The sequence below is a fragment of the Psychromonas sp. Urea-02u-13 genome, from assembly GCF_002835995.1.
In the GTDB taxonomy this organism is placed as follows: domain Bacteria; phylum Pseudomonadota; class Gammaproteobacteria; order Enterobacterales; family Psychromonadaceae; genus Psychromonas.
The window spans coordinates 1-49423 of record NZ_PJBZ01000061.1; the positions used below are offsets into that span (position 1 = coordinate 1).

A 49423-nucleotide genomic window follows, 5' to 3' on the forward strand; every position below is an offset into this window, starting at 1 on the left:
TGAGATGTATCTGTCAAAAACCTTTGAACAGGTGCATGAAACATGGCTTACATATTTAACGCCAGTGTTAAATAAACCCGATGTGCGCATTTTAGATTTAGGCGCGGGTGCGGGCCGTGATAGTAAATACATGGCACAGCAGGGGGCAACTAATAATGTCTCGGTTACTGCGATTGAACCTGCTTTGATGCTCGCAGAATTGGGTAAGCAACATACCCAAGGTTTAAACGTTAATTGGTTGCAAGATTCCCTACCCGATTTACAGCATGTTACCCAACAAGAAATTAGCTTCGATTTAATTTTACTCAGTGCGGTGTGGATGCATATTCCAGACTCACAGCGTGAACGTTCACTGCGTAAACTAGCCAACCTACTCAAACCCGGCGGAAAATTGGTTATCTCACTACGTCATGGGCCAAGTGGTGATGAAAGGAAAATGTTTGATGTATGTAGCGACCAACTGAGTAGGTTAGGCAAAAAATTCGGGTTATCTACAGTTTTAGTAACGGAGCAAAACAAAGATGTTATTGGACGTGATGAAGTGACTTGGCAGACTGTGATATTAAAGCTTAAGCAGGAATTATAAATGGGCGTATCGAATAATAAACAGATAGACTTTATCGCCTATATTCAGCGCTTGCTGGTGGAAGGGGAATTTAATGCAACTTATAAATATGCGTTATTGCATGCCTTAGCTGATATCTGTATAGAAAGCCCTTTAATGGACGATCCTAATCATCAACTAAAAATTCCTCTCAGTACCATAGTTGAAAAATTCATCGCTATTTATTGGCAACATGCTATGCCATTTAATGCAACAGAACAAAATCAAAACGGCTTACTGCAACAAAACAGTGGTAAGCAAGCGAAGATAATTACCGAGTTAAACCGTTGTCATAATCTCAATATTAAAAACATAAATAAACTAAAGCAGAGCGATGACTGGAGTGCGATATATAGAGACACATTAAGAGTCATTAAAGAGGGGCCTTTATGGCGCTTGCAGTTGTTAGCAAAGAAGGAGGAGTGCTTTCTATATGCGCATAAGAAGGGCGTTCCTTACATCATGTTAAACCAAGGTATCGCATACTGTTTTCGTCGTTTCTATGAGCTTGTGACTCAAATATCGCGTAATGCTTGGATAAACAAAATTCAGAGTATTCCTGCTAACCAACAACTGATTGGCAATCAGGCACAATTAGATCCGTTCCTGTTTGGTATCAACCGCCAAACAATTACTCAGGCCAGACCGATACTCGAAGAGATACAAAAAGGAAAATGTTTCTATTGCCAAAAGAAACTAACTCAAACAACAGAAGTGGATCACTTCATCCCTTTTGCTAAATACGCAAATGATTTAGGGCACAACTTTGTTGCTGCCCACAGCAGTTGTAATAACAATAAACGTGATTATCTAGCAGGGTTTGAGCATCGAGATAGGTGGTTTGAGCAAAACATCATCAATAACCAGAAAATACTTGATGATGAACTCAGTGGCTATTTTAATTGTGACGCTAAACGGTCTGAGTCGATCACTATTTGGGCATACCAGATTGCAGCCCAAAACAAAGCGCAACTGTGGCTTGGGAAAGGTACTTTTGAAAGTACGTATCCAGAGTTTCAGAATGAATTAGGCTGATATGGCTTTGTTCTTCGTAGTACGTGACTGTTTTATTTAGTATGCGTGTGTAATCTCTTTATTTTTTTAAATGAGGCATATATGTCAAAGCTTCTACAAAAACAGAACTTAGGTTGCTTAGAGACCCAATATAAAAGTTGGGCGTTATCGATCGGTAAATCTGAAAAGACAGTTAAAAATTATATCGGAGCATTAAAAGGGTCAATACCTAATTGGCTTAATGATGTGGGCATAGCGACAGAAAGTTTAATGTCTATCAGCTCTTATGATATTTATAGCGAAGTTATCGCTAAGGTGCTGTTACTTGATGAGTTCAAAGCAAAAAATAGAAAAGGTAATGGCATGTATAGTGCCGCCATTAAATCTTATCAGGCTTTTTTAGCGGATATCAGTCAAGTAGATGTTCAAGCTGATATTGAAGCTGTGCTCAATGCAGATGATAAGACTGCTACTCAAAAGGCAACTTTAGTTAATACACGAATAGGTCAGGGTAAGTTTAGAACTGATCTTATCGAATATTGGCAAGGTTGCGCTTTAACGCGTTATAACAATACGGATTTTTTAATTGCTTCACATATCAAGCCTTGGTCTGCATCAAATGATGTTGAAAGGTTAGATCCAAATAATGGTTTTCTATTGCTGGCAAATATCGATAAAGCATTTGATCGTGGTTACATCACTTTTACTGATAAAGGAAAAGTTCGTATATCGCAGTGTTTAGATAATTATGAAGTGCTTGGAATAAATAAAAATATGGGTGTTGTTTTGAATAGAAAACATCAAGATTATCTTGCCTATCATCGGGAAATAACGTTTAAAAATTGATGGCTATATTTTCAGCCGTATAGAGAAACTGACAATAGTTATAATAATAGGGAAAAGAACATGGAAAAAATATTAAATAAGGTAAATGGATTTATACCTACTTTAACGGCGCTAGTTGTTTTGTTTGGTTTTCTTTTTTACATGGTGGCTTACTTTTTTATTAAAGGTTTAGATGTCGGTTATGGAGTAAGCAGCATAGTTGGGAGCCAACAAGAGTTAGTTGCTAATGGTTTAATCTTATCTATTGGTCTAGTGGGTGAAATTGCAGTACAAGCATTTTGGTCAATAATAACAAATTGGTACTTTATTATTATTGGGTTACTCGGTGGTGGAGGGATGCTTTTATTCGATATATTCATAAAAAAAGATTCTCACATCACTTTCTCATTATCGATAGAAAAGTATACAAAATACCTAAGTAGCTTTTTAATTATAATTTACATATTTATTAGTTTTCCTTTGACTGCATTTGAAAAAGGTTCTCATTTCGCACAAAACGAAATAAAGAAATTGAACGAAAAAGGCTGCAAAATAGAATCGGAAATGTGGGGGAAATGTTCTTTAGTCACTTACCAAAAAGGTGATGAAATCGTTAAACTAAATGGATTACTACTAGATAAAAAAGGGCAAGAAATAACCCTTTATTTACCCAAAGAAAAAATATTGAGGACTTTTGTTCTGCCAAGTGATGCGATAATTGAACGTAACTCTATTACTAATTAATTTTCAATTTTTATTTTAGGAAAGGTATGGACGTCCTGCCTTTTACTTACTCAGTTGATGATCTTTTTGAAGCATTACTGTCGCAAAGAAATCGGTTGAAAGAGATGTAATAGTAGAGGGGGTAGTAGGGAAAACGAAACAATGTGTAATCGTAACTTATAGATACTTTCTACAATGTGTATAGGGTTAAGTTAATGATTTTAAAAGATGTAAGATATGACCTGCCTTTTATTTTTGAATAAGTAGCATCAATATTATCTCGCTTATCATCGGGAAGTAAGCTTCAAAATATAAAAAGAGCAAGCACTGTATGACTAATTTGCACTTATGCGTGACGTAATTAGTAGATGATATTTTCGAAGTTTTGTTATGTCAAAGAGGTCGTTTGAAAGAGATGCAATAGTTAAGGGAATGGTAGGACAAGTGTAATAATGTGTAATCGTAACTTGTTGGTTCCTTCTATATTATGCATCGGTTAAGTTAATGATTTTAAAAGATGTAAGGTATGGATGTCCTACCTTACTGCCCCCATCATCTGTTGATTTACTAGGTTAAAGGTATGGATTTTTGAGCTCTCTTTTATTTAGACCATTGAAGCGTGATATGTGAACTCTTTTTACTCATGCACTTTTTTATGTGCCTTCTAATAGTTGATATTCTTTACAAACTGAAAATAATAGGGTGCTGAGTTCATTAATATTTTTACAATCATAGTAGCTTTTAAACTCATTTTCATCGATTTTTAAAGTGGCTTCTTCTTCATTATTAACGATATGTAATCCAATTAAATCAGCAAAGTCGAACATAAAGAAGGTTGTTAAAATCATCCCCCTATCTTCTAATCCGCCAGTCGTCTTACCTTCTTCGTCTTTACTGCAAAAAACTTTAGCGTAGGTAACATCTTCAAAGGCAACGTCCAATTCTTTTGCCCATATTTGTCGTTCAATATTATCCACTAAACAGTTTTCAGGGCTAATATTATTGGTGTTTAGACCAAAATAGTAGGTAAATAGCTCGACTAGAAATTGGGTGATTTGCTGTTTATTTTGCACTGCTTTTAGGTTGATAGTCGGGCATTGTGCTAGTAAAGCCTGAACTTGCTCTTCATTAAGTAAATCGTCCTCAGCAAACGGGAGATCCGGGGTACTGCTTGTTAATTTAATTAACATTTCCTTTCCTGTTATTTATTATCTAAATAGGTGTAGAAAATAGTTGGATATAATCGTCGAAACTATCACCAACTATAATTTTTATTATATTACTTTAATAAATATTCCTATTTTATTTAAACATCGATTTCATTTCATCAATAGAAAGAGGTTGCTTTCCTCTGTGTAAAATTGAGTGGCAATTTGAACAGACTGGTATTAAATCAATTAGTGGGTTAACAGAGTAACTGTTATTGATTTCACTTAAAGGTTTAATATGGTGAACTTCGATAAAGCCTTCGCCATATGCACCATAAAACTTTGAAAAATCAAATGAACAAATTTGACAGGTAAGCCCAAAATGGTCAATACAGGCCTTCCTCGCTTTAGGATCTCTTTCGTAGCGATTAACTAATACTTGTTTTGAGGTTCCTTCGATGAAAATGTCATTACTTTTTATCTCAGAAGAAGCTGTATAAGTTTCGTTCTCATCTTGATTAAAATAAAGTTTATCAATTTGGTTCTGAGCACTTACATCTGCTTTCCTACCATAGCCATCATTAGTTATTTCCTTAGCAATAAGATAATACCCAAACTCTGGACTACCACCGTTAGGGTCAAGGCTAGTCATTTCAACAGAAAGTCCATTGTCGGTAGTGAATCGGTGGCCAATAGAAAAGTCTCGTTTGAATATTTCACCATCATTATTACGAGTGACTCTCAATGTTTTACCATCAATCTCTTCAAAAGTGTAAAGTGGTTTTTGATTATTCTTATTATTAGTTCTTTGCCATTGAAGCATTGTAAGTATTCCTTATGTAATAAAATAACTATCTATAATAACTGTATCATACCATTAAAATTCAATGTATTTTTATTGGGCTCCTGAAAAGATTAAAACCATCGGATTTAGCTATAATCCATCAGTATTTTCAATATATAATCATGGATTATAGATATGGCAGTCATACGTTTTTTAAAATTCAATATGTTAATATTTTATAGTTTTCGGGAAAGTACATTTGGGGATAGCCATAAATTGAAACCTGATTATGTTCATGTCTCAGCCAGTACCGGTGGACATTACTAGCTACGATCGCATTAAAGTCTGTAATCAGTAGTACCAATCGGGGACAGCCGTAAACCGCAATAACTTATTGATTTTATCTTATTAAAGTTATGGGAGTTGTAGACGTTTTTCATACTTATCTGTACTCATTCTAGCGTGGGGAATACGCTGACCACTCCCCTAAGAAGAATACTATTTAAAACCATTCCATAATGGATCGGTATCATCAAAAAATGACACTTCGAAAGTCGAATCCTTCCAACGGTGGTGCTCAGGGTCAAAGGGGCAACCTTGCCCACTTCTAGGATAATGCGCGTTATAAATGAGGTAACCATTACCTTGTTGCTTTAATTGCGACATTAACTCCATTGCATCCGCCGTTGATAGTAGGGGCTGATCAAAAAAGGCCTTTCCACATACAGATTCCGAATGGAAGACACGCCATTTATATTTATAGAATAATGGATTGGGGTGCATTCTTGTTGCGTATGAACCAAAACAAGGGCTTCCGTCTTCATTAATTAAGTCTGTGTATTGAGGGTTACAATTCATGCGTATTTCTCTGTATGGATTAATAGAGTGCATTGTACGTTTTACGTGGCGTTTTATATAGCACTGTCCATTTGTACATATATACAAAACAGGCATGATTCACGAGTCGCCAGTTGTTGTAATGCCTCGACCTTACCAAGTGAAAAACTATTGTTAAAGTGATGCGCTCCAAAGCACGTAATCCTGTGTAATGTTTTTATTGGGTTATCCCACTATGCTCGAACTGTGCTCGGGATATAGTGATGATGAACCATGGCTCAGTGCCATCACTACCCCTGTATAGCTACCCACTTTTAAGTAATTGAAACCAATGAAAGGCGTTAATTATGATACTTATGGTGACCAATCGACGGATAATTAAGGGGCAATATGCTGATGAAGAAAAACATCTGCATAAGTTTGAATACCAATATCAATATAATAAGGTGGCAGATTGCTTTGAAAAAAGGGGAAAAAGGGGTTTTGAAGTCTCGCTGTTTAATGAATTAAAACGATTAAAAGAGTCGGGTATTAATACACCTAAGGTCGGTGTTTATTTGCATGGTTTTAATAATAATTATCAAGATAGTATTGATGAAATTTATGATTTAGAAGCACACCTTTCAAAAGCGATAGGTTACCAACCCATTATTATTGGCTTTTCGTGGCCTTCAACGGGAAGCCAGGTTAGTTATTTATCAGACAGAGAAGAGGTTCGAGACTCTGTGGGTGCTTACACTCGATTCTTGTTAGACATTGATGACTTGGCTAATCGAAATCAGCAGGATTGTTTCTCATCTGCATTCTGCATTGCACACTCCATGGGTAATTATCTGTTACGTAAAGGCATGGAATATTTGTCGGATGCATTAGGTAGCCCCACGGGGAGGAAGCTATTTGATGAGACGATAATGATTGCCCCTGATTTAAGTTCAAACGATGTTAATAGGCTAGGGAAAGGGCAATATATTGCCCATTTTTCAAGAAGGGTACATGTTTATTACTCAAAGCATGATAGGGCACTAAAGTGTTCCAGCATTAAGCGTTTTGGGGGGAATCGCCTCGGGCGCCACGGTGCAAATAGTTATGATAATTTACCAACTAATGTGGTGGTTGTTGACGCAAAAAAATATGCTAATCAGCAGTCGATAAAAGGTGTTTTAGATCGTCAGAACAAACAAGTGAGTGTGCACAGCGCGCATCGCTATCATGAACATATCATCGCAGATATTGTGCAGGTTATCGCCAGTATTGATAGGCATGAAATTACAAACCGTGTTGCGTATGAAAATGAGGGAGAAGCGTTAAATAATCACTTTAAATTGGTGTAAAAGTAATGACAAAAATAGCTGTTTGATTATCGTCATTCCCGAGTTCTTTTATCGGGAATCTCAGGTGTGAGGCGCAAAGGCAGATCCTCGATAAAAGACTTCGAGGATGACGGCTTGTGGTACTTTGTGTATTAAGTTTATCGTCATTCACGCTCTCTTTTTCCGTCATTCCCGAGTTGTTTTATCGGGAATCTCAGGTGTGGGGCGCAAAGGCAGATCCTCGATAAAAGACTTCGAGGATGACGGCTTTTGGTGGTTCGAGGGTGACTGCTTAGCATTTTCGAGGACGGCTGTTTAACTATCGTCATTCCCGAGTTGTTTTATCGGAATCTCAGGTGTGGGGTTACAAAGCAGATCCTCGATAAAAGACTTCGAGGATGACGGCTTGTGGTGGTTCGAGGATGGCTGTTTATCCAGCTCGTTATTCACGCTCTCTTTTTCCGTCATTCCCGAGTTGTTTTATCGGGAATCTCAGGTGTGGGATGACAAAGGCAGATCCTCGATAAAAGACTTCGAGGATGACAGTCTGTGGTGGTTCGAGGGTGATGGCTTGAGGTTATTTGAGGGTGACGGTCGTGGTACTTTGCGTATTAAGTTTATCGTCATTCACGCTCTCTTTTTCCGTCATTCCCGAGTTGTTTTATCGGGAATCTCAGGTGTAGATTCACAAAGCAGATCCTCGATAAAAGACTTCGAGGATGACGGCTTGTGGTTATTCGAGGGTGATGGCTTGAGGTTTTCGAGGGTGACTGTTTAACTACCGTCATTCCCGAGTTGTTTTATCGGGAATCTTAGGTGTGGGGTTACAAAGCAGATCCTCGATAAAAGACTTCGAGGATGACGGCTTGTGGTTTTCGAGGATGACTGGTTGAGCTTATTCGAGGGGATGGTTTGTGGTGCTTTGCGTATTAAGCTTATCGTCATTCCCGAGTTGTTTTATCGGGAATCTCAGGTGTGGGGCGCAAAGCAGATCCTCGATAAAAGACTTCGAGGATGACGGTTAAATTTAAATAATTAGGAGTGTTTAAAATTTGACCGCTGTCTAAGAATTAGATTAGTAACAATTAAGTCATAATCATAAAGTGATAGTATTGATGTTATCAATTTAATGTATGGGTAATGCTCTGAAGTCATCACGGGAATGTAACTATGTCTGTCAATTTCTATAATAATAATGCCGAACAGTTAGCTGAGATGTATCTGTCAAAACCATTTGAAGAAATACATGTTTCGTGGCTTGAGTATTTAGTGCCTGTATTAAATAAACCCAATGCACGAATTTTAGATTTAGGTGCCGGGGCTGGGCGAGATAGTAAATATATGGCAGAGCAGGGGGCCGAGAATAACATATCCGTGACTGCTATTGAGCCAGCACAGATGTTGGCGGAATTAGGGGAACAACAGACTCAAGGTTTAAACGTCAATTGGTTGCAAGATACCCTACCCGATTTGCAACATGTTACCCAACAAGAAATTAGCTTTGACTTGATTTTACTCAGTGCCGTTTGGATGCATATTCCAAACGCTCAACGCGCTCGCTCATTACGTAAACTGGCCAGCTTAATTAAACCCGGTGGACAATTAGTTATCACATTGCGCCATGGGCCAAAATCAATGTACCACTACAGTGATCAACCTAGTCGTGAACAACGCCACATGTTTGCAGTGTGTAGTGATCAGCTTCTTCACTTAGCGAAAGATTTGGGCTTAACCCCTTTATTAGTGACTGATAAAAATACAGATGTGTTGGGGCGTTCAGATATTTTATGGCAAACCGTCGTTCTGAAGCGTAATTAGGAAGTGTAAGTGGGTGTTTCGAGTGATCAGCAAATAGATTTCATTGCCTATTCAAGGATTATTGGTTGAAGGTAAATTTATAGCAAGCATATACCCATGCTACTTCAAGATGCAAAGTCAGCAAGGAAAATTGTGCCGAGATACTAGGCATAAAATTGAAGCCTAGTCATTCTAAGTCGAAATTTTATAACGACGTAGATGGGTACAAGTTACCTTGCCCTACGGGGCGCAAGCTCGAAAACCAGCCCAGTGTTACAACAATCAAAAAGTGAATAACAATTACCTCATGTTGTGCCTTGCTCTGGTTATCGAGCTTGTGCCTGACAAAGCATCTTGAGGTAGCATGGGTATAAGTATGCGTTAAAGGTGATTAAAGAGGGGCCCTTATGGCGTTTTCAGGTGTTAGTAAACATAGAAGTAAGCCTTTTCCTCTATCCTGTTCTAAATGCGCTTTAGAAATGAAATTAAGAGATGTTAGAATTTTTTTTATCAATGCTTACAAAAAAGCCGAACATAAGTTCGGCTTTTTTAATGTAACTAAGAAAAAGAATTAATCTTCTTCAGTAGCTACTACTGGACGGTCAACTAACTCGATGTAAGCCATAGGGGCTTTATCACCGGTACGTAAACCACATTTAATGATGCGTGTGTAACCACCAGGGCGACTCGCGTAACGAGGACCCAATTCATTAAATAGTTTAGCTACAACCGCGTTATCACGCGTGCGAGCAAAAGCTAAACGACGGTTAGCAACGCTATCCGTTTTAGCTAGTGTAATTAAAGGTTCAACTACACGACGAAGTTCTTTTGCTTTAGGTAAAGTAGTCTTAATTACTTCATGTTCAACAATTGAAATTGCCATATTACGAAACATTGCCTGACGGTGGCTGCTGTTTCGGTTAAGTTGACGTCCGCTATGGCGATGACGCATGACTTAATCCTTATTATTTGTTATTCGATGATTAGTTTATTAATCTTCGATTAGGTTTGCTGGTGGCCAGTCTTCTAAGCGCATGCCTAGAGATAGCCCACGTGATGCAAGAACATCTTTGATCTCAGTTAGCGACTTCTTACCTAAATTAGGCGTTTTAAGAAGTGCAACTTCGGTACATTGTACCAGATCGCCGATATAGTGAATCGTTTCTGCTTTCAAACAGTTAGCAGAACGAACCGTTAATTCTAAATCATCTACTGGACGCAAAAGAATCGGGTCAAACGCTGGAGTATCATCTTCAACGACTGGCGTACTTGCTACACGTAAATCAACAAATGCGTCTAATTGCTCAACTAAAATAGTAGCTGCGCGACGAATTGCTTCTTCAGGATCAAGTGTACCATCCGTTTCCATATCGATAACAAGCTTGTCTAAATCGGTACGCTGTTCAACACGAGCTGATTCAACACTGTAAGCGATACGCTCAACAGGGCTAAAAGTCGCGTCTACTAATAGACGACCAATTGGACGCTCATCTTCTTCAGTATGAATACGTGATGAAGCTGGAACATAACCGCGACCTGCTTCAATTTTAATACGCATGCTAATTTCAGCATTGCCCGTTAAATGACAGATCACATGTTCTGGGTTGACTATCTCTACATCACCATCATGGATGATGTCGCCTGCAGTAACAGGACCAGCGCCAGATTTAGTTAAACTAACTAACACTTCGTTTTTACCTTCAAGCTTTACAGCTAGGCCTTTCAGGTTAAGAAGAATCTCAAGGATATCTTCTTGTACGCCTTCCTTGGTGCTGTACTCATGTTGTACACCATCAATTTCAACTTCAGTTACCGCTGTGCCAGGCATAGACGATAATAAGATACGACGAAGCGCGTTACCTAGAGTGTGGCCGAAACCACGCTCAAGTGGCTCTAAAGTCACTTTTGCTCTAGTTGCGTTGACTTGTTCGATATCAACTAATCTTGGTTTTAGAAAATCAATTACAGAACCCTGCATTTGTGTCCTCTCTTAGCAGTTAACTTTACTTAGAGTAAAGTTCGATGATTAACTGTTCGTTAATCTCAGCAGATAAATCTGAACGTTCAGGTTGACGAGTAAATGCGCCTTCCATCTTCGTTGTATCAACAGCAACCCAACTTAGGGCTTCACGTTGACCAGCAATTTCTAGTGCAGCGCCAATACGTGCTTGCTTTTTAGCTTTTTCACGAATTGTAATAACATCGCCAGCTTTCACATTGAAAGAAGGAATGTTAACTACTGTACCGTTTACCATTAGCGCTTTGTGGCTAACTAATTGACGTGATTCAGCGCGAGTAGCACCAAAACCCATACGGTAAACAACATTGTCTAAACGGCCTTCAAGAAGTTGAAGTAAGTTTTCGCCAGTGTTGCCTTGCAGACGCGCTGCTTCTTTGTAGTAGTTACGGAATTGCTTTTCAAGTACACCGTACATACGACGAACTTTTTGCTTTTCACGTAGTTGTAAACCGTAGTCAGATAGACGCGGTTTACGCGCACCATGTACACCAGGTGCGTTATCGATTTTACATTTAGATTCAATCGCACGGACACCAGATTTAAGAAATAAATCAGTTCCTTCACGACGACTCAGTTTAAGCTTAGGGCCTAAATATCTAGCCATTTTTCTTTCTCCAATTGCCTAAGAACGTTGCGATTAAACGCGACGTTTCTTTGGTGGACGACAACCATTATGTGGGATTGGTGTAACGTCTGTAATATTAGTTACACGGAAACCCGCCGCGTTTAGTGCGCGAATCGAAGATTCACGACCAGGTCCAGGTCCATTTACAAAAACTTCTACGTTTTGAAGACCGTACTCTTTAGCCGCTTCAGCAGCACGTTCAGCAGCAACCTGTGCAGCGAACGGAGTAGATTTACGTGAACCACGGAAACCAGAACCACCGGCAGTTGCCCAAGAAAGCGCATTACCTTGACGGTCTGTAATAGTGACGATTGTGTTGTTGAAAGAAGCATGGATATGAGCCATACCATCTGCAACTTGCTTTTTAACGCGCTTGCGAGCACGAGTTGGAGTCTTAGCCATTATCTCTTACCCTTATTTTTTGATTGCTTTGCGCGGACCTTTACGAGTACGAGCATTCGTTTTAGAACGCTGTCCACGTACAGGCAAGCTGCGACGATGACGAAGTCCACGGTAACAGCCAAGGTCCATAAGACGCTTGATGTTCATAGATACTTCACGACGTAAATCACCTTCAACAGTGAAATTTGCTACTTCAGTACGAATAGCTTCGATTTGTGATTCTTCCAGATCTTTAAGCTTCGTTGATTCAGCAAAACCAGTCGCTGCACAGATTTTCTGTGAGCTAGTTTTACCAATACCAAAAATTGCAGTTAATGCAATCACGATATGCTTATGATCAGGAACGTTAATGCCAGCGATACGGGCCACTATGCACTCCTTAAATTAAGTAAAATTCATCTGTGAAAAGCCCGAAAGGATGCTCTACAAATGATGATTAGAAAAAAACTCTATTCTAGTCTATAAAGCTAGAATCTTTTGGTATCCAAAATCTGGATTAGCCTTGGCGTTGTTTATGCTTTGGCTCTACACAGATAACACGCACCACACCGTGGCGCTTGATAACTTTGCAGTTACGACAGATTTTTTTAACGGATGCACGAACTTTCATTGCAACACTCCGGTTTATAAATATTAAGCCCTTGTACAGTTACAAAAAACGCTTGTAACCTTACAAATTGCAAGGGGTGACGGAATATAGCAAATTATCATTAACTATTCGAGGTAAACTTGATTGGAAAGAACAAATAAAATATTCAATATTTGTGAGTTAGGAAAATAAGCAGGGTATTTCCTTTTATTGTGAATTAATCTAGGTGTTTCAATGAACCAATTTATTAAGGATTTAAAATGGATTTTACCTCTATCATCACAAACGTATTGAGTATGGTTTGGTTTTTAATACCGCTATTCCTGCTACCTATTGTTTTAAAATCGGCTTGGTTTAAAGGTCTTTGGGGCGACCTTGACCATTATCTTGGATAATGCACGCTATAAATGAGGTAACCATTACCTTCGTTGCTTTAATTGCGGCATTAACTTCATTGCATCCGCCGTTGATAGTCGGGGATGCTCAAAAAAGCCTTTCCACATACAGATTCTGAATAGAAGACACGCCATTTATATTTATAGAATAATCGATTTGGATGCATTCTTGTTGCCTATGAACCAAAGCAAGGGCTACCATTTTCATTAATTAAGTCTGTGTATTGAGGGTTACAATTCATACGTTCAATACGTTAGTATTAATTGTTTATACAGTTCGCAATAAATAGCTGATATATTTACTTGTTAAAAGTTAATAAAGAAAGCATTCGACGATCGAGTATTCGGTTGGACTTGCTCAGAAAACCTGGAAGTATTATTAGGAACGGTATGAAACTAAAACGTAATGATCCCTGCGCATGTGGTAGTGGCATAAAATATAAAAAGTGTTGCATGAATAGTGGCGCGGTTGAAACACAAAATATCGCTCATGAATTACAAAACATAGTCGCAATGAATCCTGATTTATCCTTGGAAGACTTGCAAGTTGTTTTAGAGCATAAAGTTGATCAGCAAAATAATCGAGCTATTGACAACTATTGCGGTTTATCCCCTGAAGTAATGCATAGTTGGATCCATGATGATTGTTCAAATGCTGTAAGTGTCACTTTCACGGCTCCTAAAATATCCGCATTTGACTCACCATTATTAGCTTATGTTGAAATCATTCTCACTGATATTTTAGACAATATGGGCAAGCTTAAAGCAACCCCTAAAGGTAATTTACCGACTAAAACAGTTAAAAAAGCATCATTAATATTGAGTAATTTAGCTGTTGCAAAATATGAAACTATGCCAAGTATTAGTGAATTTACAGGCAGTAATGAAGATAAGTTTGCCGCCTTGCATGCGACTCGCATTTTGTTACAGCACTCTGGTTTTATTAAATTACAGAAAGGATATTTTAGCCTGACTAAAAAGGGCGAGGGGCTTTATCAAAAACAGGGGCTAAACGGTTTCTTTGTGCCATTGTTACAATATTATATTGAGAAATATAATTGGGGCTATTTAGATGGCTATTCTGATCACGTGATGATTTCAATGTGCTGGGCTTTTAGTTTTTGGCGTTTGCAAGAGCATGGTAGTGTAGAACAGTTATGTGAAGAGGTTAATGTGGCATTTCCTTGGCTTGAAACTGACTTACCAGTGAATACTTATTGCACTCAAAAAGAGGAACTGAAACGCATTATCGAAGTACGTTTAATTAGTCGTTTTATGATACTGTTTGGCTTTGCTATCGTTGATCCTCGTCAGTATCAAGACGGTGAAAAAATACCAGTTAATCTCACCTTATTACCTTTGTTTTCACAAGTGATTAAATTCGACATTTAGTGATGATATTGGTCGCTGTTTATTCTTATGAGGAAGATTCGTCGGGGCACCCAAAGACTTTATTCCCTAGCTAATTGTTTTTGCTAGCGACAACGTTTGGGTGTCCTGAATTGGGTTCTTATAGGATCGGTTTGTATGAATAAAAACAGGTGTGGGTGGAGAACTAAGAAGAGTTTCGCACCCAGATTAAAGTAAAGTTAATTATTATAATTTAAAGAGCTAAGTAGTAAATGAGCGGTCAAACTTAAGCATGCTAATGAACAGATTATATAAACGAGCTTAGCGATATTTACTTTTGACATCATGACTGCAACTCGCCGAGATATTGCAAAATCCGTTCCTCCCCAACTGCGTAGTTTCAAATCAAAGCATAAACTCAAAAAAAGTAGGTGACTGGCTGTCACGATACGAGCATGAAAGAAATCGTCGGCCATTAACGCTACAGTTAATGATGCAATATGCACCAACAAAATAGTTAACTTAGGAAGTACATGGCGATATTCACTCAACAGAATTTGAGTAAGCCAAGCAAGATAAATTCCTTTTAATTGCCAAGGTACTACTGAGCCAAAAATTAATAACAGACCATCATCTAAAATTTCTGTTTGATTACCATTGAAGATCCATATAGCAATAGCAACTGACAAACATAATGAACTCGGTAATGAACGGAAGGCTTTCTTTTTAATTTGAACAAAAATAAAGCCGCTAGCTTGGACGGTAAAGAAAAAAATAAATAATGAATCAGTCACTCCTTCTGAGATTAACTGAGTAATAGCAAGCACACAGATAAGATTAAAACCAGACTCTAATAATAGAATACGTTTTATTTCTTGATGGTTGTCGACCATTTTAGTGAGAGGCCAAAACAAAACAGGTAAAATCAAAGTAACAATGACAGTCATAGTTACCGAGGAAATTGTAAGTTGATAAAAACCTGTTAAATAAATCAAACACAGGGATAAAAATAATCCACTGGAAAGTAAGTGTGTGCGAGAAATTTGGCTCATCGTGTATTACTCATATTTTCTATGCATGTTGTAAGTCGCTTATGGCATAGGATTGCGGTTTCAATAGTACGTTCTAATGTGGCTGGTACACGCCATGTTTGTTCTGCATCGACAATACATTCACCAGTAAAAAATAAATTATCAAATTCTTCAGAGTGAATTGCCATTTTATTTTGATAAGTTGGATGAGCAAGGGAATGCTGAATAACCCAGCAAGACAGAACGCCATCCTCATCGGTAAATGTATTACCTTTATGCCAATCGCTATAATTTGAATGTTCAGCATCAAGCCGAGGTACGATTGTTGCTCCAGGACCGATATGAAATGACACGAAACCTGGATCATCAAGAAGTTGTGTATTGCCCATGAGCTGAGTCAAGAGTTCAACTTGTACTTCTGTTTGCGAGCAAAGTAATAGAGGTTTATCGTAAACACAGCCAATAGCAGTATCCATATTCGTTGCTGTAATAGATAAACAAACCAATCTATTTTTATTATGTTGGCACTCTGGGTAAGTGATGCTGTAACTAAGCCCCCAAGGCGAATCAATAACAATTCCGACTGTCTTTTCATTAAGTGCTTGTGGTAGCTGATTAAAGTGTAGTTGAAAACCATGGCTAAACACACGGTGTAAGGCTAAGCTTTCACCAAATTGACTTGATAGCTTTTGTTGGATGATATGTGCAGGTATTGCTAATACAAAGTAGTCTGCTGGTAGCTTGTCACCATTATTGAGCCAGATAGTCGCATGATTAGGGGTTGCTTCATGATTAATAATACTTGCGACTTCATTATTAAAATGGAATTTGACACCTAAGGTTTTAAGGTATTGATACCATGGTTCAATCACACTTTGCGAGATTGGAATACTAAAACCCAAGCTATAACCATGAGGAGACTCAGGGTGTAACATTCCCTCTTTATTTCTCAATAAATCGAGTACTGAAAGAGTAGCAGTATCATCTGTCGCCCCAATCCATGCAGACAGCATTGGACGTAAAAAATTAGCAAGTTGCGGTCGTTTTCGATATTGAAAATATTCACTAATAGGTATGTGAATGTATGAATTATCTACCTTTGCCAATAAAGCTCGTTGCTTGAACCAGTAGATATCATTCAAGGAAACTTTAGCATAGAGCATAGAGTAGGCAGACTTAGCATTATCGACCCACTTTTCAATAGTCGAAAAATAACTACGTTGAAACTGAATTGTTTTGTTAGTTTTCCCCCAATGAAATTGTACTTTTTTTTGGGAATGTATGTAGTCTAAGCACGTCCCTGTTTCGGTCGGGATCTCCTTTAGAAGTGATAACAGATACTTGTTTTTAGCAAAAATTTGCCTATGAGTGAGCTCATGTACTTTGCCATTAATTATATGACCCATACACTTACCGCCTGCTGAAGACTCCTTCTCATAAACAGAAACGCGATAGCCCTGCTTAATACATTGATGTGCGATGGTTAACCCTGATATACCCGCACCAATCACGGCGATATGAAGTTGAGACTCTGTGTACTTTTTTTGAGAACGGATCATGATGATTATTTCCAATAAAACAAGCCAGAAAATACTCTGGCTTGTTGGTTGTATTAGTAACGACGAGATTACCTAGATAAAAAGATAGATAAAACGAAAAGATAAAACAGGACATCCCTTTCTTGATTCGGTTATATTAATCAAAAATAGGTTTCTGGAATAGATAACAACAAACGAAATGCTTGTTTAATCACTAAAAATATTGAGGGAGAAGATAAAATGTAAGCGCTCAACGAACCCATCTATCAAACTCTTAAAATAACCGCCATTATTTTCCTTTCTCTTAAGGGTCGTTATGCATACAAAACCACTGACCAAAACACAGCAAGTCTGGCTCGATCATATCAATAAAGCCACAGATCAAAACCTATCTATGTCTGCTTATGCGAAGCAAAATAATCTTGCGTTAAAGTCGCTTTATAATGCGCGTGCGTTACTGATGAAAAAAGGAATTTTGCCATCAATAAGCAGTCATTACCTAGTGCCATTGACGGTGACACCACCAAGCCACCCGACAATAACAACCTCATGCAGAATCACATTATCTAACGGTGTGTTGATTGAGTGTTCTGACATCGATATCACCACCTTACTTAATAGGGCGAGTCAATTATGATCAGGCCTTGCAACTCAATTGAAAAATCTACCTTTGCCGTGAGCCCGTTGATTTTCGCAAGGCGATCAATGGACTATCTATGATGGTTGAGGAAACATTGTGCCTCGATCCTTTTTCATCACAACTGTTTGTGCTTACCAATAAAAGGCGCAACAAAATCAAAATATCGCTTGAGGCTAATGCTAGCTCACTAGAAACCTGACGTTTCCAAACTGCAATGTTGCAATCATCCCGGTAAATATTAGTAAAGATCTCTGGCATTTCACCTTCACTCGCTGATTGTATTATTTTCTCTGCGGAGAATAGGCTTGATGATTTACGCTTAATACGCGGGGCTACGGAGATCATTTGCTTTCCTTATATTGAGAAAAAGAAAGATTGAGTGTTGGAGATTTACTTTGTTGGTGCATAACAGGACCTTCTATTTTTATAGTCAGTATTAATGAGAAACGGTATTTAATGTTATGTTGTAATAATATAGGCTAACAAGGGAACTGTTTTGTTATAATGTAACGTTTTGTAGGGAGGGGATGTTTGATTACTGCTTATCGTCATTCATGCTTTTTTACCGTTATTTCAGTCATTCCCGAGTTGTTTTATCGGGAATCTCAGGTGTAGGGTCACAAAGCAGATCCTCGATAAAAGACTTCGAGGATGACGGCTTGTGGTTGTAACGTATTTCGAGGGTGACGGCTTGTTCCTCTATTACAATCAAAATCAACCTGGTTTTCATCAGTTATTTGCTTGCAGGAATTACGCCTGTATATCAGTTATATAACTATCTTATTTATTTTTGTAATCATATTTAAATACACATTAAATTTGTTTGTAATCTATATTGAATACATTTTTATTTTTAATGTAATCATTATTAAATACGTAAGTTTGATAGTGTCATTGAATTGAATTACACTTAATAGAATGAAACATAAGTATCAGGTGATAATATGACTAATTTTTCCATTAAAAAACCTAAAAATACGGTTCGTTCAATGGTGAAAGAGCAATACAAAGAAATTGTGAATTCAGCGACTAACCTTAAAGGTATTCCTCCTAGACCTCCTGAAGGCTGGGTTCGTACTATCCGTAAAGCGCTAGATATGTCTGGTGCTCAATTAGCCAAACGCCTAAACTTGAGTCGAAATCGAGTATCAATTCTTGAACGGCGTGAGATTGAAGGGGATATAACAATCAATCAACTAAAAGAGTTAGCTGATAAGCTAGGTTGTGATTTCACTTATACTTTAGTGCTTAAGCAAGACGTGAATTTGACCCTAGAAGCACGCGCCGAAAAATTAGCGAAGATTCGTTTGTCAGAAAACTCACAAAATATGTTTCTAGAAGCACAAGTGATTAGTGCTCAAAAAGAAAAATTTCTTATAGATGAATTAAAACAAGAGCTACTAAAGTCAGGAGGACGTGTTCTTTGGAAGCACGATAAAGAGACGGTAGATAATTGAATTTATTAATAGATGATCCTGAAGGTGCAACACCACTTTCCCCTGACGATCTCCAAGGGTTAAAACTACCTCATATTCAAATCCGTGCGCAGCTCAATGAAGTTGAAGCCGCGAATATTCTACAAGGACAGCTTTGGGTGTCTAATCTCAATGCGCTGACTTTGGATGATATATTTAGTCGGGACTTTATTACTGCTCTCCATGAAAGTTTATTTGGAGATATTTGGGCGTGGGCCGGTACTTTCCGAGTGCGAGAGCTTAATATCGGTGTTGATCCCAAAAACATATCTGTCGACCTACATAATTTTCTAGAAGATGCAAAATGTTGGCTTGAGTTTAAACATTTTTCAGATTTGGAACTCAGCGCTAGAATTCAACATAGACTGGTACAGATTCACCCTTTTCCAAATGGTAATGGTCGCCACTCAAGAATTTTTACTGATGTTGTCAGGGTATTCCTGCTACACAAAAAGCCCCTAAAATGGGCAAACGTAAAACTCGAAGATATCTCTAAAGAACGAGGTGCTTACATATCGGGCTTGCGTAAAGCCGATGCTGGTGACTTCTCTGAGATGGTGCATTATTTAGATAGATTAGGTAATGAGTAACTTTAACTATAGGTAATCAATTTGGTGGATGATTGTTTATCGTCATTCACACTCTCTTTTACCGTCATTCCCGAGTTGTTTTATCGGGAATCTCAGGTGTTGGCTGTCAAAGGAAGATCCTTGATAAAGTACTTCGAGGATGACGGTTTGTAGTTATTCGAGGGGGCTGCTTATCCAGAGCGTCATTCCCGAGTTGTCTTATCGGGAATCTCAGGTATGGGCTGTCAAAGGAAGATCCTCGATAAAAGACTTCGAGGATGACGATTGTGGTGGTTTGAGGGGGCTGCTTATCCAGCTCGTCATTCACGCTTTCTTTCACCGTCATTCCCGAGTTGTTTTATCGGGAATCTCAGGTGTAGGTTCACAAAGCAGATCCTCGATAAAGTACTTCGAGGATGACTGCTTGTGGTGGTTCGAGGGGGAGGTTTATCCTGCTCGTCATTCACACTCTCTTTTACCGTCATTCCCGAGTTGTTTTATCGGGAATCTCAGGTGTTGGCTGTCAAAGGAAGATCCTCGATAAAGTACTTCGAGGATGACGGCTTGTTCCAGATCGTCATTCCCGAATTCTTTTATCGGGAATCTCAGGTGTCGAGCGTCAAAGGTAGATCCTCGATAAAACACTTCGAGGATGACGGCTTGTGGCTTGAGGGTGGTGGCTTGTGGTACTGAACGTATTAAGCTTGTCGTCATTGACACTCTCTTTTACCGTCATTCCCGAGTTGTTTTATCGGGAATCTCAGGTGTCGGTTCACAAAGCAGATCCTCGATAAACCCCTTCGAGGATGACGGCTTGTGGTGGTTCGAGGGTGACGGCTTATGGTTGTCCGAGGCTGACTACTTAACTATCGTCATTCCCGAGTTGTTTTATCGGGAATCTCAGGTGTGGGGTGTCAAAGGCAGATCCTCGATAAAACACTTCGAGGATGACGGCAGTGGTTATTCGAGGGGACGGCTTATGGTTATACTCAGTGCTCTGCTTATCGTCATTCCCTGTAAAATAGCTCTGCTATTTATTCCGATTGCTATAACCTTTAAAAGTATCAAAGAGAGGGTATGTTATGTTTTATGTGATTGCACAATTTCTACTGCTGGCTGTTATTGCTTGGCCGTTGGCAAGTTTGTCGTTTTCAATCGTGGGGTTATTTTTAATGGTGCTTGGCGCTTTGATTGCGTTATCAGCATTAATGGCTAATCGTCCTGGTAATTTTAATGTTCGCCCGAAGCCCAAAGAAACAGGGGCATTGATTGTTCATGGCCCTTATAAGTTTATTCGCCACCCTATGTACAGTTCGCTTATATTTGGCAGTTTAGGATTTCTTTTCTGTCAGTTTAGTTTTTGGAAATTAGGTGCGTGGTTATTACTGATTGTGGTGCTGGTGTTAAAAGCACGCTTTGAAGAAAAAGCGTTATGCGCACATTACGCTGCGTATCACGTCTATCAAAAAAGCAATAAAGCGCTCATCCCTTGGATTTGGTAGTGGGGTGTTCTTTGTTCTTTGTTCTTTGTTCTTTGTTCTTTGTTCTTTGTTCTTTGTTCTTTATTGGCATGAGATTAACGCGTTACCAGCAAATAGGATCAACACGATAATAGTCTTTTAGTTGTAGATATAATTTGGGGTATTGGGCAAACAGCTCGCTTGATTGTTCAAAAAATACTTCGCTGGCGACGGCAAAAAACTCCGCAGGATTGGTGGCACCATAATAATCAAACAAAGAGGGTTTACCTTCTTTTACTTGGCGCATTAGCAGTTCGTAGTGTTCTAAAAAGACGGCAGACCATGTTTCATAATTTTGATTTCTACCTAGAATAGGGGCGCCGTTGGCGTTGCCATCTTCTTGATCTAATTGGTGTGAAAATTCGTGGATCACCACATTGTGGCCATCATCGGTGATCTCAGCGCCTTGTAGTGTGTCTTCCCATGACAATACAATTTTGCCGAACTCCCAAGATTCTCCCGCTAATGCCTGTCGTTGAGTGAACTGTAAACCGTCATTATTTATTTGTTGCTGTTGGCGTATAAACGCCCTCGGATAGACCAAAATTGTTTGTAGTTTTGGGTAAATATCTGTTTTTCTGTTTAACAATAGTAAACACGCCTGCGCTGCAATGGTGATTTTTACTTCATCGTTTATTTTTAAGCCATTGCAACCAATGAAGTTTTTCTCTTCTACAAAAACTTGTATATGTTGTTTTAGCTGTAATTGTAAATCGGCAGGCATCTTTCTAAAGTAGGGGACTCTTTTGCTGAGGATTTTACGCCATTGCTTTTTAAAGGGGCGTTGCCTAATTTTATTGCGTTGAAAAGTTCGCCAGTAAGGTTTTCCTAGGATGTAGGTTATTAATAATGCACCGATAAATAGGGGTAATAAAATAGGTAACATAGTGACCTCAATGCAAAATGGAATATGGGTTTATCCCTATAACATTGGGGTCTTTGTGTTAAATATCAATACTAAGCATTGTAGACTTGTTTTTATTCATAATGAGCGAGGAATGCTCTTAATTTATCTTCATCAATAATGGTAAGACCTTGCTCTGTTTTGTTAATCAAGCCTTTATCTATTAGGTCTCTGACTGCACGGCGATAAACGCGTCCGGAGGTCCCAAAACGCTCAGCTTCTTGGTTCACTTTATCAAAGCCACCTAAGGCGGCGCTTGTTTCCTTTTGCATCAGTAAGTCATATGCAATGTTGTAAGTAATAGGATGAAGTAAGCGGTTTGTGTAGATATCCATTGAGTCTTGGTAATCTTCTGCTAAAGCGGCTGCAAAAAAGAACATCATTTCAGGTTGTAAATAGAGGGCTTGGGTCAGTGCGGTGAGGCAGATGATGTCTAGTTGTAAATGCTCGGCAGCGACGACCGTCCATTGACAAGGCGTTTTGCTAAAGTACTCCATCTCACCGAATATATGATAGTCACAATCAGCCTCTCCAAGCTGGAAACGTCGCCCATTAGCTGCGCTGATGCTCATTGATACACGCCCAAGAGGCACCACATAGAGGTGTTCTAATTTTTCACCCTGACGAAGAATTTCGTTACCCACATCAACATAACGTGTGCCTACCTGGCATTGATAAATCAGCGCTTTAAATGCGTGGCGTTTATCGTTTAAGAATGATTGGAAACGACCTGATGTGTAAGGGCTAATTCTCATAGTGAACTCATCTATTAATGGGACTGCAAAATTAATTAGATTTGAGACTAATTACAACTATTTGTTTTATCTTAGTAATGGGTTGTGCTGTAGATCTCGTTCGATAAGAGAAAGGCGATACGTAAGCATCGCCTGTTAATCGTTTTGATTGCCTAAAAAGTCTTAAGCTTGCTGACACAGAGCCTCTAAGGCGGCTATTGCGGCTAGATTTTCACCTTTCATCAAGGCTTGGTCATCATTAACGTATTGACTAACGCCTTCTTTTACATCCTGCTGATATAACACCACATTATTGAGAATCGACGCCACTTCAAGTCCTCGCAATCGTCCCACTGCAAATAATGCAGAGGTTTCCATATCGGCACCTAATACGCCTTTTTTATTCCAATAATGACAAATCTCTGTTTCATCATCGGTGTAAAAACTATCATGTGAACGCACAAGCCCAAGGTGATAACTTGCCGATTGTTTTGCTAAAAAAGTATCTAATGCCTTTAGCAAAACAAAGCTCGAATACGCGGGATAGCTCGCTTTAATATACGCCTTAGAAGCGCCTTCATCACGCACCGCAGCCTCTGCGACAATGAGATCTCCCAATTGAATGTTTTCTTGCATTGCACCAGCTGAGCCCACGCGCACAATATGCGTGGCGCCACACTGCTTGAGCTCTTCGAGTGCAATAATTAGCGAAGGGGCGCCAATGCCGGTGCTGCATATTGTCACCATTTTTCCTTTGTAATAGCCCGTAAATAAACGATATTCACGATTCTCAGAGACGAGTTTAGCATTCTCAATGAGGGTGGCGATGCGGTTAACTCGGTCGGGCTCCCCACATACAATTACCAGTGGGGATATTTGACTTGCATCGACACAAATATGCGGCTGTTTGCTCATACAAGGGCCTCTTGGTTTGATTGTGGGAGATGCGTTTTGTTGTTATTTATTTTTGCTGTGCGAGTCCATTCTCGTGTGCCATTTGCAGCAATAAACATAAGAATCGCGTATTGAACTGACATGGCATAGACACCTTGTGATGCGTAGATGCCAACACTGATGATGTTAATGACGACCCACAGCATCCAATTTTCAACATATTTACGGGTCATCAAAACCTGTGCAACAATTGACAATATGGTCATCGTAGCATCCCAAAAAGGAAACGCATCAGGTGCTAATGTTGGTGGTGCTAAACCAGCGCCAAACAGATTTAGGCTGTTCACCGCGATATTAGCTAAAGCGAAGAAGAACGGGTCGATGTAAATTGTTAGCAGGGCAATTGCCACTACGCTGATCGCTGCAATCATCATTAGCTTTTGTTTGCTTAACCAGCGTACTTCAAGTGTATCGCCAGCTGCCGTTGGTCTTGTCCATGCGTACCAGCCATATATGTTGGCGCAGAAAAAGAAAAGCTGCAGTAGTAACAGGCCATACAGTTGAATTTGGAAAAAAATCACAGCAAAGAGCATTACATTTATTAAACCAAACAGATAATTAATGGTTTTTTCTTGGCTGGCAAACCAAATACACAGCAAACCAAAAATGGTGCCAAGCGCTTCAATCCAACTCATGGCATAACCGCCACCAATGGGAATAGTGACAAGCGTATTATTTATATCGAGTAGGGCGAATAGATCCATGATGATGTCCTTTATGATTTTTTAGGTGAGTTCATCATAAAGTGAGATTAAAGCGACAGGGAGGATATTTGTCCTCCTTGGGGTGTGCACGATCAAATTTATTAAATGTTACTGCTATGTATTTTAATAGGTGATTTTAACGCCATTTCATAACGCATTGATTAATAATGGGTTCTTTTTTTGTTTAAGAGTTGTTCTCATGGAAATCCCAAAAGTGAGATTAAGTATTCCCAATAATGGGATGTTTTTTTGAGGCTCGACTCTTATCAACTGCGTTAGTCATGCTCTATTGAGTAATACCATTAGTGCAACTAAGCTTAACTTACCTTAACTATTGAAATCACAGAGGTTAGCTTGAGAGATATATTGTTACGTCCCCGAAAAAGGCTGATTAAAATAGTGCCTAACTCTAAAAATCGTGAAATTTTTCTGTTGTTTTTTGGTCCAACACTCATGCTAATGAGTTACTTGTTGCATCTATTATTGCCGCCACAATTTGCTGTACAGGTTATATTTGTAACCTTAATAGGCGTCGTCGTTTTGCTATTAGGTTTAGTAAAATTAGTTGAGCCGAGATTCAGTTATTACCTCTGTCCACAGGGGTTGATTTATCGACACCGATGCGGGCAATGGCAAATAAGTTGGTTAGAGATTAGTCGTATTGGGCAACTGCAGACATATGTCTCGAATCAATATACTGACCTACCTTATATCGGTCTTAAGTTGCATGATTTAGAGAGTGTCGCACGTAATATTTCACCACGTTTGGCTAATAAGTTGATTCATGAACAAAATGAACTGCTGTTACTTGCTGTGGGTAATAATGAAATTAAAAGTGAAGATGCAGTGATTAATTTTGAACCCTACCATTTAAATGGCATTGAATATAAAGGGCCTATTGCAGGCTGGTTATATAAAACAGAGCAACTATTTAAGGCTTACGGATATCATATTTATTTACCCGAAAATAGTTTTGATAGAGAGGTAAGCGAATTTATGCGTTTACTTAAGCAGTGCCAGCACTTTGTTAAGATGAATAGTTAATGACTACAAGGTTTTGTTACTTCACTTATGCTTATCCAAATATAGGTTTATTGGTCTACAAATAAGTTAACCAGCAAAGTGATAATGATACTCTTGATTTTAAATATCAATTAAGCGACTATTTGTATAGTCAATTCACTTTTAACACTAAGGCTTAAGGATGAGTACAGTTCCTCGTTATAAACAAATTAGAGAGTTTATAGCTGAAAACATTAGTAGTAATCGTTGGCCTGTGGGCACAAAAATCCCTACTGAAATAGAGCTAACAAAACAGTTTTCAGTTAGCCGTATGACGGTTAATAAAGCGATACGCGATTTAGTTATCGCCGGTTTATTAGAGCGTACGCCACGTATCGGTACTTTTGTTTGCACCAAAAAAGTCTCTTCGTCTTTGCAAGATATTCGTAATATCGCCGATGAAATAGAGCAACGTGGTAAGCACTACAGTAATAAAATTCTGTCTCAAATAAGCCTACAAGCTGATGATGAAATCGCCATGCGTTTGGGTGTTAAAATCGAAGCAACGGTGTATTTCACTGAGATTATTCACCTTGAAGATGATGTGCCTCTACAACTCGAGCGTCGCTGGGTTAACCCGGATTTTGCTAGCGATTATATTAAGCAAGATTTCAGTAAAGCGACACCTAACGAATACTTAACTAAACACTGCCCACTAAGCTCCATTGAACATACGGTTGAAGCGATTACCTCCAGTGAATACATTCAACAGCAGTTACATTTATCGCCTCATGCGCCTTGTTTGTTATTAAATCGTCGTACTTGGAGTAATGAAAATCTGATCAGTGTGGCCTTGCTTTATCACCCCGCAGACAAATACAAACTCACCTTAAGAACTAACGTTTAAACTCAGAGTGTTTCCGCTCTGGTTTATTTATTCCCCTGCAACAAAAACGAAGTTGATCACAAGTTGTTAACATAAGCATTGCGCTTTAGTCATTTATTGCTAAATTTAATTGTATATACAATTAAATTTGGAATGACGATGAATTTACTGCTGATTAACGCACGCTTGGTTACCATGCAAAAAGTCACGATGCAAAATGACAGTGACGGTTACCAAGTGCAAGACGCACAATTTGTTCATGTGTGTGACGGTAAAATTATTCAAATGGGTCCAATGCAAGCCTGTCCTGAGATGGATGTTTTGCAAACATTGGATTGCGAGCATAAGTTAGTCACCCCCGGTTTAATTGATTGCCATACCCACCTTGTTTTTGCTGGCAATCGCGCCAATGAGTTCGAGCAACGTTTAATGGGCGTGGCCTACGAAGAGATTGCGCGCCAAGGTGGCGGCATTATGTCTACCGTGAAAGCCACTCGAGAAGCCTCAGAACAAACACTATTAACCAATGCGTTACGGCACTTATCTGGATTAATCAAAGATGGCGTCACTACGGTTGAGGTTAAATCAGGTTATGGCTTAACCCTTGAAAGTGAACTGAAAATGTTGCGCGTTGCTAAGCAACTGGAACAACACGCCAAGATTAAAGTCTCTACTACATTACTGGCGGCCCACGCCGTTCCCCCTGAATTTAAAGATGATGCCGACGCTTATATCAATTATGTGTGTGAGCAGATTATTCCCGCTGCTGTATCTGCAAAATTAGTCGATTATGTGGATGTTTTTTGTGAGGGCATTGGTTTTAATCTCAAACAAACAGAGCAAGTGTTTGCCACTGCGTTATCTTTTGGTCTTGGCATTAAAGGGCACACTGAACAGTTAAGCCATTTAGGTGGCAGCGCATTAGCGGCAAAAATGGGCGCAAGCTCGGTAGATCATATTGAATATTTAGATGCCGAAGGGGTTAACGCGTTGGCTGAAAACGGCACGGTGGCGACTTTGTTACCCGGCGCTTTCTATTTTTTAAGAGAAACACAACTTCCGCCAATCCAGTGCTTAAGAGAGGCCAAAGTGCCGATGGCATTAGCCAGCGATTTTAACCCAGGTACGTCGCCAATTGCCTCACTGTTAACCATTATGAATATGGGGTGCACGCTGTTTCGTTTAACGCCAGAAGAAGCTTTAAGAGGTGTAACTTGTCATGCCGCGCAAGCATTAGGTATTGCTGCAAAAAGGGGGCAAATAAAAGTAGGTTATGAGGCGGATTTTGCACTTTGGAATGTCACACACCCAGCACACCTTTGTTATGAAATTGGCACGCCTTTATTACACGCACGTATTCTCAACGGAGTGCTTTGTGATGACTAAACATCAGCAACAACAACAGCACCAACAGCAACAACCACAATCAATGGATTCTATTTGGCAAGGCCGTGTTGATAGTGAAGATGGCGATAACGGCCGACGTTTTCATCAAATGGTGAATCTTATTGATTTATCCAATCAAACATTAGCGCCACCAGCAGGTTTACTGTTATTAGGTTTTTGTTGTGATGAAGGCGTTCGACGTAATAAAGGCCGAGTCGGTGCATTTCAAGCGCCTAATTTGATTCGTGCCGCCTTAGCGAATATGGCGTGGCACCACGACAATAAACAGCAAGCAACGCCACTTTATGATGCAGGTAATGTGTGTTGTGTGGATGATCAACTTGAAAAAACTCAGCTGCAATTGGCGCAGCAGGTTTGCACTGCATTACAACAAAAACACAAAGTCATGGTATTTGGCGGAGGTCATGAACTTGCATGGGCCTCGTTTCAAGGGTTAAGCCAATACTTTCAAAAAACGAGCATTCATAACCCTAAAATCGGCATTATTAACTTTGATGCGCATTTTGATTTACGTCGCTATTCAGCTACTGATTCAACAACTGATTCAACAACTGATTCAACAACTCATTCAACAACTCATTCAGCAAATAATTCAGCAAATAATTCAGCAAATAATTCAGCAAATAATTCAGCAAATAATTCAGCAAATAATTCAGCAAATAATTCAACGGCTAATTCAGATAGCGATTCAAGCTCAGAGTCGTATTATCCAACCAGCTCGGGCACGCCTTTTAAACAAATTGCAGACCGCTGTTTATCATTAGGTTGGGCATTTAATTATGCTTGCTTAGGCGTGAGTCGCGCCAGTAATACACAAGCCTTATTCAATCAAGCTGATCAGTTAAATGTGTTTTACAGAGAAGATAAACAACTCGCGACGCACTTGTTAACTGAACGTTTAGCCGAGTTAACGGCGTTTATCAGCAAGGTCGATCACCTCTATTTAACCATCGATATTGATGTGTTTTCAGCAAGCATTGCCCCCGGTGTCAGCGCGCCAGCACCTAGAGGCATTAGTTATGAAACCATTGAAATACTATTACAGCCCATTCTTGATGCCAAAAACCAAGCCGGTAAAAGCAAATTAATATTAGCTGATTTCGCGGAATACAATCCTGAGTTTGATAGTGATAAACAAACCGCGCGATTAGTCGCAAGACTGGCATGGGATATATCAAAGTCCATGCTTAGTGTTGAGTAAATAACACTCTTATTAACTTATTAACTTATTAACTTATTAACTTATTAACCCATTCAACTAGCGAGTTGTATAAAAGAAACTGTAAGTGCTCAGGGCTAAGCCATTTATGGTGAGTTCAAGGCGAAAAAGCACAGTTTAGTAGTTTAAATACTTCGTACATCCTGTACTACGCCCTTCGGGCCACCCTACGGATGTTCAAATTTATTCCCGATAAATTTGTGCGCATTTTTCAACGATGAAATCGCCTTAAATGGCGACGACCTGAGTAGTTACGATTTTTCATGTATTTAAGGAATTGATATGACCAATAATCGTTTAGACACATCACGCACTATCATTGCTCCGCAGGGCACGACCTTGAACGCTAAGTCTTGGTTAACCGAAGCGCCGTTGAGGATGTTAATGAATAATCTACACCCTGATGTGGCCGAGCATCCCCATGCGCTAGTGGTGTATGGCGGTATTGGGCGTGCTGCGCGAGATTGGCAGTCTTACGATAAAATTGTCGAAGTGTTAAAACGTTTAGAAGACGATGAAACCTTATTAGTGCAATCAGGAAAACCCGTGGGTGTGTTTCAAACGCATGCGAATGCACCGCGTGTATTGATTGCTAACTCTAACCTTGTGCCACATTGGGCAAACTGGGAACACTTCAACAAACTCGATAAACAGGGCTTGATGATGTACGGGCAAATGACCGCGGGTTCTTGGATTTACATTGGCTCGCAGGGCATAGTGCAAGGTACTTATGAAACCTTTGTGGCGATGCTAGACAAACACTTTTCAGGCTCTGCAAAAGGACGCTGGGTTTTAACTGGTGGTTTAGGTGGCATGGGCGGCGCACAACCTCTGGCTGCAACCATGGCGGGTTATTCTATGATTGCCGTGGAATGTGATGAATCACGTATCGATTACCGTTTGCGCACGGGTTATGTGGATCAAAAAGCAACCACGTTAGATCAAGCTTTAACAATGATTGAACAAGCAAAAGTCGATAATAAACCTACTTCAATTGGTTTGTTGGGCAACGCTGCTGATATCTTCCCTGAGTTAGTGAAGCGTGGTATTGCCCCTGATGTGGTGACCGACCAAACCTCGGCACATGATCCGCTAAATGGATATTTACCACAGGGCTGGACCATGGAGCAAGCAGCTAAAATGCGTCAAACAGATGAAGCCGCTGTGGTTTCTGCTGCTAAAAAATCAATGGCGATTCAAGTACAAGCGATGTTAGCGCTACAAGATGCAGGCTCTGCAACGGTTGATTATGGTAATAATATTCGTCAAATGGCCTTGGAAGAGGGCGTGACTAATGCCTTTGATTTCCCTGGATTTGTACCGGCTTATATCCGCCCACTGTTCTGTGAGGGTATTGGACCGTTCCGTTGGGTAGCGCTCTCTGGCGACCCTGAAGATATTTACAAAACAGATCAAAAAGTAAAAGAGCTGATCCCTGATAATGCGCATCTGCATAATTGGTTAGATATGGCCCGTGAACGCATTCAGTTCCAAGGTTTGCCTGCACGTATTTGTTGGGTGGGTTTAAAAGACCGACAACGTTTAGGCTTAGCGTTTAATGAGATGGTTAAAAATGGTGAATTGAAAGCACCGATAGTTATTGGACGCGACCACCTTGATTCTGGCTCAGTCGCAAGCCCAAATCGTGAAACAGAAGGCATGATGGATGGCTCGGATGCGGTATCGGATTGGCCATTGCTCAATGCGTTATTAAACACAGCTAGTGGTGCAACGTGGGTTTCTTTACATCACGGGGGGGGCGTTGGTATGGGCTTCTCGCAACATTCAGGCATGGTGGTTGTGTGTGATGGCACAGAGGACGCGCATCAACGTGTGAGTCGTGTTTTACGTAATGACCCTGCTACAGGGGTGATGCGCCATGCGGATGCGGGTTATGAGATTGCTAAAACCTGTGCGCGTGAACAGAATCTAGATCTGCCGATGCTTGACGTTGAGTAGTTCGCCTTTAAATAACTGCGTTAAAGTCAGTGGTTATTAAACCAATATTTTATGAATAGTTTGGAGAGATAGATGTACAACTTAATGATTAAACCGGGTTTGTTAACATTGGCAGAATTACGCCAAATCAGTCGCAACCCTGTCCAACTGAGTTTAGATCCGAGTTGTGTTGATAATATTCACGCGAGTACGCAGATTGTGAATCAGGTCATTGCAGAAAATCGTGTTGCTTATGGCATTAATACAGGTTTTGGTTTGCTCGCGAATACCCGTATCGCACCAGAAGATTTAGAAACCTTGCAGCGCAGTATTGTGCTTTCTCACGCTGCCGGTATTGGTGAGTTCATGAACGATGAAACTGTGCGACTGATGATGGTCTTGAAAATAAATAGCTTAGCACGTGGTTTTTCAGGTATTCGTTTGTCGGTTATTGAAGCGTTAATGCAACTAGTGAATGCGCAGGTTTACCCCTGTGTGCCTAAAAAAGGATCCGTGGGCGCATCGGGTGATTTAGCACCGCTTGCACATATGAGTACGATTTTATTAGGCGAAGGTGAAGCGCGTTATCAAGGTGAACTTATTTCAGGTGCACAGGCATTAAAAGTGGCTGGCATGCAAGCGATTACGCTGGCACCCAAAGAAGGGTTGGCACTATTAAATGGTACGCAGGCATCCTGTGCATTTGGTTTAGAAGGTCTGTTTGCCGCTGAAGATTTGTTTGCTTCGGCCACTTTATGCGGTGCAATGACAGTTGATGCTGCTTTAGGTAGTCGTCGTCCTTTTGATCCTCGAGTACATCAAGTGCGCGGTCATCAATCACAAATAGACTCAGCCTTAATGTATCGTCATATATTAGGCGACAGCAGTGCGGTAGGGCAGTCTCATACCGCCTGTGAAAAGGTGCAAGACCCGTATTCTCTGCGTTGTCAGCCACAGGTGATGGGCGCATGTTTACAACAAATTCGTAACTCTGCTGATATTTATGTTGTTGAAGCGAACTCAGTATCCGATAACCCATTAGTGTTTGCAGACGATGGCGATATTATCTCTGCGGGTAATTTTCATGCTGAGCCAATCGCGATGGCCAGCGATAATCTTGCCCTAGCTATTGCTGAAATTGGCAGTTTATCGGAGCGACGCATGGCGTTATTGATTGATAGTGGTTTAAGTAAATTACCGCCATTTTTAGTGAATAATGGCGGCGTTAATTCTGGCTTTATGATTGCACAGGTAACAGCCGCTGCACTTGCCAGTGAAAATAAATCATTAGCGCATCCTGCCTGTGTTGATAGTTTACCCACTTCGGCAAACCAAGAAGATCATGTGTCGATGGCGACCTTTGCAGGGCGACGTTTAAAAGAGATGGCAGAAAATACCCGTGGAATATTAGCGGTTGAGTTATTAGCAGCTGCGCAAGGGTTAGATTTTAGGGCACCGTTAGTCTCTTCAGTGTTAATTGAAAGTGCAAAAGCAGAATTACGCGAACGTGTTACTTTCTACGATAAAGACAGATACTTTGCCCCCGATATCGCGCAAGCGAATCAACTGTTATTAGAAGCAGCTCATAACAAACTGATTCCTGAGGCGTTATTGCCAAGTCTGTAGTCCAAGGTAGCCATCGTCTGTGATCATATTTGAGCGACGTAAACTCTCCCCTTACGTCGCTCAAATATTCAAAGTACCAATATTTAAAGTACCAATATTTAAAGTACCAATATTCAAAGTACAAATCCTCATAGATTGTCTTTAATGGTTTCTGCATCCTCTTCTTGTTCAGGGCAGTGAAAGCTTTGTTGTAGTTTTCCATCGTGTAACGATTCAATATGTACATCAAACCCCCAGAGGCGGTGCACGTATTTGAGCACGGCTTCAGCAGAGGTATCATCAATGGGGTTACGGTTGTGCTGACAGTGACGCAGTGTTAGAGAACGATCGCCACGCATATTGACATCAAAAGCTTGAATATTGGGCTCGCGATTACCTAGGTTATAAAGCCCCGAGAGTGCGGCTCGAATCATTTGGTAACCTTTTTCGTCATGAATAGCGCCCACTTGTATGTCTTTATTTTTATCGTCATCGACAATGCAAAATAGCTTTAAGTCGCGAATCAGCTTGGGTGATAAAAACTGTAAAATAAAACTCTCATCTTTAAAATTACGCATCGCAAAATCAAGTGTCTTACGCCAATCACTACCGGCAATATTAGGAAACCATTCACGGTCTTCATCACTGGGGTGTTCACAGATACGGCGAATATCAATCATCATATTAAAGCCCAAAGTGTAGGGATTAATACCACTGTAATGAGGGCTATCAAAAGGCGGTTGGTAAATGACGCTGGAATGAGATTGTAAAAATTCAAGCATAAAACCATCGGTTACTAACCCTTGATCGTAGAGCTCGTTAATCAGGGTGTAATGCCAAAAACAGGCCCAACCTTCGTTCATGACTTGTGTCTGGCGCTGTGGGTAAAAATATTGTGCAATCTTGCGTACGATACGCACAATTTCTCGTTGCCAAGGCTCTAATAACGGGGCATTTTTTTCGATAAAATAGAGTAGGTTTTCTTCCGGCTCTTGCGGAAATTTAAAGTCGTCATTATCAATTTCAGCCGTTGTGCTTTTAGGAATAGTCCGCCATAAATCGTTGACCTGTTGTTGTAAGTGTTCTTCTCGCTCTTGCTGGCGCATCTTTTCTTCTGCCGCTGAAATGGAGCAAGGGCGCTTGTAGCGATCTACCCCATAATTTGACAGCGCGTGACAGGCGTCAAGCATATCTTCCACCGCACTGATGCCATGGCGTTGCTCGCACTTATCGATATAATTCTTAGCGAAGAGCATGTAATCGATAATCGAGTCTGCATCTGTCCAAGCGCGAAACAGGTAGTTACCTTTAAAGAATGAATTATGACCATAACAGGCATGGGCAATCACCAGTGCCTGCATGGTCATGGTATTTTCTTCCATTAGGTAGGCGATGCAGGGGCTAGAATTGATGACTATTTCATACGCTAAGCCCATTTGACCGCGGCTATATGAGCGTTCTGTATTAATAAATTGTTTGCCATAAGACCAGTGATGATAACCCAGTGGCATTCCTGCCGAAGCATACGCATCCATCATCTGCTCAGAGCTAATCACTTCAATCTGATTAGGGTAGGTATCTAAACCAAACTGTTTAGCGATTTTTGCGATCTGTGCATCGTACTCTTGTATGAGCTCAAAGGACCACTCAGAAGTGGTGGAGATAGGCTGACGTTTCTCTGTTGTGTTTTTCATAAGGCAACCCGTGAGGCATAGGCCCATTGATGCATTTTCTCCGAACTAATCACTTCAATCTGATTAGGGTAAATATCCAAAGCAAACTGTTTAGCGATTTTAGCAATTTTATTAATTTTGGCATTGCTCATACAACTCCCGTTTTTTTCTGGAATAAATCGCGAAACACTGGGTAGATATCGCTGGCATCAACGAGTTGTTGCATGCAAAAACGATCAGGAAAGGCCGCTTGTATTGTCTCGTATTCTCTCCATAGGGCTTGATGACCGTTTGGTGTTATCTCTATATATGTGAAGAACTGTAGTAGTGGAAGCAGGCTGTTGGTGAGAATTTCATGACAGGTATTGGAGTCGTTATTCCAGTTGTCACCGTCTGACGCTTGTGCACCATAAATATTCCATTCGCCCACTGGGAAACGCTCATCGATAATTTCTTTCATCAATATCAGCGCGCTGGAAACAATCGTGCCCCCGGTTTCTCGGGAATAAAAAAACTCTTGTTCATCGACTTCTTTAGCAAGGGTATGGTGGCGAATAAAAACCACTTCGGTGTGTTCATAACTTCGCTGTAGAAAGAGATACAAGAGAATAAAAAAACGCTTGGCAATATCTTTTGTCGCCTGACTCATTGAGCCAGATACATCCATAATGCAAAACATCACGGCTTTGCTGCGAGGCACGGGTTCCTTAACCTGAAGATTGTATTTAAGGTCAAAGTCATCAAGCCAAGGCACACGTTTTATTCTGCCTTTAATATCTTCTATCTGCTGCAGAATCTCGCTGATTCGTGGCTGGTGGCAATCGTCAATAGGCTCTACTTGCAACCTTGATAGCTCCTCATCGAGGACTTTAATCTGGCGCCTTTTCCCGCCACTCAGGGCGAGTCTGCGTGCATTCGCGGCGCGCAGTGTACGTACGATATTGACCTGACCTGGATTGCCTTCGTTACTGATGCCGGCGCGGTGGGTTTTAAATTCTTCATCACCCTTTAGCTGATGTTTTACTAAGTTGGGAAGCTCTAATTCTTCGAACATAAAGTCGAGAAACTCTTCTTGGGTAATTTGGAAAACAAATTCATCCATGCCTTCGCCACTATCACTGGCGCCTGCACCTGGTCCTCCCTGACCGCCTTGTGGTCTTGGAATATGATCACCGGCAATAAACTCTTTATTACCGGGCAGGATGTTTTCGTTGTAGCCACCTTGGCCATGGTGAAAATGCGGCTCACTGACATCTTTAGAGGGGATGCTGATTTGCTCACCCTTTTCAATATCAGTAATGGATCGCTGGCTAACCGCATCGGCGACCGCTTTTTTAATATGTTTTTTGTAGCGCCTTAAGAAGCGCTGTCGATTAACAGTGCTTTTGTTTTTGGCATTGAGGCGACGGTCAATTATATAAGACATTCATCGCCTCCTACTGTGATTTTCTGACTCGTAAATACCACTCCGATAACAAGCGAACTTGTTTTTCGGTGTAGCCACGTTCGGTCATACGATTAACAAAGTCTTGATGCTTTTTCTGATCGTCGTTAGACGCTTTAGCATTAAAAGAGATAACCGGTAACAAGTCCTCGGTATTGGAGAACATTTTTTTCTCGATAACCGTGCGTAATTTTTCGTAGCTGTGCCAAGCGGGGTTGTCACCATTGTTATTAGCGCGGGCGCGCAGTACAAAATTGACTATCTCGTTACGGTAATCTTTAGGGTTACTGATGCCGGCAGGTTTTTCTATTTTCTCTAATTCTTCATTTAGCGAGGCTCTGTCTAGAATCTCACCGGTATCAGGGTCGCGGAACTCTTGGTCTTGAATCCAGAAATCGGCGTAAATAACATAACGGTCAAAAATGTTTTGCCCGTACTCAGAGTAAGACTCTAAATAAGCCGTTTGAATTTCTTTGCCGATAAAATCGACGTAACGTGGGGCGAGGTATTCTTTGATAAAGGCTAAATACTTCTCTTGTATCTCGGGTTGGAACTGCTCTTGCTCAATCTGTTGCTCTAATACATATAACAAATGCACGGGGTTAGCTGCGACTTCGGTTGCATCAAAGTTAAACACCTTAGACAATATTTTAAAGGCAAAACGTGTCGACAGGCCATTCATGCCTTCATCGACGCCCGCGTTGTCGTGATACTCTTGAATCGATTTTGCTTTCGGGTCGGTATCTTTTAAATTTTCACCATCGTAGATACGCATTTTCGAGAATAGATTAGAGTTATCGGGCTCTTTGATACGCGACAAAATGCTAAATTGTGCGAGCATTTCGAGTGTATCGGGCGCACAGGGGGATTTTGATAGTGATGAATTTTCGAGTAGTTTTTCGTAAATATGTGTTTCTTCCGAAACACGTAAGCAGTAAGGCACTTTAACGATATAAACGCGGTCAATAAACGCTTCGTTGTTTTTGTTATTTTTAAAGGTCTGCCATTCAGATTCGTTAGAATGCGCAAGAATAGTCCCTTCAAACGGGATAGCACCAAGCCCTTCCGTGGAGTTGAAATTACCTTCTTGTGTTGCTGTGAGTAAGGGATGTAATACTTTTATGGGCGCTTTGAACATCTCTACAAATTCCATCAAGCCCTGATTCGATAGGCACAAACCACCCGAAAAACTGTAGGCATCGGGATCATTTTGTGGAAAGTCTTCGAGCTTACGAATATCGACCTTACCCACCAAGGATGAAATATCCTGATTGTTTTCATCACCGGGCTCTGTTTTGGTAATCGCGACTTGATCAAGAATCGATGGGTAGCGTTTAACTACGCGGAATTGGCTGATATCGCCATTAAACTCATGCAGACGTTTTACCGCCCAAGGCGACATAATAGTGCCGATATAACGTAGCGGAATGCCGTAATCTTCCAGCAGTATTTGACCATCTTCAGTGGCGTCGAACAATCCCAGTGGCGATTCATAAACGGGAGAGCCTTTCAAACAGTAAATAGGTTGGTCTTCCATTAACGCTTTGAGTTTTTCAGCTAATGATGATTTACCACCACCAACGGGGCCAAGTAAGTAGAGTATTTGTTTTTTTTCCTCTAATCCTTGAGCTGCATGTTTAAAGAAGGAAACGATTTTTTCGATACATTCTTCCATGCCGTAAAAATCGGTAAAGTGTTTATAACGTTTGATTATTTTATTGGAAAATATCCGCGATAATCTAGGGTCGTGAGAGGTATCAACTAACTCGGGTTCGCCGATGGCTTTTAGCATACGTTCAGCAGACGAGGCGTAGGCGCCAGGGTCTTGCTTACACAGTTTCAAGTACTCTTCAATGCTCAACTCTTCCTCTTGGGTCGACTCGTAGCGTTGTTGGTAGTGGTTGAAAATACTCATGGCTCACCTCGTGTTTATTGTTGGACCCTAGGTAGACTTATACTATGTAGATGCTTGTATATAACTGATAGTGCTTTAATAATTTTTTTTGCGTGTACTTACAGCATAGACATTATTCGCTAATGCGCCTTTCTATAAACATGAAATTGATGCCTTGCGCGGTGTGTATTTGTATTTATATTTATATTTTATCGGGGGACTAAAGTTGCGAGCTGTCAATATTGCCTTTTGCTTTGCTTCACTGGCTCTCTACGAAGTTTGTTGGGGCGATTTGAGATCGTTGTTGGTGTTTTTTTTGTTAATTTTAAAGGTAAATATGAACTGAAATAAGGTGATATTTTTTGCGATAAAGACGGTTTTTGTCCTTTTTGCGAAAATTTAGAATATAAAATGAAGAGAAGAGGCATTGGTTAATACCTCTTCTAAAATACGAAAGGGGAGCAAGCCTTGCGACTAAAGCACCAGATTACCAATCATAAAGGCGATGATGACGGAAGATGTGATCGTCGCGATACCCGGTAATAAAAACGGATGGTCAAAAACATACTTTCCAATACGTGTCGAGCCGGTATCGTCCATCTCAATCGCCGCTAATAAGGTCGGGTAAGTGGGTAATACAAACAGTGCGCTCACCGCTGCAAAAGCTGCAATCGTTGCCACGGGTTCAATACCCATAGAAAGTGCCGCTGGCATCAAGGCTGCTGTCGTCGCGCCCTGTGAATAAAGTAGCATAGAGGCAAAAAACAGAACCAAGGCTAACATCCACGGGTAACTCGCTAACAACGACCCTGAAAAGTCTTTAATATCATCAATATGACCATTCACAAAAGTAGAGCCTAACCACGCTACGCCTAATACGCAGATACACGCACACATGCCTGAGCGAAACGTCGACATTTGTGTTATTTCATTAACGTCGAGTTTGCATTTCAGCGCAATAACGCCTGCTGTTGCTAACATGATCGCCATAATCGCTTCACTGCGGCCAATGGTCGGGTTTTCAATGACACCTGAAAGCAGAATCGCATAACTGACCACCAATAAAATTGATAGCGCAAAAGCCAGTACTGAAAATTTAGCATCGCTGGTGGGTACATAATTGGCTTGCTCACGTTGTTTAATTAATCCCTGTGCAAGACGCTCTTTATAAATTGGATCATCTTCTAACGGTTTACCTAATAGCTGTGCGACAACCGCGCCAATTAATACCGCAATCAGCGTTGAAGGAATCGCAATGCTCAGCAGTTGTAAATAACTCACACCAAAAGGCTGTAACATAGCGGCAAAAGCCACCACAGCAGCAGAAATTGGCGAAGCGGTAATGGCGATTTGTGATGCCACAACCGCAATGCTCAAGGGTTTAGAAGGGCGGATGCCTTGTTCTTTGGCCACCTCTGCAATCACAGGTAACGTTGAAAATGCCGTATGACCCGTGCCCGCAAGTAGGGTCATAAAATAGGTCACCATCGGCGCTGCAAAGGTAATATATTGTGGGTGTTTACGGAGCATTTTTTCAGAGAGGTAAACCAAATAATCAAGTCCGCCTGCGCGTTGCATGGCTGCAATGGCGGCAATCACCGACATAATGATTAAAATCACCTCAACCGGGATATATTCCATACTGGTTTTCATACCCAGCATAGCAAGTACAATGACACCCGCGCCCCCCGCATAACCGATGCCGATACCACCGAGTCGTGCGCCGATAAAAATAAACAGTAAAACGATTGCTAGTTGTAACCAAAGCATTGTTATTCCTTAAAACCAAAAAAGTAGGTAGAGAGTTAATATAAATAAATAATATAGTCAGCGTTTCGCTATAACGATATAGTGCATAAATTTAACGATGAAGTTATTTATGAGTTCAATTGAGTGTCCATTCTGCCAACAAGATAATCGTTGCACGGTTAATAGCAACAGCTGTTGGTGCCAATTAACGCATGTTCCTAGCGCCTTGATTGACTTATTACCTGATGCTGTCGTTAAAAACGCAACCACTAAATCATGTATATGCGTGACTTGTGTCGAATCTTACCAAAAAAGTCCACTCTTGTTTAAGGCTCAGATCAATGGCAAAGCCAAATAAAAAAGGTCCGACCAAAACAGTGGACATATTTTGCGCTAAATGTCGTACTCAACTGTTTAAATATCGCAAAGGTGGGAAAGGGGCATTAATCAAATGTTTTAAAGAACGCATTAGTGTCGATTTCACTGAGACGCCTTGTACTTGCCCAAAATGCCAAACCGTTTTTGCACGAGAAATGCTCATTCGTGGCACACCGGCATTAAAAATGATTGGTGGCAAAGTATCTTGCTAATCAACAAGCTACGAATTTATTGTGATGCTTGTCACTGGTTCGAGTCCAGTAGCGGGCTCTGCGCATAAAAAAACAGCAAACAGAACATGAAATGCAAACTTTTATTGACAGTCTCAGGCCGATAAAGCACTATGCATCTGCTTCCACACCAAAGAAGCGTTTCAAAATTTGCTCGCTTAACTCAGTTGGTAGAGTGCCGCCATGACATGGCGTAAGTCACTGGTTCGAGTCCAGTAGCGAGCACCATATTTTTATAAAACAGCCCACTATATGTGGGCTTTTTTATGCCAGTCATAAAGTACGTAACCTGTCACACCAGCCTAACGATTGACGATATTTAGCAATCAGATCAACTTTATCCATTGCCACTGAGTAATTATCTTTTTGAACACAATGCACTGTGTTAATTTAACGACCATATAATGATTGTTCGCTATTCATGGTTGATAACAAAAACTCAAACCAACAATCATCTAATCCGATTCCATAAAGCATGCTTTAAAAATATTCTTGATAAAAAATAATACAAGGCTGTCCCATGTCTCACTGGACTCCATCTGGCTTGGCAGAGGACAGTAGCATATTCAAATTTGTTGGTTATCTAAATATAAATGTATTGCGATTTGTTGATAATAATGATCCATATTTAGGTGGTAATGAATGGGTTTTAACTGATGAAGGGCAACGAATAATAGCTGAACAAAAATTAGCCTTTGAAAAACAGGTTGAAGAGTTAAAACAACAGCAAAATTAAAATGTAAGTGAAAGAATTTAAGCTGTGTTAGGGCTCTCTAGCTCAATGTAGGATAACACCAAAAGATACTGATCTCAGACGTTTCCTTGAATACGAAGTATGGCTAAAATTAGTTACTCAGTACATTAAAACTACAGTCAAAAGTAATTTTTAAGCCATAAAGGCGTGCATATCGCCTTAGAAGAATTTACTCTGTTTATCTGTAAACCTTCTCAATATTTCTTAATCTTAACACTCATTCAATTAATGTTGTTTTTGAATTAATTACCCTTAATATATTCTCTTTAAATAAAAATAAAAAGGAAGTGCGGTTATGGACAAAAACTCTGACCTGATTCATTACTCAAGAGCAGGTGATATTTTTCATTATCGCTGGGCAGTTAAGAGGTGTTTAAAGCTACTAGAATTCAATACTGCTTTACAAAATATCACGATTGAGGGGTCGCAAGAGTCAAAACTTTCTGGTGAATGTGTTGTGGATCTAGCCGAATATCGTAAGTCTGAAAAAGGTGAAAGGTCTGTAGAATATTTCCAGCTAAAGCATTCTACTGTAAGAGCTGACCAACCTTTCACATTATCTACCCTCAAAGATACTATCGTAGGTTTTGCAAAGCGTTTTTCTTCTTTAGATAGCTCAGGCATAAATTTTAAGAGTGTTAAACTAACTGTCCTAACTAATCGCTTAATTTCAGAAAATTTTAAGATATACATCAGCAAAATAGCTAATGGTGAAAAAGCCCCTGTTGGCTTCACAAATAATCTTGAAGAATATACAGAGCTAAAAGGGAAAAAACTTAAACAGTTTTGCAAATGCTTGAACTTGTGTGACTCAGAAGGTAATTACGACGAGCAAAAGTACGATATCCACAAAGAATTAGCTAAGTTATCGGTTTCAAAAAACATTCTAGATAGAGAGAAACTATTAGTAGCCAAAGTTTGGGAAAAAATAGAGCCGGGTAAATCAAATATAATCAAGCGTGAAGATATGCTGGAAGCATTCGATGTAACAAGCTTCGATGATTTTTTTCCTGCTCCACCATTATTCGAGCCAATAGAAAGCTACATCCCTAGAGATGAACAAACAAGTATTGTTACGTCAATCAAGTCAGCTAAAACTCATACGATTATCACTGCCAATGGCGGTGTTGGTAAATCTGTTTTAACCAGTAACCTCTATGCAGAATTTAATGAACCATCAATTGTAATAGCATATGACTGTTTTGGTAATGGAAGTTATCGTAGAACAAGTGCTAAACGACATGAATCTAAATATGCTCTCACTCAAGTCATCAACATGCTCGCTAAAGAAGGATTATGTGATCAAATTATCCCTACTAGAAATGAGCCTGATGAACACTGGATAAAGGCCTTTTTAGGTAGGATTAGAGAAGTTTGTAAGGTTATTACTTCTCAAGATGAAACAGGTCTATTGGTACTAATATTTGATGCTGCGGACAATGCTGAAATGGCAGCAGAAGAGCAAGGAAGTACATGCTTCATTAACCAACTTTTAAAAGAGAATGTGCCTGATAATTGCCGATTAGTATTTACCTGTAGACCTGAAAGACTAGAACTCCTCGATCCTCCTGAAATGATTAGACCAATACAGTTATCTCCATTTTCAAATGAGGAAGCACTTGCCAGTTTAAAAACTAAATATCGAGTAGCAACCATAGAGCAAGCTATTGAGTTTAATCGCTTAACAGGTGGGAATCCGCGAGTACAATCCAATGCATTGTCATTAAAAATACCGTCCTTGAATAAACTTTTACTTTCTTTTGACTCTAAAATATTAACTGTTGAAGACTTAATTGAAAGGCAATTAAAGGAATCAATAACCAGAATTAAAGATGAGTTTCCAAAAAACTACAGGGAGAGTATAGATAATATTTGTACAGGGTTGGCAGTATTACCACCATTTGTGCCTATAGCCGTTTTAGCAAAGGCTGCGAATGTGTCTGCGGATTCAGTAAAAAGTTTTATAGCTGATTTAGGACACCCTCTATGGCAAATTGATGACACAGTTCAATTTAGAGATGAGCCAACCGAAAAGTGGTTTCAAGACCATTACTCTGCAACGCCCGAAAAAATATATTCATTTACTAACACCATTAAGCCATTAGCTACAGAGTTTCCGTATGTTTCTGAATCACTCCCCTTACTATTATTAAAAGCAGAGCAGTTAGATGAGTTAGTAGAACTAGCACTATCTGACAACTATCTCCCTTCAATCAGCACCTTTGATGATAATCAGGTGAGAGTACAAAGATTACAGTACGCATTTAAAGCTGCTCTAAAAGCAAACAGGTTATATGAAGCGGTAAAATTAGCACTTATTGCAGGAGAAGAAATTGCAGGAAACGACCGTCAAATCGATATTTTAACTAATAACATTGACCTAGCCTCTTCATTTCTGTCATCTGGGCGCATACAAGAACTAGCCCACAGGAGAGAGTTGAGTGGTAATTGGGACGGTTCTGAAACCGTATTTTCAGCATCTTTATTGTCAAGTTTATCGGGTATGAAAGGAGAAGCTTATAGTTATTATAGATCAGCAAAGCACTGGCTTTATCGCTACTTTCAAAAGCGTGATGAGGCAAGAGATGAGGAAGAAAGGTTTAATGAAAAGCTACAGGATATTGAAATTATAGAACTAGCCTTCGCTCAATATAGAATAAATGGCTGGGAAAAGTGTGCTGATTTCTTACTATCGTGGAAACCACCGTCATGTGTTTTTAGAATTACTTCCGATTTTGTTGAAAGGCTTGTTGATGCAGGTGAATTTGAAGATATTGATCTGATGGCTACTTATGGAAAAAGTAACTCTAGTTTTATTTTAGCGATCACTTCAGAATTGATGAAAGTTGGTAAAATACCACCCAAATTTTGTTTAACTCGATGCCTTAATCAAATTATTAATCCAAAGTCTAGATTGGATAAATCCGATGATTTTCATGAGACTGGATATACAGTAGAGGCTTATTTATTATTTTTTGAAGCCTGTTTAATTCATCAGTTACCTTTAGCCAATATAAGAAGGGGTCTTAATTATTATTACCACTTCCCTAGCCTTTATCGTGTTGTGGATGACCATCAATACAAAGGAGCTAGAGAGAATCTTCTTCGCTACTTGTCTATTCAAGCGGCAATCAAAAATGACTTTGAGTTAATTTTTGAAAATTATGTCCCTGCTAGCTGGAGAAGTAAAAAGGACTCCTATGATGATAGGCGAAAACTAGAAAGGGCTAAAGAGTTAGTTGGCAAGCTTTTACCTTGGTATATGGTAAAAGCAAAAGTGCTTTCTGGTATAGAGTTAGACTTAAAAAAAGAGCACGAAACAGCCCATAGTTTATCTCCAAAAAAGGGAGGCTACTCATATCGCGAATATGACCCAATTCCTTCTGAAATTATAAAGGCAAAATTTCAAAATATTCTGTTTTGTAACTCTAATTTCTCAGAAGAAATAGATCTGTTTACTGAAAATTATAACGAGAGTAACCTCAAAGTATCTTTCGTTGATGACTTCTATTTTCTAAGGGCAAGTTGTAGAACAGAAAAATTGCTCGAACTTAGTGATTCAATAGAAGAGCATTGTTTTTCATCTTTAAAAAAATATGACCACGACGAGTCTCCAGAGTCGCGTTCAGAACACTTTATTAAGTTATCAAGGGCTGTTTTTTGTATTAGTAAAGAAGATGCCGCCTCTTATTTTGACGAAGCACTAAGCAAAGCTTCAAACTTTGGTCAAGAAGGAGTTATTCGCTGGGAAGCATTAACTTCAATTGCTAAACGTAGCGCGCAGAATGGGGATAAAAATCCAGAGCTTGCACATCGGTATATGAGATGTGCAGAAATGATTGGTGATTCAGTTTATAAAGAAAAATACTGGGATCGCAATGATACTATTTCGACCTGCTTTCAACTTTCGCCAGAATCGGCGTTCCCCATATCAAACAGGTGGAAGGATAGATCTGTTGGTTGGAGTGAAAGGCTAATGTATCCTTTAGCGCATAGCGCAATAGACTCAAATTATACAACATCAGCTTCTTTATGGGCGTTATCATCATTCTCTTGGGAATATGGACTTAGTGAATTTCTAAGCAAATGCCTTGCCAAAGAGCCTTCTAAATTAAATCAGCAAAGAATGCTAGATCGCTATATCCGAGAATTGAGAGTTCAAGGTTATTACGGTGATAAGTGGATAAAAATTCAAAAATTAGCAATTAAGCACGAGTTAGAGTGCATTACTGTAGAAGAAATTAAACAGCTTGTAGTTCCTTTATTGTCTGGAAATTCAGGATCGTTAACTGGGAACTCAATAGAACCGGAAACACAAGAATACCCGTGGGATAAACTTTATGGGCAATTTTACTTATTGACTGATGCTGGTTTTAGTGACGCATTTCAATTTTATGAAAGCCAAGGTTGCCCAAGGGAGTCAGAGAAATTTTGGCAAGGCTGCTTTAAAAAAATAACGTCAAGAAAGCTTAGTTCATTCTTAAATATAATTAGCCAGTCAGAAAAACTTGACTATTATGATTTGCATTATGCGTTTAAAGGGATCCCTGAGAGTTGGAAGAACAAAGTTTCTGTGAAAAATTCTTGGAATATTGCGGTCAAGTATATTGCTTCTAGATTTCCTCAGAGGTTCACAGAAACATATGAAAGAGACTATTTGATAGGAGGTTTCATACTAAACGAAAATACTAACTCCGCGATTAAAGAAGGTGTTATTAAGGGGCTATCCAACTCAGTTGATATCGAGTCAGCTAGAGCCTTGTTTAGCTTTGCTCATTATAGTGCAAGTAATTTAACTATAACAGAAGCCCAAGATTTGATTGACTATGGTTTATCTAGGCTTGAAGAATTTCTTGATGAAGATTATGCCGATGGGTGCTGGAACGAACAAAGTCACTTACCCAAAGATCTTCCCCATGCAATTGCCAGTTATATCTACGCTAACCTGGGTTCGCCTCATGCTGAAGAACGATGGCGAGCTGTGCATGCAGTAACTCGGCTGTATAACCTTAATTGCCAAAACGAAATCAACTTGTTGATAGAGTGTTACAGCAAAGGGCTACCTCAATCATATATACCAACAAAATATGAGTTTTATGATTTACATGCAAAACAGTATTTACTTGTTGCACTGACGCGCTGTGCTAACGAGTGTCCAGAACTTTTGGTTAATAATAAAGGCTTGTTTGCCACTATCGCATTAAATAAAGATCAAGGTATATTGTTTCAATATTACGCAAAGAAAATATGCTTATTGCTACAACAATACAGTCCAGATTGTTTTGAAAAGCCTACGTTTGATAAGATTGAAAATGCTTGCGTAACTCAATACCCAACTATCAACGAAAAGCAATACAGTTATCAAACAGATACGCCTTGGCATAAGGCTGATACATTAGGTGTACTGCCTGAAGTATGGTTTGCACATGACTTTGATAGCCATTGGTTTGAACCTCTAGGTAGAGTGTTTGGTGTTAGTAGTTCACAAATTCAAGATCTAGCAAAAAACATATTGAGTAACCGCTGGCGGATTGAAGTGGAATCTTCTCATTTGGAAGACTCAAGATCGGAACTTTGGAGGGGACGAAGAAATTCACAGGATACGTTTCATTCTCATTACAGCTACCCTAGTATTGATGACTATTCATTTTACATTTCATATCATTTGTTGCTTGAAGTTGCATCTCAATTACTAGAGTCCATGCCCGTGATGCACGACGAAGATGATGATGATGTAAACTGTTGGGAGGAGTGGCTAAATAGTCACTTGATTCTCAATAAAGATAACCTGCTATTATCTGAACTTAGAGATCCTATCCCTATTGGAAAATCAGACTGGGTGAGCGCAGAACACCATGAGGACTGGCAATGGCAAATCTCGGAAACAGATTTCATCAATCATTTAGTTGTGCAAAATAATTCAACCACTTGGCTTCACACTGAAGGGAGTTGGGACGAATATAAAGATGGCAGGAATGAGCATGTCTCATTTTCTAGTGTTTTAGTTCCCAAGGAGTTAAGTCAGTCATTACTGCTCACAAGTATCAACTTTGATAACCATATGCATGAATGTTATTTGTATAGTTATTGTGAATCAGATTATGGTCACCGAAACAGTGAAAATTTCCAATGCAAAGAATGGCTGGTTCGAGAAGGTGAAAATAACGATATAGAATCAAGTGACCCGTATGTCGGTACAATATACGCACAACCTTATAAACTAAAGAAAGGTGTGATAGAGCCAATTTCTGTAAATTGTAGTGCAGATCAAAAAACCTTTAGTTTGTCATCTGACAATAGCATTTGCTTCAAGAATAAATACTGGAGTGAAGACAAGCCTAGTGAGTCAGATTCATACGTTAGCTCAGGTAAGCCTGCTTTAGCATCCCTTAAATTTTTAAAACTCATTTGTGACGAGCTTAATGTAGAAATTGCTATACAAATAAACATTAAGCGCACTTTCACTGGTTCAAATAGGAATAAAGATGACAAACTCGGATACATACCAAGATACAGTAAAACCTTCATCTTATCTGGCGATGGAAAACTTAGAGACACAAGAAAGAGTTATCAGCTTAGGTAAAAAGTTGCTTGCTAGCTTAAAAAAAGATGAAGCTGATGAAATCACGTCTTGGATGATTAACTATTTAGCAGAAAAAATTGATTTAGCTGAAAGTGGCTCAGAGGAAGCTAAAAATAGTTGTATTGATGTCATTTTAAAACTTTGGGAAAGGAGGGCTACGCTTCCTAATGGTACTAGGCCATTTGAAAATTTTGAACCTATATTTAAGGCTTTATATTCGCTTAGCCCTGAAGCAGTGAATCCACGTTACTTCTCAAATTTCTCTGATGAACAAGGAAATGAAACAGAGGGAGAGTTAGCTTCTTTAATTGAGTTGGGTAAAAACCTTGATGTGGCGGCTAGAACTTTAATCTCTTTTATATTTGAAAAAGCTGTTGAAACCGCTACTGACAAAGATACAGTCGCATGGCTTCAAAGTATTTCTAAAACTGTAAGCTCTAGTGAATATGAGTTTATCATTAGGCATACTGAGGTTAGTTCTCCGAGTGCAGCGGAACAAAGAGTCAATAAGTTAAAAAGTAGAATTACTCAATTAAAAACTTTTGAACATATAAGTAAGAGCATTCGACAAGGGTTTAAAGAAGAGTTAAAGGTTTTAAAAAAGAAAGGTGACTCACAATCGTTGTGAAAACCTAATTGGGCTCAATTAGGTTTAACTTAGATATATTACTACAATGGGATAAATAGCTTTTTTTTTGATCTTAGCTTTGGAGTTTTATTTACTTTAAATGTAATTAAAATAGCCATATAAGTGGCTATGGTAAAAATTTTAAATGGTAATTGTGTTGGTTGTCATTATCATGGTGGTCGCTGCTATTTTAAAATTGGAAATATAAATGGAACTTATAAAAAGACTTCTATATTCTAACTCGACAATTAATGCTTTTAATAAAGCATTGAGTAGGGTCACTTTGAATTGAAGTAACACCAGAAGTAACACTTTCAAACTAGTTTCTATTTATATTGTTATATTTCAACTGGATAGAGTGTTTTATCGAGTCCAGTAGCGGCACCATATTTTTATAAAACAGCCCACTTTATGTGGGTTTTTTTATGCCTGTCATAAAGTACGTAATCTGTCACACCTGCCTAACGATTGACGATATTTAGCAATCAGATCAACTTTATCCATTGTCACTGAGTAATTATCTTTTTGAAAATACTAATCGGGGACATCCATAAATTTTCTCAAAGAAAGAAAAGGCTAATTGAGGACACCCATAACTTCAACCATATAAAATCAATAGGTTAAGGTACTGCAGTTTATGGCTGTCCCCGATTGGTTTTTTATATTTAAGGAAATAGATATGCATGATGAAAATTTTATAGACTGTCGTGAGTTTTTAGAGAGAATGATTGAGAGCCATCCTGATAATAATGAATTTATTAAGGCTTATATCAAACTATTTGAAAAAAAGACTGAATACGATATTGCTATTGATACTAATAATCTTGAACTAGATAAAGTATCTGAAGAATCAAAAACCGAAAGACTAAAGTCTGAAAATGAAGTAGAAAAATCCCATATAGTGAATAACTAATACTAACCATTAATTAAATATAACAAATTTCTTAAACGGGAAATTAACAGTTGGCTATCGCTTCGTGATTATAGCCAACCATTAATTTCCGCATGCAAGGCGTTATGCAACTTTTACAATTTAATTTCAATTGATATGTTATTTAACATCAAATAGTTAAAGATCAAAAGTAAGCGTATGGGCAACAGCACCTAGCTACGCTTAATATTCCATGGCAGTAACGCGTCAATATCATTCGGCTTTTCAGCAATCTGCTGTAAGCAGTTTGCGATATAATCATGCACGATGAGATTATTCGCTTTCGCTGTTTCAACCAAACTATATAAAATGGCACTCGCGTTCGCACCTGTATTGGTGTACGAAAATAGCCAAGCCTTGCGACCTATCACAAAGGGCTTCACAGCCCGTTCCGCTCGGTTATTGTCGATGCTTAACCTGCCATCTTCAAGGTAGCGCTGGAATTTTTCAAATTGGTTTAAACTGTAGCGAATAGCTTCGCCAAGTTTGCTTTTGGGCGGGATTTTTTCTTTGTGTTCGATGAGCCAATCATACAGTATTTTCACAATAGGCTTGGCTTGTGATTGCCGAATGGTAAATTTGTCTTCGATTGATTTACCCTTAATTCTTT

At 39.5% G+C, this 49423-nt stretch carries 46 protein-coding genes and 1 tRNA gene; 26 read left to right on the forward strand and 21 right to left on the reverse strand.

Features of this window, described 5'->3' with window-relative positions; translation table 11 throughout:
- The 4 genes from CXF74_RS10780 to CXF74_RS10795 all read left to right on the forward strand — a co-directional run.
- The coding region (locus CXF74_RS10780) for a class I SAM-dependent methyltransferase (RefSeq protein ID WP_157822381.1) at window positions 1–586 on the forward strand (586 nt) is incomplete at its 5' end.
- Window positions 587–1639: an HNH endonuclease gene (locus tag CXF74_RS10785; protein ID WP_101082456.1), complete on the forward strand. Its 1053-nt coding sequence runs from the start codon at window positions 587–589 to the stop codon at window positions 1637–1639.
- An 81-nt stretch (window positions 1640–1720) separates the two neighbouring features.
- Entirely contained in the window at window positions 1721–2464 is a 744-nt protein-coding gene (locus CXF74_RS10790) for an HNH endonuclease (RefSeq protein ID WP_101082457.1), read from the forward strand.
- Window positions 2465–2524: 60 nt separating this feature from the next.
- Complete coding sequence (locus CXF74_RS10795) at window positions 2525–3187, forward strand: hypothetical protein (RefSeq protein ID WP_101082458.1); 663 nt, start codon at window positions 2525–2527, stop codon at window positions 3185–3187.
- Window positions 3188–3819: 632 nt separating this feature from the next.
- Here the strand turns inward: CXF74_RS10795 and CXF74_RS10800 are convergent.
- The 3 genes from CXF74_RS10800 to CXF74_RS21950 all read right to left on the reverse strand — a co-directional run bounded on the left by CXF74_RS10800 (window position 3820) and on the right by CXF74_RS21950 (window position 5956).
- Window positions 3820–4356 carry a hypothetical protein gene (locus CXF74_RS10800; protein ID WP_101082459.1) on the reverse strand — a complete coding sequence of 179 codons (537 nt, stop codon included), beginning with the start codon at window positions 4354–4356 and terminating at the stop codon, window positions 3820–3822.
- A gap of 112 nt (window positions 4357–4468) precedes the next feature.
- Complete coding sequence (locus CXF74_RS10805) at window positions 4469–5137, reverse strand: HNH endonuclease (protein ID WP_101082460.1); 669 nt, start codon at window positions 5135–5137, stop codon at window positions 4469–4471.
- A 459-nt stretch (window positions 5138–5596) separates the two neighbouring features.
- Complete coding sequence (locus CXF74_RS21950; protein ID WP_157822382.1) at window positions 5597–5956, reverse strand: hypothetical protein; 360 nt, start codon at window positions 5954–5956, stop codon at window positions 5597–5599.
- Window positions 5957–6282: 326 nt separating this feature from the next.
- Here CXF74_RS21950 and CXF74_RS10810 point away from each other — a divergent pair, with 326 nt between their 5' ends.
- From CXF74_RS10810 to CXF74_RS10820, 3 genes are all read left to right on the forward strand, one after another.
- Window positions 6283–7266, forward strand: coding sequence for an alpha/beta hydrolase (locus CXF74_RS10810; RefSeq protein ID WP_101082461.1), 984 nt, complete (start codon window positions 6283–6285; stop codon window positions 7264–7266).
- Between the two features lie 385 nt (window positions 7267–7651).
- Entirely contained in the window at window positions 7652–8023 is a 372-nt protein-coding gene (locus CXF74_RS10815) for a hypothetical protein (protein ID WP_157822383.1), read from the forward strand.
- A gap of 392 nt (window positions 8024–8415) precedes the next feature.
- On the forward strand, window positions 8416–9063 hold the full coding sequence (locus tag CXF74_RS10820) for a class I SAM-dependent methyltransferase (protein ID WP_101082463.1): 648 nt from the start codon (window positions 8416–8418) through the stop codon (window positions 9061–9063).
- Between the two features lie 550 nt (window positions 9064–9613).
- Here CXF74_RS10820 and rplQ read toward each other — a convergent pair.
- The 6 genes from rplQ to rpmJ form a co-directional block, all read right to left on the reverse strand.
- On the reverse strand, window positions 9614–9994 hold the full coding sequence (gene rplQ / locus CXF74_RS10825) for a 50S ribosomal protein L17 (protein WP_101082464.1): 381 nt from the start codon (window positions 9992–9994) through the stop codon (window positions 9614–9616).
- Between the two features lie 39 nt (window positions 9995–10033).
- Window positions 10034–11020 (reverse strand): DNA-directed RNA polymerase subunit alpha, encoded by a 987-nt coding sequence (locus CXF74_RS10830; RefSeq protein ID WP_101082465.1) that lies wholly within the window; start codon window positions 11018–11020, stop codon window positions 10034–10036.
- A gap of 25 nt (window positions 11021–11045) precedes the next feature.
- Window positions 11046–11666 (reverse strand): 30S ribosomal protein S4, encoded by a 621-nt coding sequence (gene rpsD, locus CXF74_RS10835; protein ID WP_101082466.1) that lies wholly within the window; start codon window positions 11664–11666, stop codon window positions 11046–11048.
- Between the two features lie 33 nt (window positions 11667–11699).
- Window positions 11700–12089 (reverse strand): 30S ribosomal protein S11, encoded by a 390-nt coding sequence (gene rpsK / locus CXF74_RS10840; protein ID WP_101082467.1) that lies wholly within the window; start codon window positions 12087–12089, stop codon window positions 11700–11702.
- Between the two features lie 12 nt (window positions 12090–12101).
- On the reverse strand, window positions 12102–12458 hold the full coding sequence (gene rpsM / locus CXF74_RS10845) for a 30S ribosomal protein S13 (protein WP_101080498.1): 357 nt from the start codon (window positions 12456–12458) through the stop codon (window positions 12102–12104).
- 127 nt (window positions 12459–12585) lie between these two features.
- Window positions 12586–12699, reverse strand: a complete 114-nt coding sequence (gene rpmJ, locus CXF74_RS10850) for a 50S ribosomal protein L36 (protein ID WP_011770886.1) — start codon at window positions 12697–12699, stop codon at window positions 12586–12588.
- 764 nt (window positions 12700–13463) lie between these two features.
- On the opposite strand from rpmJ, the gene CXF74_RS10855 reads away from it, so the two are divergent.
- A complete protein-coding gene (locus CXF74_RS10855) occupies window positions 13464–14465 on the forward strand; it encodes a YecA family protein (RefSeq protein ID WP_101082468.1) in 1002 nt (333 codons plus the stop codon).
- Window positions 14466–14662: 197 nt separating this feature from the next.
- Here the strand turns inward: CXF74_RS10855 and CXF74_RS10860 are convergent, their stop codons facing one another.
- Both CXF74_RS10860 and CXF74_RS10865 read right to left on the reverse strand, forming a co-directional pair.
- Window positions 14663–15475 carry a hypothetical protein gene (locus CXF74_RS10860; protein ID WP_101082469.1) on the reverse strand — a complete coding sequence of 271 codons (813 nt, stop codon included), beginning with the start codon at window positions 15473–15475 and terminating at the stop codon, window positions 14663–14665.
- Window positions 15472–17013, reverse strand: a complete 1542-nt coding sequence (locus CXF74_RS10865; protein WP_101082470.1) for an FAD-dependent oxidoreductase — start codon at window positions 17011–17013, stop codon at window positions 15472–15474. Before CXF74_RS10865 ends, CXF74_RS10860 begins: the two co-directional genes overlap by 4 nt.
- Before the next feature lie 295 nt (window positions 17014–17308).
- Here CXF74_RS10865 and tnpA point away from each other — a divergent pair, with 295 nt between their 5' ends.
- The 5 genes from tnpA to CXF74_RS10895 all read left to right on the forward strand — a co-directional run bounded on the left by tnpA (window position 17309) and on the right by CXF74_RS10895 (window position 21178).
- On the forward strand, window positions 17309–17629 hold the full coding sequence (tnpA, locus tag CXF74_RS10870) for an IS66 family insertion sequence element accessory protein TnpA (protein ID WP_101082471.1): 321 nt from the start codon (window positions 17309–17311) through the stop codon (window positions 17627–17629).
- An 82-nt stretch (window positions 17630–17711) separates the two neighbouring features.
- Window positions 17712–17831, forward strand: coding sequence for a hypothetical protein (locus tag CXF74_RS23090; protein WP_442965952.1), 120 nt, complete (start codon window positions 17712–17714; stop codon window positions 17829–17831).
- A gap of 745 nt (window positions 17832–18576) precedes the next feature.
- Window positions 18577–19089: a mobile mystery protein A gene (locus CXF74_RS10880; protein ID WP_101082473.1), complete on the forward strand. Its 513-nt coding sequence runs from the start codon at window positions 18577–18579 to the stop codon at window positions 19087–19089.
- Window positions 19086–19697, forward strand: coding sequence for a mobile mystery protein B (locus CXF74_RS10885; RefSeq protein WP_101082474.1), 612 nt, complete (start codon window positions 19086–19088; stop codon window positions 19695–19697). The genes CXF74_RS10880 and CXF74_RS10885 overlap by 4 nt, the downstream gene beginning before the upstream one ends.
- 1061 nt (window positions 19698–20758) lie before the next feature.
- Window positions 20759–21178, forward strand: a complete 420-nt coding sequence (locus CXF74_RS10895; RefSeq protein ID WP_101082476.1) for a methyltransferase family protein — start codon at window positions 20759–20761, stop codon at window positions 21176–21178.
- A gap of 82 nt (window positions 21179–21260) precedes the next feature.
- On the opposite strand, the gene CXF74_RS10900 is transcribed toward CXF74_RS10895, so the two are convergent.
- The 4 genes from CXF74_RS10900 to pnuC all read right to left on the reverse strand — a co-directional run bounded on the left by CXF74_RS10900 (window position 21261) and on the right by pnuC (window position 24492).
- The gene (locus CXF74_RS10900; RefSeq protein ID WP_101082477.1) at window positions 21261–22082 is read right to left on the reverse strand and encodes a zinc-dependent peptidase; all 822 of its coding nucleotides are present in this window, start codon (window positions 22080–22082) and stop codon (window positions 21261–21263) included.
- Between the two features lie 92 nt (window positions 22083–22174).
- The gene (locus CXF74_RS10905; protein WP_101082478.1) at window positions 22175–22855 is read right to left on the reverse strand and encodes a Crp/Fnr family transcriptional regulator; all 681 of its coding nucleotides are present in this window, start codon (window positions 22853–22855) and stop codon (window positions 22175–22177) included.
- A 162-nt stretch (window positions 22856–23017) separates the two neighbouring features.
- Window positions 23018–23749 carry a nucleoside phosphorylase gene (locus CXF74_RS10910; protein ID WP_101082479.1) on the reverse strand — a complete coding sequence of 244 codons (732 nt, stop codon included), beginning with the start codon at window positions 23747–23749 and terminating at the stop codon, window positions 23018–23020.
- Window positions 23746–24492, reverse strand: a complete 747-nt coding sequence (gene pnuC, locus CXF74_RS10915; protein ID WP_101082480.1) for a nicotinamide riboside transporter PnuC — start codon at window positions 24490–24492, stop codon at window positions 23746–23748. The genes CXF74_RS10910 and pnuC overlap by 4 nt, the downstream gene beginning before the upstream one ends.
- A 399-nt stretch (window positions 24493–24891) precedes the next feature.
- On the opposite strand from pnuC, the gene CXF74_RS10920 reads away from it, so the two are divergent.
- From CXF74_RS10920 to hutH, 6 genes are all read left to right on the forward strand, one after another.
- On the forward strand, window positions 24892–25536 hold the full coding sequence (locus CXF74_RS10920) for a DUF2982 domain-containing protein (RefSeq protein WP_101082481.1): 645 nt from the start codon (window positions 24892–24894) through the stop codon (window positions 25534–25536).
- 160 nt (window positions 25537–25696) lie between these two features.
- Window positions 25697–26401: a histidine utilization repressor gene (gene hutC / locus CXF74_RS10925; RefSeq protein ID WP_101082482.1), complete on the forward strand. Its 705-nt coding sequence runs from the start codon at window positions 25697–25699 to the stop codon at window positions 26399–26401.
- A gap of 132 nt (window positions 26402–26533) precedes the next feature.
- Window positions 26534–27766, forward strand: coding sequence for an imidazolonepropionase (hutI, locus tag CXF74_RS10930; RefSeq protein WP_442965951.1), 1233 nt, complete (start codon window positions 26534–26536; stop codon window positions 27764–27766).
- Window positions 27759–28988 carry a formimidoylglutamase gene (locus tag CXF74_RS22515; RefSeq protein WP_232772501.1) on the forward strand — a complete coding sequence of 410 codons (1230 nt, stop codon included), beginning with the start codon at window positions 27759–27761 and terminating at the stop codon, window positions 28986–28988. The genes hutI and CXF74_RS22515 overlap by 8 nt, the downstream gene beginning before the upstream one ends.
- Before the next feature lie 300 nt (window positions 28989–29288).
- Entirely contained in the window at window positions 29289–30965 is a 1677-nt protein-coding gene (gene hutU / locus CXF74_RS10945; protein ID WP_101082484.1) for a urocanate hydratase, read from the forward strand.
- 72 nt (window positions 30966–31037) lie between these two features.
- Window positions 31038–32570, forward strand: a complete 1533-nt coding sequence (hutH, locus tag CXF74_RS10950; protein WP_101082485.1) for a histidine ammonia-lyase — start codon at window positions 31038–31040, stop codon at window positions 32568–32570.
- A gap of 128 nt (window positions 32571–32698) precedes the next feature.
- Here the strand turns inward: hutH and CXF74_RS10955 are convergent, their stop codons facing one another.
- From CXF74_RS10955 to CXF74_RS10970, 5 genes are all read right to left on the reverse strand, one after another.
- Window positions 32699–34243, reverse strand: coding sequence for a SpoVR family protein (locus tag CXF74_RS10955; protein ID WP_101082486.1), 1545 nt, complete (start codon window positions 34241–34243; stop codon window positions 32699–32701).
- Window positions 34240–34374 carry a SpoVR family protein gene (locus CXF74_RS21955; RefSeq protein WP_157822384.1) on the reverse strand — a complete coding sequence of 45 codons (135 nt, stop codon included), beginning with the start codon at window positions 34372–34374 and terminating at the stop codon, window positions 34240–34242. Before CXF74_RS21955 ends, CXF74_RS10955 begins: the two co-directional genes overlap by 4 nt.
- Window positions 34371–35648 carry a YeaH/YhbH family protein gene (locus tag CXF74_RS10960; RefSeq protein WP_101082487.1) on the reverse strand — a complete coding sequence of 426 codons (1278 nt, stop codon included), beginning with the start codon at window positions 35646–35648 and terminating at the stop codon, window positions 34371–34373. Before CXF74_RS10960 ends, CXF74_RS21955 begins: the two co-directional genes overlap by 4 nt.
- 10 nt (window positions 35649–35658) lie before the next feature.
- Window positions 35659–37581 (reverse strand): PrkA family serine protein kinase, encoded by a 1923-nt coding sequence (locus tag CXF74_RS10965; protein WP_101082488.1) that lies wholly within the window; start codon window positions 37579–37581, stop codon window positions 35659–35661.
- A gap of 453 nt (window positions 37582–38034) precedes the next feature.
- Entirely contained in the window at window positions 38035–39330 is a 1296-nt protein-coding gene (locus CXF74_RS10970; RefSeq protein ID WP_101082489.1) for an anaerobic C4-dicarboxylate transporter, read from the reverse strand.
- A 109-nt stretch (window positions 39331–39439) separates the two neighbouring features.
- On the opposite strand from CXF74_RS10970, the gene CXF74_RS23095 reads away from it, so the two are divergent.
- The 7 genes from CXF74_RS23095 (at window position 39440) to CXF74_RS11005 (ending at window position 48795) form a co-directional block, all read left to right on the forward strand.
- A complete protein-coding gene (locus tag CXF74_RS23095) occupies window positions 39440–39667 on the forward strand; it encodes a cysteine-rich CWC family protein (protein WP_157822385.1) in 228 nt (75 codons plus the stop codon).
- Window positions 39651–39899: a hypothetical protein gene (locus CXF74_RS10980; protein ID WP_101082491.1), complete on the forward strand. Its 249-nt coding sequence runs from the start codon at window positions 39651–39653 to the stop codon at window positions 39897–39899. The genes CXF74_RS23095 and CXF74_RS10980 overlap by 17 nt, the downstream gene beginning before the upstream one ends.
- 170 nt (window positions 39900–40069) lie before the next feature.
- Window positions 40070–40145: transfer RNA gene (locus CXF74_RS10985), tRNA-Val, on the forward strand.
- A 292-nt stretch (window positions 40146–40437) separates the two neighbouring features.
- The gene (locus tag CXF74_RS10990) at window positions 40438–40653 is read left to right on the forward strand and encodes a hypothetical protein (protein ID WP_101082492.1); all 216 of its coding nucleotides are present in this window, start codon (window positions 40438–40440) and stop codon (window positions 40651–40653) included.
- Window positions 40654–40966: 313 nt separating this feature from the next.
- Window positions 40967–47254, forward strand: coding sequence for an NACHT domain-containing protein (locus CXF74_RS10995; RefSeq protein WP_101082493.1), 6288 nt, complete (start codon window positions 40967–40969; stop codon window positions 47252–47254).
- Window positions 47157–47882, forward strand: a complete 726-nt coding sequence (locus tag CXF74_RS11000) for a hypothetical protein (RefSeq protein ID WP_101082494.1) — start codon at window positions 47157–47159, stop codon at window positions 47880–47882. The genes CXF74_RS10995 and CXF74_RS11000 overlap by 98 nt, the downstream gene beginning before the upstream one ends.
- 637 nt (window positions 47883–48519) lie before the next feature.
- Window positions 48520–48795, forward strand: coding sequence for a hypothetical protein (locus CXF74_RS11005; RefSeq protein WP_101082495.1), 276 nt, complete (start codon window positions 48520–48522; stop codon window positions 48793–48795).
- A 191-nt stretch (window positions 48796–48986) separates the two neighbouring features.
- Here CXF74_RS11005 and CXF74_RS11010 read toward each other — a convergent pair.
- Window positions 48987–49423, reverse strand: a 437-nt coding sequence (locus tag CXF74_RS11010; protein ID WP_157822386.1) for an IS66 family transposase, incomplete at its 5' end; no start/stop codon positions are given.

Excerpts from the sequence above, each read along its gene's own strand:
- CXF74_RS10785 (WP_101082456.1), top strand. The coding sequence starts at position 587 with ATGGGCGTATCGAATAATAAACAGATAGACTTTATCGCCTATATTCAG.
- CXF74_RS10790 (WP_101082457.1), top strand. The coding sequence starts at position 1,721 with ATGTCAAAGCTTCTACAAAAACAGAACTTAGGTTGCTTAGAGACCCAA.
- CXF74_RS10795 (WP_101082458.1), top strand. The coding sequence starts at position 2,525 with ATGGAAAAAATATTAAATAAGGTAAATGGATTTATACCTACTTTAACG.
- CXF74_RS10800 (WP_101082459.1), bottom strand. The coding sequence starts at position 4,356 with ATGTTAATTAAATTAACAAGCAGTACCCCGGATCTCCCGTTTGCTGAG.
- CXF74_RS10805 (WP_101082460.1), bottom strand. The coding sequence starts at position 5,137 with ATGCTTCAATGGCAAAGAACTAATAATAAGAATAATCAAAAACCACTT.
- CXF74_RS21950 (WP_157822382.1), bottom strand. The coding sequence starts at position 5,956 with ATGAATTGTAACCCTCAATACACAGACTTAATTAATGAAGACGGAAGC.
- CXF74_RS10810 (WP_101082461.1), top strand. The coding sequence starts at position 6,283 with ATGATACTTATGGTGACCAATCGACGGATAATTAAGGGGCAATATGCT.
- CXF74_RS10820 (WP_101082463.1), top strand. The coding sequence starts at position 8,416 with ATGTCTGTCAATTTCTATAATAATAATGCCGAACAGTTAGCTGAGATG.
- rplQ (WP_101082464.1), bottom strand. The coding sequence starts at position 9,994 with ATGCGTCATCGCCATAGCGGACGTCAACTTAACCGAAACAGCAGCCAC.
- CXF74_RS10830 (WP_101082465.1), bottom strand. The coding sequence starts at position 11,020 with ATGCAGGGTTCTGTAATTGATTTTCTAAAACCAAGATTAGTTGATATC.
- rpsD (WP_101082466.1), bottom strand. The coding sequence starts at position 11,666 with ATGGCTAGATATTTAGGCCCTAAGCTTAAACTGAGTCGTCGTGAAGGA.
- rpsK (WP_101082467.1), bottom strand. The coding sequence starts at position 12,089 with ATGGCTAAGACTCCAACTCGTGCTCGCAAGCGCGTTAAAAAGCAAGTT.
- rpmJ (WP_011770886.1), bottom strand. The coding sequence starts at position 12,699 with ATGAAAGTTCGTGCATCCGTTAAAAAAATCTGTCGTAACTGCAAAGTT.
- CXF74_RS10855 (WP_101082468.1), top strand. The coding sequence starts at position 13,464 with ATGAAACTAAAACGTAATGATCCCTGCGCATGTGGTAGTGGCATAAAA.
- CXF74_RS10860 (WP_101082469.1), bottom strand. The coding sequence starts at position 15,475 with ATGAGCCAAATTTCTCGCACACACTTACTTTCCAGTGGATTATTTTTA.
- CXF74_RS10865 (WP_101082470.1), bottom strand. The coding sequence starts at position 17,013 with ATGATCCGTTCTCAAAAAAAGTACACAGAGTCTCAACTTCATATCGCC.
- tnpA (WP_101082471.1), top strand. The coding sequence starts at position 17,309 with ATGCATACAAAACCACTGACCAAAACACAGCAAGTCTGGCTCGATCAT.
- CXF74_RS23090 (WP_442965952.1), top strand. The coding sequence starts at position 17,712 with ATGGTTGAGGAAACATTGTGCCTCGATCCTTTTTCATCACAACTGTTT.
- CXF74_RS10880 (WP_101082473.1), top strand. The coding sequence starts at position 18,577 with ATGACTAATTTTTCCATTAAAAAACCTAAAAATACGGTTCGTTCAATG.
- CXF74_RS10895 (WP_101082476.1), top strand. The coding sequence starts at position 20,759 with ATGTTTTATGTGATTGCACAATTTCTACTGCTGGCTGTTATTGCTTGG.
- CXF74_RS10900 (WP_101082477.1), bottom strand. The coding sequence starts at position 22,082 with ATGTTACCTATTTTATTACCCCTATTTATCGGTGCATTATTAATAACC.
- CXF74_RS10905 (WP_101082478.1), bottom strand. The coding sequence starts at position 22,855 with ATGAGAATTAGCCCTTACACATCAGGTCGTTTCCAATCATTCTTAAAC.
- CXF74_RS10910 (WP_101082479.1), bottom strand. The coding sequence starts at position 23,749 with ATGAGCAAACAGCCGCATATTTGTGTCGATGCAAGTCAAATATCCCCA.
- pnuC (WP_101082480.1), bottom strand. The coding sequence starts at position 24,492 with ATGGATCTATTCGCCCTACTCGATATAAATAATACGCTTGTCACTATT.
- hutC (WP_101082482.1), top strand. The coding sequence starts at position 25,697 with ATGAGTACAGTTCCTCGTTATAAACAAATTAGAGAGTTTATAGCTGAA.
- hutI (WP_442965951.1), top strand. The coding sequence starts at position 26,534 with ATGACGATGAATTTACTGCTGATTAACGCACGCTTGGTTACCATGCAA.
- CXF74_RS22515 (WP_232772501.1), top strand. The coding sequence starts at position 27,759 with ATGACTAAACATCAGCAACAACAACAGCACCAACAGCAACAACCACAA.
- hutU (WP_101082484.1), top strand. The coding sequence starts at position 29,289 with ATGACCAATAATCGTTTAGACACATCACGCACTATCATTGCTCCGCAG.
- hutH (WP_101082485.1), top strand. The coding sequence starts at position 31,038 with ATGTACAACTTAATGATTAAACCGGGTTTGTTAACATTGGCAGAATTA.
- CXF74_RS10955 (WP_101082486.1), bottom strand. The coding sequence starts at position 34,243 with ATGAAAAACACAACAGAGAAACGTCAGCCTATCTCCACCACTTCTGAG.
- CXF74_RS21955 (WP_157822384.1), bottom strand. The coding sequence starts at position 34,374 with ATGAGCAATGCCAAAATTAATAAAATTGCTAAAATCGCTAAACAGTTT.
- CXF74_RS10960 (WP_101082487.1), bottom strand. The coding sequence starts at position 35,648 with ATGTCTTATATAATTGACCGTCGCCTCAATGCCAAAAACAAAAGCACT.
- CXF74_RS10965 (WP_101082488.1), bottom strand. The coding sequence starts at position 37,581 with ATGAGTATTTTCAACCACTACCAACAACGCTACGAGTCGACCCAAGAG.
- CXF74_RS10970 (WP_101082489.1), bottom strand. The coding sequence starts at position 39,330 with ATGCTTTGGTTACAACTAGCAATCGTTTTACTGTTTATTTTTATCGGC.
- CXF74_RS23095 (WP_157822385.1), top strand. The coding sequence starts at position 39,440 with ATGAGTTCAATTGAGTGTCCATTCTGCCAACAAGATAATCGTTGCACG.
- CXF74_RS10980 (WP_101082491.1), top strand. The coding sequence starts at position 39,651 with ATGGCAAAGCCAAATAAAAAAGGTCCGACCAAAACAGTGGACATATTT.
- CXF74_RS10990 (WP_101082492.1), top strand. The coding sequence starts at position 40,438 with ATGTCTCACTGGACTCCATCTGGCTTGGCAGAGGACAGTAGCATATTC.
- CXF74_RS10995 (WP_101082493.1), top strand. The coding sequence starts at position 40,967 with ATGGACAAAAACTCTGACCTGATTCATTACTCAAGAGCAGGTGATATT.
- CXF74_RS11000 (WP_101082494.1), top strand. The coding sequence starts at position 47,157 with ATGACAAACTCGGATACATACCAAGATACAGTAAAACCTTCATCTTAT.
- CXF74_RS11005 (WP_101082495.1), top strand. The coding sequence starts at position 48,520 with ATGGCTGTCCCCGATTGGTTTTTTATATTTAAGGAAATAGATATGCAT.